The 56,208-nt window shown below is 68.8% G+C and carries 52 protein-coding genes and 1 riboswitch (2 of these 53 only partly in view); of the genes, 29 read left to right on the forward strand and 23 right to left on the reverse strand.

All coding sequences use genetic code 11. From position 1 onward, the window contains the following. The 4 genes from KXS11_RS02105 to KXS11_RS02120 form a co-directional block, all read left to right on the forward strand. Positions 1 to 1,134: the final stretch of a family 43 glycosylhydrolase gene (locus tag KXS11_RS02105; RefSeq protein WP_437383791.1), read on the forward strand. Its footprint begins 4,110 nt before the window's first position; the window shows 1,134 of its 5,244 coding nt (coding positions 4,111–5,244); the start codon falls outside the window, past its left edge; its stop codon occupies positions 1,132 to 1,134. Between the two features lie 146 nt (positions 1,135 to 1,280). Next, the gene (locus KXS11_RS02110; protein ID WP_437383792.1) at positions 1,281 to 2,453 is read left to right on the forward strand and encodes a N(5)-(carboxyethyl)ornithine synthase; all 1,173 of its coding nucleotides are present in this window, start codon (positions 1,281 to 1,283) and stop codon (positions 2,451 to 2,453) included. A 119-nt stretch (positions 2,454 to 2,572) separates the two neighbouring features. After that, positions 2,573 to 3,751 carry a mechanosensitive ion channel family protein gene (locus tag KXS11_RS02115; RefSeq protein ID WP_437383793.1) on the forward strand — a complete coding sequence of 393 codons (1,179 nt, stop codon included), beginning with the start codon at positions 2,573 to 2,575 and terminating at the stop codon, positions 3,749 to 3,751. Between the two features lie 179 nt (positions 3,752 to 3,930). Then, on the forward strand, positions 3,931 to 4,593 hold the full coding sequence (locus KXS11_RS02120; RefSeq protein WP_437383794.1) for a MurR/RpiR family transcriptional regulator: 663 nt from the start codon (positions 3,931 to 3,933) through the stop codon (positions 4,591 to 4,593). Positions 4,594 to 4,609: 16 nt separating this feature from the next. On the opposite strand, the gene KXS11_RS02125 is transcribed toward KXS11_RS02120, so the two are convergent. Beyond that, on the reverse strand, positions 4,610 to 5,512 hold the full coding sequence (locus tag KXS11_RS02125; protein WP_437383795.1) for an EamA family transporter: 903 nt from the start codon (positions 5,510 to 5,512) through the stop codon (positions 4,610 to 4,612). A gap of 69 nt (positions 5,513 to 5,581) precedes the next feature. On the opposite strand from KXS11_RS02125, the gene KXS11_RS02130 reads away from it, so the two are divergent. After that, complete coding sequence (locus tag KXS11_RS02130; protein ID WP_437383796.1) at positions 5,582 to 6,439, forward strand: LysR family transcriptional regulator; 858 nt, start codon at positions 5,582 to 5,584, stop codon at positions 6,437 to 6,439. A gap of 12 nt (positions 6,440 to 6,451) precedes the next feature. Here KXS11_RS02130 and KXS11_RS02135 read toward each other — a convergent pair whose 3' ends face one another. After that, positions 6,452 to 7,915 (reverse strand): MFS transporter, encoded by a 1,464-nt coding sequence (locus tag KXS11_RS02135; protein WP_437383797.1) that lies wholly within the window; start codon positions 7,913 to 7,915, stop codon positions 6,452 to 6,454. A 193-nt stretch (positions 7,916 to 8,108) separates the two neighbouring features. Between KXS11_RS02135 and KXS11_RS02140 the strand changes: the two genes are divergently transcribed. Beyond that, positions 8,109 to 9,554, forward strand: a complete 1,446-nt coding sequence (locus tag KXS11_RS02140; protein ID WP_437383798.1) for a serine hydrolase domain-containing protein — start codon at positions 8,109 to 8,111, stop codon at positions 9,552 to 9,554. Between the two features lie 2 nt (positions 9,555 to 9,556). Here KXS11_RS02140 and KXS11_RS02145 read toward each other — a convergent pair whose 3' ends face one another. The 4 genes from KXS11_RS02145 to KXS11_RS02160 form a co-directional block, all read right to left on the reverse strand. After that, positions 9,557 to 9,952 (reverse strand): VOC family protein, encoded by a 396-nt coding sequence (locus KXS11_RS02145; RefSeq protein WP_437383799.1) that lies wholly within the window; start codon positions 9,950 to 9,952, stop codon positions 9,557 to 9,559. A gap of 82 nt (positions 9,953 to 10,034) precedes the next feature. Further along, positions 10,035 to 12,128, reverse strand: coding sequence for a heavy metal translocating P-type ATPase (locus tag KXS11_RS02150; RefSeq protein WP_437383800.1), 2,094 nt, complete (start codon positions 12,126 to 12,128; stop codon positions 10,035 to 10,037). Between the two features lie 101 nt (positions 12,129 to 12,229). After that, positions 12,230 to 12,481 (reverse strand): response regulator, encoded by a 252-nt coding sequence (locus tag KXS11_RS02155; RefSeq protein ID WP_437383801.1) that lies wholly within the window; start codon positions 12,479 to 12,481, stop codon positions 12,230 to 12,232. Positions 12,482 to 12,506: 25 nt separating this feature from the next. Further along, positions 12,507 to 13,469, reverse strand: a complete 963-nt coding sequence (locus KXS11_RS02160) for an aldose 1-epimerase family protein (protein WP_437383802.1) — start codon at positions 13,467 to 13,469, stop codon at positions 12,507 to 12,509. A 62-nt stretch (positions 13,470 to 13,531) separates the two neighbouring features. On the opposite strand from KXS11_RS02160, the gene KXS11_RS02165 reads away from it, so the two are divergent. Then, on the forward strand, positions 13,532 to 14,251 hold the full coding sequence (locus tag KXS11_RS02165) for a DUF1345 domain-containing protein (RefSeq protein WP_437383803.1): 720 nt from the start codon (positions 13,532 to 13,534) through the stop codon (positions 14,249 to 14,251). Between the two features lie 3 nt (positions 14,252 to 14,254). Here KXS11_RS02165 and KXS11_RS02170 read toward each other — a convergent pair whose 3' ends face one another. Then, positions 14,255 to 15,610, reverse strand: a complete 1,356-nt coding sequence (locus KXS11_RS02170; RefSeq protein WP_437383804.1) for an MFS transporter — start codon at positions 15,608 to 15,610, stop codon at positions 14,255 to 14,257. 87 nt (positions 15,611 to 15,697) lie between these two features. On the opposite strand from KXS11_RS02170, the gene KXS11_RS02175 reads away from it, so the two are divergent. Then, positions 15,698 to 16,816 (forward strand): hypothetical protein, encoded by a 1,119-nt coding sequence (locus KXS11_RS02175; RefSeq protein WP_437383805.1) that lies wholly within the window; start codon positions 15,698 to 15,700, stop codon positions 16,814 to 16,816. Between the two features lie 7 nt (positions 16,817 to 16,823). Here KXS11_RS02175 and KXS11_RS02180 read toward each other — a convergent pair whose 3' ends face one another. Continuing rightward, entirely contained in the window at positions 16,824 to 18,101 is a 1,278-nt protein-coding gene (locus KXS11_RS02180) for a DUF445 domain-containing protein (protein WP_437383806.1), read from the reverse strand. An 83-nt stretch (positions 18,102 to 18,184) separates the two neighbouring features. On the opposite strand from KXS11_RS02180, the gene KXS11_RS02185 reads away from it, so the two are divergent. Then, a complete protein-coding gene (locus tag KXS11_RS02185; RefSeq protein WP_437383807.1) occupies positions 18,185 to 18,463 on the forward strand; it encodes a metal-sensitive transcriptional regulator in 279 nt (92 codons plus the stop codon). A 19-nt stretch (positions 18,464 to 18,482) separates the two neighbouring features. Here KXS11_RS02185 and KXS11_RS02190 read toward each other — a convergent pair whose 3' ends face one another. From KXS11_RS02190 to KXS11_RS02205, 4 genes are all read right to left on the reverse strand, one after another. Next, positions 18,483 to 19,670 (reverse strand): acyl-CoA dehydrogenase family protein, encoded by a 1,188-nt coding sequence (locus KXS11_RS02190; RefSeq protein ID WP_437383808.1) that lies wholly within the window; start codon positions 19,668 to 19,670, stop codon positions 18,483 to 18,485. Beyond that, positions 19,667 to 20,596: a DUF4349 domain-containing protein gene (locus tag KXS11_RS02195; protein WP_437383809.1), complete on the reverse strand. Its 930-nt coding sequence runs from the start codon at positions 20,594 to 20,596 to the stop codon at positions 19,667 to 19,669. The genes KXS11_RS02190 and KXS11_RS02195 overlap by 4 nt, the downstream gene beginning before the upstream one ends. Positions 20,597 to 20,658: 62 nt before the next feature. After that, positions 20,659 to 21,504, reverse strand: coding sequence for an alpha/beta fold hydrolase (locus KXS11_RS02200; protein ID WP_437383810.1), 846 nt, complete (start codon positions 21,502 to 21,504; stop codon positions 20,659 to 20,661). A 56-nt stretch (positions 21,505 to 21,560) separates the two neighbouring features. After that, positions 21,561 to 22,412, reverse strand: a complete 852-nt coding sequence (locus tag KXS11_RS02205) for an aldo/keto reductase (protein ID WP_437383811.1) — start codon at positions 22,410 to 22,412, stop codon at positions 21,561 to 21,563. A gap of 48 nt (positions 22,413 to 22,460) precedes the next feature. Between KXS11_RS02205 and KXS11_RS02210 the strand changes: the two genes are divergently transcribed. Continuing rightward, entirely contained in the window at positions 22,461 to 23,027 is a 567-nt protein-coding gene (locus KXS11_RS02210; RefSeq protein WP_437383812.1) for an NADPH-dependent FMN reductase, read from the forward strand. A gap of 24 nt (positions 23,028 to 23,051) precedes the next feature. On the opposite strand, the gene KXS11_RS02215 is transcribed toward KXS11_RS02210, so the two are convergent. After that, positions 23,052 to 24,260: an MFS transporter gene (locus KXS11_RS02215; protein ID WP_437383813.1), complete on the reverse strand. Its 1,209-nt coding sequence runs from the start codon at positions 24,258 to 24,260 to the stop codon at positions 23,052 to 23,054. 365 nt (positions 24,261 to 24,625) lie between these two features. Between KXS11_RS02215 and nrdH the strand changes: the two genes are divergently transcribed. From nrdH to nrdF, 4 genes are all read left to right on the forward strand, one after another. Then, positions 24,626 to 24,859 (forward strand): glutaredoxin-like protein NrdH, encoded by a 234-nt coding sequence (nrdH, locus tag KXS11_RS02220; protein WP_056007615.1) that lies wholly within the window; start codon positions 24,626 to 24,628, stop codon positions 24,857 to 24,859. 84 nt (positions 24,860 to 24,943) lie between these two features. Beyond that, positions 24,944 to 25,357, forward strand: coding sequence for a class Ib ribonucleoside-diphosphate reductase assembly flavoprotein NrdI (gene nrdI, locus KXS11_RS02225; protein ID WP_437383814.1), 414 nt, complete (start codon positions 24,944 to 24,946; stop codon positions 25,355 to 25,357). 23 nt (positions 25,358 to 25,380) lie between these two features. Next, positions 25,381 to 27,486 (forward strand): class 1b ribonucleoside-diphosphate reductase subunit alpha, encoded by a 2,106-nt coding sequence (gene nrdE / locus KXS11_RS02230; protein ID WP_437384128.1) that lies wholly within the window; start codon positions 25,381 to 25,383, stop codon positions 27,484 to 27,486. A gap of 134 nt (positions 27,487 to 27,620) precedes the next feature. Beyond that, positions 27,621 to 28,595, forward strand: coding sequence for a class 1b ribonucleoside-diphosphate reductase subunit beta (nrdF, locus tag KXS11_RS02235; RefSeq protein WP_437383815.1), 975 nt, complete (start codon positions 27,621 to 27,623; stop codon positions 28,593 to 28,595). A gap of 97 nt (positions 28,596 to 28,692) precedes the next feature. On the opposite strand, the gene KXS11_RS02240 is transcribed toward nrdF, so the two are convergent. Further along, positions 28,693 to 28,905: a hypothetical protein gene (locus KXS11_RS02240; protein ID WP_437383816.1), complete on the reverse strand. Its 213-nt coding sequence runs from the start codon at positions 28,903 to 28,905 to the stop codon at positions 28,693 to 28,695. A gap of 114 nt (positions 28,906 to 29,019) precedes the next feature. Here KXS11_RS02240 and cmtR point away from each other — a divergent pair, with 114 nt between their 5' ends. After that, a complete protein-coding gene (gene cmtR, locus KXS11_RS02245; protein ID WP_437383817.1) occupies positions 29,020 to 29,373 on the forward strand; it encodes a Cd(II)/Pb(II)-sensing metalloregulatory transcriptional regulator CmtR in 354 nt (117 codons plus the stop codon). Next, entirely contained in the window at positions 29,370 to 30,065 is a 696-nt protein-coding gene (locus KXS11_RS02250; protein ID WP_437383818.1) for a cation transporter, read from the forward strand. Before cmtR ends, KXS11_RS02250 begins: the two co-directional genes overlap by 4 nt. A 109-nt stretch (positions 30,066 to 30,174) precedes the next feature. Here KXS11_RS02250 and KXS11_RS02255 read toward each other — a convergent pair whose 3' ends face one another. Further along, a complete protein-coding gene (locus KXS11_RS02255; protein WP_437383819.1) occupies positions 30,175 to 30,372 on the reverse strand; it encodes a hypothetical protein in 198 nt (65 codons plus the stop codon). A 284-nt stretch (positions 30,373 to 30,656) separates the two neighbouring features. Between KXS11_RS02255 and KXS11_RS02260 the strand changes: the two genes are divergently transcribed. Both KXS11_RS02260 and KXS11_RS02265 read left to right on the forward strand, forming a co-directional pair. Further along, positions 30,657 to 31,550, forward strand: a complete 894-nt coding sequence (locus KXS11_RS02260) for a dihydrodipicolinate synthase family protein (RefSeq protein ID WP_437383820.1) — start codon at positions 30,657 to 30,659, stop codon at positions 31,548 to 31,550. Positions 31,551 to 31,639: 89 nt separating this feature from the next. Further along, the gene (locus KXS11_RS02265) at positions 31,640 to 32,176 is read left to right on the forward strand and encodes a hypothetical protein (RefSeq protein ID WP_437383821.1); all 537 of its coding nucleotides are present in this window, start codon (positions 31,640 to 31,642) and stop codon (positions 32,174 to 32,176) included. Between the two features lie 68 nt (positions 32,177 to 32,244). Here KXS11_RS02265 and KXS11_RS02270 read toward each other — a convergent pair whose 3' ends face one another. Then, on the reverse strand, positions 32,245 to 32,634 hold the full coding sequence (locus KXS11_RS02270) for a DoxX family protein (protein ID WP_437383822.1): 390 nt from the start codon (positions 32,632 to 32,634) through the stop codon (positions 32,245 to 32,247). An 81-nt stretch (positions 32,635 to 32,715) separates the two neighbouring features. Beyond that, positions 32,716 to 33,339, reverse strand: a complete 624-nt coding sequence (locus KXS11_RS02275) for a flavin reductase family protein (protein WP_437384129.1) — start codon at positions 33,337 to 33,339, stop codon at positions 32,716 to 32,718. Between the two features lie 201 nt (positions 33,340 to 33,540). Between KXS11_RS02275 and KXS11_RS02280 the strand changes: the two genes are divergently transcribed. Continuing rightward, entirely contained in the window at positions 33,541 to 34,395 is an 855-nt protein-coding gene (locus tag KXS11_RS02280) for a sulfurtransferase (protein ID WP_437383823.1), read from the forward strand. A gap of 160 nt (positions 34,396 to 34,555) precedes the next feature. Here KXS11_RS02280 and hrpA read toward each other — a convergent pair whose 3' ends face one another. Continuing rightward, positions 34,556 to 38,431, reverse strand: coding sequence for an ATP-dependent RNA helicase HrpA (gene hrpA, locus KXS11_RS02285; RefSeq protein ID WP_437383824.1), 3,876 nt, complete (start codon positions 38,429 to 38,431; stop codon positions 34,556 to 34,558). A gap of 223 nt (positions 38,432 to 38,654) precedes the next feature. Between hrpA and KXS11_RS02290 the strand changes: the two genes are divergently transcribed. The 7 genes from KXS11_RS02290 (at position 38,655) to KXS11_RS02320 (ending at position 46,621) form a co-directional block, all read left to right on the forward strand. Next, positions 38,655 to 40,142 carry an aromatic amino acid ammonia-lyase gene (locus tag KXS11_RS02290; RefSeq protein WP_437383825.1) on the forward strand — a complete coding sequence of 496 codons (1,488 nt, stop codon included), beginning with the start codon at positions 38,655 to 38,657 and terminating at the stop codon, positions 40,140 to 40,142. Positions 40,143 to 40,392: 250 nt separating this feature from the next. Beyond that, complete coding sequence (locus KXS11_RS02295; RefSeq protein ID WP_437383826.1) at positions 40,393 to 41,226, forward strand: ABC transporter ATP-binding protein; 834 nt, start codon at positions 40,393 to 40,395, stop codon at positions 41,224 to 41,226. Then, complete coding sequence (locus tag KXS11_RS02300; protein ID WP_437383827.1) at positions 41,223 to 41,939, forward strand: ABC transporter permease; 717 nt, start codon at positions 41,223 to 41,225, stop codon at positions 41,937 to 41,939. The genes KXS11_RS02295 and KXS11_RS02300 overlap by 4 nt, the downstream gene beginning before the upstream one ends. After that, complete coding sequence (locus tag KXS11_RS02305; RefSeq protein WP_437383828.1) at positions 41,936 to 42,736, forward strand: ABC transporter permease; 801 nt, start codon at positions 41,936 to 41,938, stop codon at positions 42,734 to 42,736. The genes KXS11_RS02300 and KXS11_RS02305 overlap by 4 nt, the downstream gene beginning before the upstream one ends. A gap of 95 nt (positions 42,737 to 42,831) precedes the next feature. Then, a complete protein-coding gene (locus KXS11_RS02310; protein WP_437383829.1) occupies positions 42,832 to 43,767 on the forward strand; it encodes an ABC transporter substrate-binding protein in 936 nt (311 codons plus the stop codon). A 130-nt stretch (positions 43,768 to 43,897) separates the two neighbouring features. Then, positions 43,898 to 44,677, forward strand: a complete 780-nt coding sequence (locus tag KXS11_RS02315) for a DUF1684 domain-containing protein (protein WP_437383830.1) — start codon at positions 43,898 to 43,900, stop codon at positions 44,675 to 44,677. A 27-nt stretch (positions 44,678 to 44,704) separates the two neighbouring features. Continuing rightward, positions 44,705 to 46,621, forward strand: a complete 1,917-nt coding sequence (locus tag KXS11_RS02320) for a thioredoxin domain-containing protein (protein WP_437383831.1) — start codon at positions 44,705 to 44,707, stop codon at positions 46,619 to 46,621. Between the two features lie 33 nt (positions 46,622 to 46,654). On the opposite strand, the gene KXS11_RS02325 is transcribed toward KXS11_RS02320, so the two are convergent. Beyond that, complete coding sequence (locus tag KXS11_RS02325) at positions 46,655 to 47,098, reverse strand: sulfurtransferase (RefSeq protein ID WP_437383832.1); 444 nt, start codon at positions 47,096 to 47,098, stop codon at positions 46,655 to 46,657. An 80-nt stretch (positions 47,099 to 47,178) separates the two neighbouring features. Next, positions 47,179 to 48,552, reverse strand: a complete 1,374-nt coding sequence (locus KXS11_RS02330) for an L-serine ammonia-lyase (RefSeq protein ID WP_437383833.1) — start codon at positions 48,550 to 48,552, stop codon at positions 47,179 to 47,181. A 273-nt stretch (positions 48,553 to 48,825) separates the two neighbouring features. On the opposite strand from KXS11_RS02330, the gene KXS11_RS02335 reads away from it, so the two are divergent. Beyond that, on the forward strand, positions 48,826 to 49,839 hold the full coding sequence (locus KXS11_RS02335; protein ID WP_437383834.1) for an ATP-binding cassette domain-containing protein: 1,014 nt from the start codon (positions 48,826 to 48,828) through the stop codon (positions 49,837 to 49,839). Continuing rightward, complete coding sequence (locus tag KXS11_RS02340; protein WP_437383835.1) at positions 49,836 to 50,651, forward strand: ABC transporter permease; 816 nt, start codon at positions 49,836 to 49,838, stop codon at positions 50,649 to 50,651. Before KXS11_RS02335 ends, KXS11_RS02340 begins: the two co-directional genes overlap by 4 nt. Positions 50,652 to 50,669: 18 nt before the next feature. Here the strand turns inward: KXS11_RS02340 and KXS11_RS02345 are convergent, their stop codons facing one another. From KXS11_RS02345 to KXS11_RS02355, 3 genes are all read right to left on the reverse strand, one after another. Then, positions 50,670 to 53,948, reverse strand: coding sequence for a BTAD domain-containing putative transcriptional regulator (locus tag KXS11_RS02345; RefSeq protein WP_437383836.1), 3,279 nt, complete (start codon positions 53,946 to 53,948; stop codon positions 50,670 to 50,672). A gap of 102 nt (positions 53,949 to 54,050) precedes the next feature. Continuing rightward, on the reverse strand, positions 54,051 to 54,647 hold the full coding sequence (locus KXS11_RS02350; protein WP_437383837.1) for a CoA-binding protein: 597 nt from the start codon (positions 54,645 to 54,647) through the stop codon (positions 54,051 to 54,053). A 4-nt stretch (positions 54,648 to 54,651) separates the two neighbouring features. Next, positions 54,652 to 55,941 (reverse strand): O-acetylhomoserine aminocarboxypropyltransferase/cysteine synthase family protein, encoded by a 1,290-nt coding sequence (locus KXS11_RS02355; protein ID WP_437383838.1) that lies wholly within the window; start codon positions 55,939 to 55,941, stop codon positions 54,652 to 54,654. 134 nt (positions 55,942 to 56,075) lie between these two features. Beyond that, positions 56,076 to 56,139, forward strand: a riboswitch (guanidine-III (ykkC-III) riboswitch). Between the two features lie 14 nt (positions 56,140 to 56,153). Here KXS11_RS02355 and KXS11_RS02360 point away from each other — a divergent pair. Beyond that, positions 56,154 to 56,208: the start of a DMT family transporter gene (locus tag KXS11_RS02360; RefSeq protein ID WP_437383839.1), read on the forward strand. It continues 269 nt past the right edge of the window; 55 of the gene's 324 nt are visible here — the first part of the coding sequence; its start codon is at positions 56,154 to 56,156; its stop codon lies beyond the right edge, outside the window.

The raw sequence follows: 56,208 nt of genomic DNA on the forward strand, positions 1-56,208 counted from the left end.
GAGCCGTGGCAGGCCACGGGCTTCGTCTGGATGCGCGACGGCGTGGCCGTCGATGGCGCGACCTCGTCGAGCTACGTGCTCACGGGCGATGACGTGGGTTCGACGATCGCCGTCGAGGTCTCGGCATCGAAGCCGCTGTGGACGCCGTCGTCGGCCACCGCGGACGTCGGACCGATCCTGCCGTCCGACGGAGGCACCGCCCCACGGGTCGACGTCGCGATCGACGGTCCGGCTGAGAACCAGGCGGGCTGGCGGAACGGACCGGTCGAGGTGTCGCTCTCGATCGCTGGTGCGGGTGGCGCGGACATCGAGTATCGGCTGGATGCGGGGGAGTGGACGTCGTACTCCGAGCCCTTCGCCCTGAGCGCCGATGCCTCGACCCTCGTCGAGTACCGTGCGGTCGTCGACGGTGAGCCGGTCGACGGTTCGGGCGGCAGCACGACGGTCAGGATCGATGCGCTCGCCCCGGTGTCGACGCTCGTGCTCGATCCTGAGGACGGCATCGGCGGAGCAGACCGACCGGTGCACGTCACGGCGACGGCTGTGGACGCCACCTCGGGTGTCGCAGAGGTGCAGTTCCGCCTCGGTGACGGCGAGTGGAGTCCTGCGACAGCGGACGGGCTCAGCTTCTCGGAGCCGGGAGCGACCGTCGTCAGCTATCGTGCGATCGATCTGGCCGGCAACGTCGAGGAGGTGCGCTCGGTGGTGATCACCGTCGAATCGACGGCCACCGGCACGCTGGTCCTCGAGTCGCAGACCGTCACCGCCGGGAAACCCTTCACGGTGTCGGGCAGTGGCTTCGCTGCCGGTGAGCGGGTCGAGTTCACGCTGTTCTCCACGCCGACCGCCCTCGGTGGCGTCCGAGCGGACGCGAACGGGTCGTTCACCGCGACGCTGACGATCCCCGCCACGGTCGAAGCCGGCTCGCACACCCTGCGCGCGGTCGGTGCAGACTCCGGGATCACCGGCGAAGCGACGCTCACGGTCCGCGCTGCCGAGGAACCGGGTGACGGGCAGTTCGCCGTGACGGGTGTGACGGTCACCTGGTCGGTCCTGGCGGCAGCCCTGCTGCTGATGTCGGGTGCGTACCTCGTCCTGCGTCGTCGCCGAGAGGTCGTTGCGTCCGAGGACTGACCACCGGAGAGACCGGGCCCTTCCGCTCCGCGATCGCGATCGTCGGAGCGGGAGGGCCCTTCGCTGTCCGGCCGCGGAGGGGATCGGCGTACGGTACGGTCGGGAGCACGGAGCCGCTTCGGCCCCCGTGAATGGGACGAGCAGTCATGCCAGCATCCGAACCGACCGAGCAGCACGACGCAGTCCTCGGGGTGATCGGATCCTCGCGGAAGCCCGACGAGCGTCGCGTGCCGATCCATCCCGCGCACTTCGAACGCATCGACGAGACCCTGCGGTCGCGCATCATCGTGGAATCCGGGTACGGCGCCCGCTTCGGGGTGTCGGACGAGGTCATCGCGCCGTACGTGCGCGGCTTCGGGACGCGGGCCGAGGTCATCGCCCAGGCCGACGTCGTCCTCCTGCCGAAACCGCAGCTCGCCGACGTCCGGGAACTCCGCGACGGCCAGACGCTCTGGGGGTGGCCGCACTGCGTGCAGGACCAGGAACTCACGCAGCTCGCGATCGACAAGCGGCTGACGCTGATCGCCTTCGAGGCGATGAACCACTGGGCGGGCGACGGCAGCTTCGGCCTGCACGTGTTCCATAAGAACAACGAGCTGGCCGGGTACTGCTCCGTCCTGCACGCCCTCGAGCTGTGCGGGTCGACGGGCGCGTACGGGCGCCGGCTGACCGCTGTCGTCATCGGGTTCGGGGCGACCGCCCGTGGAGCCGTCACCGCGTTGAACGCCCACGGCATCCATGACGTCCGGGTCCTCACGAACCGTCGGGTCGCAGCCGTCGCTGCGCCCATCCATTCGGCTCAGATGATCCAGTTCGACCACGACGACGGTCCGTACCTGAGCGAGGTCATCACCGACGAGGGGCGCGTGCCCCTCGCCCCCTTCCTCGCCGAGAGCGACATCGTCGTCAACTGCACGCTGCAGGACCCGAACGCACCGTTGCTCTACCTGCGCACGGCAGACCTCGGCGCGTTCCGTCCGGGCAGCCTCATCGTGGACGTGTCGTGCGACGAGGGGATGGCCTTCGAGTGGGCACGGTCGACGAGCTTCGCTGACCCGATGTTCACGATCGGCAACGGCGACATCAACTTCTACAGCGTCGACCACAGTCCGTCCCTGCTCTGGAACTCCTCCAGCTGGGAGAACAGCGAGGCGCTGCTCCCGTTCCTGCCGACCGTGCTCGCCGGCCCCCGAGCGTGGGCGGCGGAGGAGACGATCGCACGTGCCGTGGAGATCCAGGACGGGGTGGTGCGGAACACCGCCATCCTCGAATTCCAGGGTCGGGATGCGCAGTACCCGCACGAGCTGCTCACGTCCTGAACGCGAGAGGACTCCAGCCTGGGAGCTTCGTGGCAGGCCACGCAAGCCGGGCCGGTCTGACGCCGAGCGCCCCTACGCTGGGACCTTCCGATTCGCAGGGCACCGTCGAGGAGGTACAGATGTTCGTCTGGCAGAGCTGGTGGGGGGTCGCCGCGGCCGCGGGGATCGCGCTCGTCACCGCGTCGGTGGTGATCGTCGTCGTGTCGGTGGGATTCCGGATGGCCGCGAAACGACGGGAATGGCCTGGCGCACTGGCCGGAAACGCGCGTCATCCCTTCCGGGCACTGGTGCTCCTCACGATCCTGTGGCCGGCGGTCGCAGCGACCCTTCCCGTGGAAGACCTCCGTGCGCCGATCGACCAGGTCTTCCGGATCGCGGTGATCGCCGCATCCACCTGGCTGGTCGCCGCGGTGCTGTCCTTCGTCTTCGGTCTCGGCCAGGCGAGGTACCGGATCGACGTACCGAACAACAAGGTCGCCCGTCGGATGCAGACGCAACTGGCGCTCGTCCGGAGACTCGCCGTCGCCGTCGTCGTGATCGTCGGTGGCGCGTCGATCCTGCTCACCTTCCCGGCGGTCCAGGTCGTCGGTGCGAGCGTCCTGGCGTCTGCCGGCGTCGTCAGCATCGTGGCTGGACTCGCGGCGCAGTCCGTCCTCGGCAACGTGTTCGCCGGGATCCAGCTCGCGTTCAGTGACGCGATCCGTGTGGACGACGTCGTCATCGTCGAGGGCGAGTGGGGGCGGATCGAGGAGATCACCCTCACCTACGTCGTCGTCGGCATCTGGGACGACCGCCGGATGGTGCTGCCCTCCACCTACTTCACCTCGACGCCGTTCCAGAACTGGACCCGCAACACGAGCGAACTCCTCGGCTCGGTGGAGTTCGACCTCGACTGGTGGGTCAGCCCGGCGGTCATGCGGACCGAACTGGAGCGCGTGCTCGCCGGGACCGATCTGTGGGACGGCCGGGCGCAGGTGCTGCAGGTGACCGACGCGGTCGGCGGATACGTGCGGGTGCGGATCCTCGTGACGGCGATCGACGCCCCGACGCTGTTCGATCTGCGATGCCTTGTCCGAGAGCAGATGGTGGAGTGGATCCTCGCGCAGAACCCCTCGGCGATCCCGAGGTCGCGCGTCCAACTCGTGGAGCAGGAACCGCGACCGAAGCCCCCGAGTGGCACCCCGGTCACCGAGCCGGTCGGATTGTTCAGCGGGAGCGCCGAAGCGGAGCAGCGGGCCAGTCTCTTCACCTCCTCCATCACCCTGCCCCAGCCGGACGAGCCGGACGACGGCCGCTGACAGGACGGCGTGGCACGTGCGGGATGGTACGGATTCCGAACGAAACCCCAGGGCTATGAATCGCCGAAGAATGCGCTGAATCGTTGTCTTTCCGGCTCTCCGCAGGGTGCTCTGGATCGCTACGATCGAGGGAGCATCGCCGGGTGGACCGCGGCGAGCGCATTCGAAGGAGCCAGCGCGTGATCGACGACACCCTCTTCCTCACCGAGGACGACTCTGCCGTTCCTGGCGAACGTCCCGAGCAACGCCTCGAACGACGTTCGGCCTCCGTGCTCAAGCAGCGGCTGCTCGAACAGGAGCGCAAGCAGTTCGATGCCACGCTCGCCTGGGCGAAGTCCGATGGTGCGCTCGAACGTGCTGCGGCGCTCATCGTCTCGGCACGCCGACGGTTCCTGATCGGCGCGTCGAAGTCGTTCACCTACGCTTCGCTGCTGGCCGCCGACCTCAGCTACGGACTGGCGAACGTGACCCTCATCGACGGTACGATCGTCCGTCCGCTCGATGTCCTGAGTGATGTGCGCACGAGCGACGTCATGATCGCGGTGTCGCTGAAGCGGTACCGGAAGTACACGATCGACTCCGCCGTCCCCTTCGCGCAGGCAGGCGGGAGTCTCGTCCTCATCACCGATGCGCCCGACTCGCCGCTGACCTCCTACGCCGACGAGACGATCGTGCTCGATCGGGCCGAGGACGGCCACCCCAGCTCGTCCATCGCCATCGCCCTCACCCTGCACGTGCTCGCCACCCTCACCACTGCGAGCGCGAAGGGTGCCGGTCGTCGTGCGGTCGAGCGCGAACGGCTCGCCGAGACCCTCGGGGTGTACGTCTCGAACGAGGGCTGATCGTCCCTGCGGCGCATCAGGTACCGACGAGGAGAGCCGCTCGTCGAGAGATCCTCGCGGTGCGTCCTGCGACGCCGACGACCACGGCGTTCGCGGACACGATGACACCCATGCCGAGCCACTCGTTCCACGCGAGCTGCTGGCCGAGCACGACCAGTCCGACGACCCCCGCCATGAGCGGGTGCACGCTCGTCAGCACGCCGAACAGGTGCGTGGGGATGCGGCGCAGCGTGATGAGGTCGGCGACGTAGGGGATGGCTGATGCGAGGACGCCGGCGCCGAGGCCGAGGAGGACGACCTCGATGGTCGGCGGCCGGCCGATGAACACCACGATCCCGACGGGCAGGAACATCAGCGCGGAGCAGGCGAGCGCGACGGCGGTTCCCTGCATCCCCGGTACCCGGGCGCCGACCGTGCGGTTCAGCAGGATGTACCCGGCCCAACTCGCGGCCGCGACGAGTCCGCAGGTGATCCCGAACCAGTCGGTGCTCGGCTGCGGGTCTGCGAGGAGCACGACCCCGCCGGCGACGACGACCGCGCATCCGGCGCCGAGCTTCGATCGCGTCGCGACGAGCGCGAGCGTCAGCGGCCCGAGGAACTCCAGGGTGACCGCCAGCCCGAGACCGATCCGTTCGACGGCGGTGTACAGGCTGAGGTTCATCGTGCCGAACGTCACGGCGAGCAGTAGCATCGGCCACCATTGGCGCCACGTGTAGCTCCGGACGGGCGGCCGGACGATCGGCAGCAGCACGAGGGCCGCGACCCACTGCCGCATCGCGACGACGCCGGCCGGGCCGATGACCGGGAAAGCCAGTGAGCCGATGGCGGCTCCGAGCTGGTTCGAGGTCGCCGTGCCGAGCATGGTGGTGACACCGATCCACAGACCGCGGGTCGTCGGGTGCGCGGGCGATGGCGTCATGAGGCCAGTCTGACGACCATCCACCTGTGCGTAAAATGCAATTGTCGTTCATTTTTATACACTGTGATCATGAATGTCGATCTCCGTCAGCTGCGGACCTTCGTCGCGATCGTCGACGAGGGCAGCTTCACCGATGCGGCGCTCGCGCTGGATCTCTCGCAGGCCGCGGTCTCGCGCTCGCTCGCGGCGCTGGAGCGGCAGCTCGGTGTCCGACTCCTGCGCCGGACGACCCGGGAGTGGAGCCTCACGGCAGCCGGCTCTCCCGTGCTGGGACGCGCTCGACGGGTCCTCGCCGAGGTCGACGAACTGGTGCGCGAGGCGCAGCACGGCCCGGCGAGACTTCGCCTCGGCTACGCCTGGTCGGCGGTCGGTCGGCACACCGTCGCGCTGCAGCGGCGTTGGGCTGCCGAGCACGGTGACATCGAACTCGACGTCATCCGTACGAACTCTCCGTCGTCCGGCTTGGAGGAGGGTCGTGCCGACCTGTCGATCGTGCGCAGCACGCCAGACGAACGACGGTTCGCAAGCACCATCGTCGGTCTCGAGCGCCGGTTCTGCGCGATGGCGGCCGATGATCCCCTCGCGAGGCGTCGATTGCTCCGCCTCACCGACCTCGTCGATCGCCGGATCGTCATCGACCGCCGGACCGGCACGACTGCGCTCGACCTCTGGCCGGAGGACGCGCGTCCGTCGCAGGTGTCGCGCACCGAGAACATCGACGACTGGCTGGCGCTCATCGCCTCGGGGCGTGCACTCGGCATGACCTCGGAGGCCACCGTCGCGCAGTACCCCCGACCTGGGATCGCGTATCGCCGGGTCGTGGATGCACCACTCATCCCCGTGCATCTGGTGTGGTGGCGGGAGGAACCACCGCCGGCCACGGAGGCGCTGCGCGCGTTGCTCGTGGAGCTGTATCAGGCTCCGTGAGCCGAGACCGAGTCAGTCGGCGGGGGAGGATCCCTTGCGGACGACCGACAGCGGTTCGGTGATGTCCTCGAGCGACTTCCGCGCTGCGTCGACCCCGAAGATGAGAGCGATCAGACCACCGAGGATCATCACTCCGGCACCGATGAAGTAGCCGACCGTGAGGGGGCCGCGGTCGGTCCCGTCGCCGATGAGGATGCCGTAGAGCAGCGGGGCGATCGACCCGGCGATCTGACCGATCGCGAAGAAGTAGCCGATCACCTGGCTGCGCAGTTCGAGCGGGAAGATCTCGCTCACGGTGAGGTATGCGCTCGACGCACCGGCCGAGGCGAAGAAGAAGGAGACGCACCAGAAGACGGTCTGCGTGGTCGCGTCGAGCGCGCCGGCGTTGAAGAGTACCGCCGAGACGGCCAGGACCGCGCCGGAGACGCCGTAGGTGAGGAAGATCATCTGACGGCGGCCCCACGTGTCGAACAAGCGTCCGAGGATGAGTGGTCCCAGGAGGTTGCCGATCGCGAAGGGGAAGAAGTAGTACTGCGTCGACGACGGGCTGGTGCCGTAGAAGTTCTGGAGCACGAGCGCATAGGTGAAGAAGATCGCGTTGTACAGGAACGATTGCGTGATCATCATCGCGAGGCCGACGAACGTGCGCTTGGGATACTTCGAGAACAGCACCCCGAAGATGGTGCGGATCGGAATATGGCCCCGGGCCTGCACCGTGATCGCCTTCGACTCGTCCACGGGGTCGATCGTGCCGCCCTGTTTGCGGACGGTCTCCTCGATCTCGTCGACCGTCGCTTCGGCCTCCTGTTCCCGGCCGTGGGTCATGAGCCAGCGCGGGCTCTCCGGGATGTGTCGCCGCAGGAAGATGATCGCCAGCCCGAGCACGGGGCCGATGAAGAACCCGATCCGCCAGCCGACGTCCTGCGCGAAGTAGTCCGTGTTCAGGAGGAACAGGTTGGCGGCGGAGCCGAGCGCTGCGCCGCCCCAATAGGTGCCGTTGATGGCGATGTCGACGTGTCCGCGGTACTTCGACGGGATGAGTTCGTCGATCGCGGAGTTGATCGCGGCGTACTCACCGCCGATGCCCATACCGGCGAAGAAGCGGAAGATCGCGAGGAACCAGAAGGTGGGCGAGAGGCCCGCGATGCCACTCGCGACGAGGTAGATCGCGAGTGTGAGGATGAACAGCTTCTTGCGCCCGAGGCGGTCCGCCATGCGCCCGAAGATGAGCGCGCCCGTGACCTGTCCCAGGAGGTAGATCGTCCCGAGGAGTCCGACCTCGGTGGCCGAGAGCCCCAGCGACTTCTGGAAACCGGCCGAGGCGACGATCTGGATCTCCAGTCCGTCCAGCACCCAGGAGAAGCCGAGGCCGACGACGATCATCCAGTGGAACCTCGTCCATGGCAGTCGGTCGATTCGTGCCGGGACGAGACTGCGGACCTGCCCCGGCTCTTCGGATCCCACCGTGCTCGACATCGACCAGACTCCCTCCGTGGCCGCCGTCGGCGGTCGTTCCGGGAGATGACGCTACTCCCGTGGGCGCGCCCGGCCGACCGCCGGACGTCCCCCTTGACTTCCGCGGTGTCGAGGAGCACAGTACGCCCCGCACGGCGCTCGTCGTCGCGGAATGCCCGTACGCTCGATGGAGGATCAACCCGAGGGAGACGGTATGCACCTGGTCGACGACAGCACGGACACCACGATCGCCGGGATCTTCGAGCGCCGCATCACCGACGGCGTTGCGCCGGGTTCCTTCGTCGCCGTCTTCGACCGCGATCGCATCAGGTACGAGCAGGGCTTCGGCGGGATCAGCGTCGGCGGCCCCGTTCCGACCTCCGACACGCTCTTCCGGATCGCCTCCTGCACGAAGAGCTTCACGGCGGCGGTGCTCCTCATCCTGCGCGACGCGGGACGACTCGATCTCGACGCAGCCGTCGACGAGTTCGTGCCGGAATTCGCACCGGTGCTCCACGGTGGTGTCGTCGGGCGGCCGACGGTCCGGATGCTGCTCACGATGTCCGGCGGTCTCGGCACGGACGATCCGTGGGCCGACCGCCAGGAGTCGCTCAGCCGCGAGGCGTTCCGGGCCGTCCTCGAGCGGGGCGTGCGCCTCATCACGGTCCCGGGAACCGCGTTCTCCTACTCGAACCTCGGCTACGCGGTGCTCGGACAGATCATCGAGCGCGTGACCGGCACCTCCTACGTGGAAGCGGTGACGTCGCTGCTGCTCGAACCGCTCGGCCTCGGCGCGGTGTTCGAGCGGCCGGACGACGCCGTCACGGCGATCGGTCACCGGGTCGTGTTCGGCCGCGGAGTCGAGGACGCCGGGCACTTCGTCGAGGTGCCGTTCTCCGGCCCGGGCGTGTTCTCCGCCATCGGTGGGCTGTTCGCGTCGCCTGCGACGCTCATCGGCTGGGTCCGCTGGCTCGACGGCGCGTGGGCCGGCGACGACACCGGTCCGCTCTCTGCCGCCAGCCGACGCGAGATGCAGCAGCTGCACCGCATCGCGCCGCCCAGGCCCACTCTCGACGGTGTCCCGTCTCGTCACGCGCTCGGCTACGGCTTCGGCCTGTTCGTCGAGGACGACGCCGAGCTCGGGACCCTCGTCTCGCATTCCGGCGGTTACCCCGGTTACAGCGCGCACATGCGCTGGCACCCGGCCACTGGCGTCGGTGTCGTCGCGTTCGAGAACGCCGGTTACGCCGCGGTGGCGAAGCCTGCCGAGCAGGCGCTCCGGCTGACGCTCGCCGCCGAGGAGGAAACGCCGGCGACCGTCCGACCCTGGCCGGAGACGCTCGTCGCGTCGATGACCGCGACCGGACTCGTCACGCACTGGGACGACCGTGTGGCGACAGCCCTGTTCGCTGAGAACGTGGCCCTCGATCGGCCGTTCGAGGAGCGCCGTGCTGCGATCGCCGCGGCTGTCGATCGCGTCGGTGGGATCGCCGAGGTCGCCTCCGGCCGCGCGACACCGATCTGCGACTCCCCGGACCACCTCGTGTGGTTCGTCGAGGGGGAGCGCGGACGACTCCGCCTGGAGGTGCGGCTCACGCCCACAGTGCCGTTGCGCGTGCAGACCTTCACCGTCGCGGTCGACGAGTCCTCGCTGACCTGAGCTCAGGCGTACTGCTCACCGACCGGCTTGCTGTAGTCGGGCAACTGCTGCAGGGTCCAGGTGTTTCCGTCCGGGTCGTCGAAGGTGACGAATCGGCCCCACGCCTGCTCGTCGACCGGTGTGGCGGTGACACCGTTGGCGGTCAGATGATCGTAGGCCGCTGCGGCGTCGGGGACGACGACCTGGATCGAGTTCTGGGTGCCGGGCTCCATGTCGCTGAGCCCCGTGCCGAACGCGATCGAGCAGGCCGATCCTGGTGGGGTGAGCTGCACGAACCGCAATGACTCGTCGACCTGTTGGTCGTGGTCGGCGACGAAGCCGACCTGATCGACGTAGAACGCCTTCGAGCGGTCGACGTCCGTCACCGGGACGAAGATGAGTTCGATCTTCCAGTCCATCCTGGGCCTCCTCCTGCGCACCACGGCAGCGGTGCATCGTCGCTGCCATGGTGCTCCCCGGGAGAGCCGCGGTGCAAGGGGGTCAGCGTCGGACGACGGCCTCCGGGTGCAGGTCGAGTCTGCGGAGGAGTTGGGCGTTCGCTGCGACGACGATGGTGGACAGCGACATGAGTACGGCACCCACGGCCATCGGGAGGATGAACCCGATGGGGGCGAGGACGCCGGCGGCCAGCGGCACCGACAGCAGGTTGTAGCCTGCCGCCCACCACAGGTTCTGGCGCATCTTCCGCGTGCTGCGCACTGACAGCTCGATCACCGAGACGACGGCACGGGGGTCGGAGCTCGCGAGGACGACGCCGGCGGAGGCGATCGCGACGTCGGTGCCTGCGCCGATGGCGATGCCGACCTCGGCGGTCGCGAGCGCCGGGGCGTCGTTCACCCCGTCGCCGACCATCGCCACGGATCGACCGGCGTCCTGGAACTCCCGCACGATCCTCGCCTTGTCGCCGGGCGTGACCTCCGCGACGAACTCGTCGATGGAGAGCTCGGCGGCGATGTGCTCGGCCACCTGAGCGGCGTCGCCCGTGAGCATGACGACCCGCACGCCGCGGTCGTGCAGGGCGCGGACCGCTTCGACGGACTCGGCACGGATCTCGTCGGCCAGCGCGAGTGCGCCGAGCAGCGCACCGTCCTGCAGGACGTGCAGCACGATCGCCCCGTCCCGGCGCCATGAGTCGGTCGCGGGCAGGGCGTCGAGCCCGGACGCGCGGAGGAGCGCCGGTCCGCCGACCTCGATCCGAGTGCCTGCGACCGTCGCCCGCACGCCGACGGATGTCGACGCCTGGAAATCCGTCGCCGGGGGAGCGGTGAGTCCGCGATCCGCCGCGGCTCGCACGATGGCGCGTGCCAGCGGGTGCTCACTGTCCGCCTCGGCACTCGCCGCCACGCTCAGGAGTGCGTCCTCGGAGCCGTCGACGGCGAGGATGCCGGTGACCGAGGGCTCACCCCTCGTGAGGGTGCCGGTCTTGTCGAACACGACGGTGTCGACGGTGCGCATGGCCTCGAGAGCCGCGCGGTCGGTGACGAGGATGCCCGCTCGTGCAGCTCGTTCGGTGGCGATCGACACGACGAGCGGGATCGCGAGTCCGAGGGCATGCGGGCAGGCGATCACCAGCACCGTGATCGTGCGGATGACCGCGTCCTCCGGCGTGCCGAAGATCATCCACGCCACGGCTGTGAGCGCTGCTGCACCGAGGGCGAACCAGAAGAGCCAACCGGCTGCCCGGTTCGCCAGGAGCTGTGCCTTCGACGAGGAGTTCTGCGCCTCGGTGACGAGCCGTCCGATCCCTGCGAGCGCGGTGTCGTCGCCGATCGCGGTGATGGCGACACGGATCGCGGAATCCGTGGACACCGTCCCCGCGACGACGCGGTCGCCGATGGTGCGACGCACGGGTCGCGACTCACCCGTGATCATCGACTCGTCGAGCTCTGCGGCTCCGTCGACGACGCTGCCGTCGGCGGGGATCCGTCCCCCGGGGCGCACGATGACGACGTCGTCGAGTCGCAGCTCGGCGGGCGAGACCTGCTCGACGATTCCGTCGGGGCTCACCCGCTCGGCGGTGTCGGGCAGGAGCGCGGCGAGGGAGTCGAGGGCGGAGCTGGAACGGGCGAGCGAGCGCATCTCGATCCAGTGGCCGAGCAGCATGATCACGATGAGGAGTGCGAGCTCCCACCAGAAGTCGAGCTCATGCGCCAACAGCCCGAGGCTCGCGCCCCAGGAGGCGATGAAGGCGACGGTGATCGCGAGGGCGATGAGCAGCATCATGCCGGGCTGACGGCCACGGATCTCACCGACCGCGCCGCTCAGGAACGGCCTGCCACCCCATACGTACATGACCGTGCCGAGGATCGGAACCACCCAGCCGATACCGGGAACAGCCGGGAGCTCGTAGCCGATGAGCATGGCGAACATACCGCTGAGCCCCACGACGGGCACCGCCAGCACGAGCATGATCCAGAAGAGTCGACGGAACTGTCCGACGTGGTCGTGGTGCCCGGCGTGGGAATCGTGTCCGGCGTGGTCCTCGTGGGGTGCGTGTGCTTCGTGCTGGTGGAGCGCGTCGTGCCCGTGGGCAGGATCGACACGCGCCTGGGTGTGCTGCATCGGCTCGTTCATGCCATCAAGGTATACCCCAGGGGGGTATCCCTCAAGGGGGTGTTGTTCGCTGCGAGGGAACGTCGCCGCCGACGTGCTTGCGTTCGCGGCGACGTCGCCGGCTAGGAGATGGAGTCGTCGTCGCCGTTCCCGTTGCGGTTCGTCGGCGAGATGTCCTCGGTCGACTCGACGTACTCGAAGCTCGCCGTCGTCGGCCCGTCGTGGGCGCCGGTTCCGGTCGGTTCGCCGAGCTGACGGTAGATCAGCTGGCCCTCGCCGTAGGGCAGCACGAGCTCGCCCTCCTGACCCTCCTCGAGAGGGATGATCTCGCCGTCGAGGGGGCCGCCACTGAGTTTCGCAAGAGTCTGGGACATGTCGTCAGCCTAGACCCGACACCTGTCAGAGTGCGGAGATGGTCCACGACACGAGGTGAGGCGTGCCCGGCTCGAGCACGACGAGGTCGGTGCCGCTCGAGAACGCGTCCGGCGGGCAGGTCATCGGTTCGACCGCGAGGCCGAGGCGGCTGCGCTCCGGGTCGTCCTGGTCGGCCGTGTGGACCTGCACCCAGGGGAGCCCGTCGGCCCAGTGCATCGCGACGCCTGTGCCGGAGGGGGAGGTGAGCCTCACGACGGTGCGGCCCTCCTCCTGGGACAGCGCGCTGAACGCGTGGTCGATGAAGGTGTCGCCGATCGGCCGCGCGCTCCGGAAGTCGAAGTGCGTCTGGCCCTCGGAGTCGACCGCCTCGAGCGAGACGGGGATGAGGCGGTCGGGGGTGACGGTGAGCACCTCGGCAGCGGGGAGGGTGAGGGTCCAGTCGTCGACCCGGCCGGCGCCGGCGACGAGGTAGGGGTGCGGACCGGTGCCGTAGGGCGCATCGGTGTCGCCGAGGTTGACGGCCTCGACGTCGGTGCGGAGGCCTGTGTCGTCGAGGGTGAACGTGGCGGTGACCTCCACGCGGTACGGGTAACCGGCCTGCGCTTCGATCACGACGCGCAGCGCTGCCGAGGACTCGTCGGCAGCGACGACCTCCCAGTCGAGCCAGGCGGCGAGGCCGTGCAGCGCATGGCCGCGAGCGGGCTCGGTGAGCGCGAGCTGGTGCTCCTCGCCACCGAAGGTGTACCGGCCGTCGACGACCCGGTTCGGCCAGGGGGCGAGCATCGCGCCGCGGAAGGCCGGCCGCACCTCGTCGGCTTCGAACGGGACGATCAGGTCGCGGCCGTCGAAGCGCAGGGAGCGCAGCGATGCGCCGACGGACGCGATCGAGGCCGAGTACGCTCCGTGAGCGAGGTCGATCCGACGGCCCGACAGTGGGCGACGCTCGACGGTGGCGGACGGGGAAGCAGCGCTGCTGGATTCGATCACCGCACCATTCTGTCCTATCGCGGAGCCTGTCAGGCTGCGCGGCCGAGCGATAGCATGCACACGTGACGGGGGAACCGACGACCAGGCAGCAGCCGACCGCTCCGGAGGCGAGCGCGGTCCGCCGCGCGCTCGGAGCCGTCGCCTACGTGGTGAGCCTCGTCTGGCAACTCGGCATGGTGATCGTCGGCGTGCGGTTCGCGACGACCGACGACTACGAGGCCGCGTTCTTCGAGCTCCTCCTCTGGTGCTTCCTCGGCACCGTGTACGCGATCGTCGTGATCATCGTCCTCTGGCGGATGAGCGCCGCCGACCGTGCCGCGACCTCGCGCCAGTCGTCCCGGATCGCGGCCAGCCGGCCTGCGCGCATCGTGTCGACCGCCGCCACGATCCTCGCGAGCTTCGTCGGACTGGGCGCGGCCACCGAACTGCTCGCGCTGCGCGACGAACCGGCCTGGCAGGGGGCGATCGAGGTCATCGGTGTGTGGGCGATGCTGCTCGCCTGGGGATTCCTGCACTGGGGGTTCGCGCAGATCTACGCCCAGAGCTACGCTGCGAGCCCCGACGACCCGCCGCTCCGCTTCCCGAACACACCGCATCCGCGCATCACCGACTTCGTGTACTTCTCGTACACGATCGGCACCTCCTTCGCCGCATCCGACGTGGAGACCCTCCGGCCGCTCATCCGCTGGCGGATGGTGTGGCACTCCGTGCTCAGCTTCTTCTTCAACGGCCTCATCATCGTGCTCGCCCTCAACACGATCACCGGGTCCGGCAGCGGCTGAGGTTCAGTCGAGCGACCGACCGCGCATGTTCGACAGGAACAGGGCCGCCACGGCGGCGACGATGAAGAACGCCGCGAACACCGAGAACAGCAGGCCGTGCCCGCCGAGCAGGAGGGCGGGCACCGACAGCGGTGCGATGATCGAGGCGATCCGCCCGACGCCAGCCGCCCAGCCCGCGCCGGTCGCGCGGAGCACCGTCGGGTACAGCTCGGGCGTCGTCGCGTAGAGGGCTCCCCACGCGCCGAGGTTGCAGAACGACAGGCACATGCCGAACACGATGATCATCGGTTCGGTGGTCGCCGTGCCGAACAGCACCGCGGATACGGCCGAGCCGGCGAGGAAGGTCGCGAGGGTCTGTTTCCGACCCCATGCCTCGATCAACCACGCCGAGACCGCGTAGCCGGGCAGCTGCGCCAGGGTGATGATGAGCGTGAAGCCGAAGGAACGGACGAGCGAGAAGCCGGAGGCGACGAGGATGGTCGGAATCCAGATGAACGCGCCGTAGTACGAGAAGTTGACGCAGAACCACACGATCCAGAGCGCGCCCGTGTCGCGGCGGTGGAGGGGCGACCAGAGCCCGCGGAGGCGTTCGCGTGCCGTCAGGCCGGGTGCCGTGGCGGTGCGGTCGGACGCGACCACGTCGGTCCGTGATGCCTCAGGTGAGCTGACTCCCGCAGCGGCTTCGAACTCGCGGACGATGGACTCGGCCTCCTGGTACCGCCCGCGCGATTCGAGGAAACGGACCGACTCCGGGAGCTTGAACCGGACGACCGCCGCGTAGATCGCGGGGACCGCACCGATCGCGAGCGCCCACCTCCAGCCGTCGTCGCTCGTCGGGACCACGAGGTAGCCGATGAGCGCGGCCGCGATCCAACCGACCGCCCAGAACGCCTCCAGGAAGACGATGATGCGACCACGGATCCGCGGGGGCGCGAACTCGCTCATGAGTGTCGAAGCGACCGGCAGCTCGGCGCCGAGGCCGAGGCCGACGATGAACCGCAACGCGATGAGCACGCCGAGGCCCCACGCGAGGGCGGACGCACCGGTCGCGATCCCGAAGATCAGGAGCGTGACGGCGAAGACGTGGCGACGGCCGACACGGTCGGCGAGGAGGCCGCCGACGGTCGCGCCGATCGCCATGCCGAGGAAACCGGCGGATGCGATCCAGGAGAGCTCGGTGTTGCCGAGCTCCCACTGGACGGCGAGCTGGGCGAGGACAAAGGAGACGAGACCGACGTCCATGGCGTCGAGCGCCCAGCCCACGCCGGAACCGGCGAGGAGACGGCCGTGTGCCTTCGTGAAGGGGAGGGCGTCGAGGCGCTCGCTGCGGGTCTTCGGTGTGGTGGGTGCGGTGGACACGTGACCATTCTGGTGCAGGATCCGCCCTCCGGTGCCGGAGCGGCGCAGATAGGCTGGCGGCACACGAACCGTCGAAAGGCCACAGCCGTGACCGATGTACCGCGCCCGGACCAGCCGCAGGACCCGAACGGACCGCAGCCGCAGCAGCCCTACGGGCAGCAGCCGCCGCAGCCGCAGAACCCGTACGGGCAGCAGCCCCAGCAGCCGCCGCAGAATCCGTACGGGCAGCAGCCCCAGCAGCCGCAGCAGAATCCGTACGGGCAGCAGCCCCCGCAGAACCCCTACGGGCAGCAGCCGCAGAACCCGTATGGGCAGCAGCCGCAGCCGCAGAACCCGTATGGGCAGCAGCAGCAGCCGCAGAACCCGTATGGGCAGCAGCCGCCGCAGCAGCCCCAGAGCCCCTCCGCACAGCAGCCGCAGTATCCCGCCGGACAGCCCTACGGTGGGCAACAGCCTCCGAACCAGTACCCACCCGTCGGGCCGGGCGGTCCCGGCGCCCCTCGGCGCAAGCGCACCGGTCTGATCATCGCCCTCGCCGTCGGAGTGCCGCTCGTCCTCGCCGCGGTGATCACGGTCGTCGTCCTCGTCCTGACTCAGGCGGCGGCGCCGGTCGCCGATCCGTCGCCGACCCGCTCGGCGACGCCCACGAAGAGCGCTTCTCCGACACCGACCGAGGCGACCTCGACGCCCGAACCCACCAAGACGTACGTCACGATCCCGCCCGACCTCGACTTCGCCGCGGGCCAGGACGTGCCGGCGGACTGGACGGCCTACCTGACGAACGACTTCGACGCCTCATGGGTCGCCGGCGGTCAGGACCAGAACGGCATCGACATCTACACCAACGCGGCGACGTCGTGCGAGGTCCGCCTCGGCAACATCGCGCTCACGCCCGCAGAGATCGCGGTCGGTGACGACCAGCGCTCGAGCGACGCCTACCTGTCGAAATACGTGGGGGCCGACTACGTCGCAGCCGACGGCACGACGGAGCAGCTGAACTACAACAGTGGCAGCGGCAGCATCGAGTTCCGAGTGCTGTCCTGGACCCAGCCCACCGGCGAGCGCACGTATTGGGGAGTCCGTTCGCTCACGAAGATGGGCACGCTCGTGGTCTTCACCTTCACCTGCAAGGACCAAGCCGCACTCGACCGCCTCGCGAACGACGTCGTGAACCTCATCTCGGTGGAACTGCTGCCGCGGCGGTGACGGCGGTTCAGAAGGCGGCGAGCACGGCCTGGGCGACGCTGTAGATCGCGAGCCCGGCCAGGGCGCCGACGATGGTGCCGTTGAGTCGGATGAACTGCAGATCGCGGCCGACGAGGAGCTCGATCTTCTGGGTCGTCTCGCGGGCGTCCCAGCGCTCGACGGTGTCGGTGATGATGCTCGCGATGTCGTGGCGGTACCGGGTCACGACGTAGGACAGCGCGTCGGCGACCCGGGTGTCGACGCTGGTCGAGAACGACCGGTCACTGGACAGGCGGCGCCCGACGTCGGCGATCGTCCCTGCGATCCGTTGGCGGAGTTCGCTGTCGGGGGCGTCGAGGGCTTCCAGGAACGCGGTCTTCGCTGCCGCCCAGGTCTTGCCGGCGACGTCGCGGACGCGCGGGCTGTCGATGATGTCGTGCTTGGTGTGCTCGAAGCGGGCGATGGTTCCCGCGTCGTGCTGCAACTGCTGCGCGAGCTCGCCGAGATAGCCGTCGAGCGCATGCCGCAACTGGTGGTCGGGGTCGGCACGCACCGCTTGCACGAACGACACGGCCTCGCGGTAGAGCTTGTCGTCGACGAGCCGGTCCACGAAGGACGGCACCCAGCCGGGCAGCCGACTCGACACGAGACGTTCGAACGCCGTCGGGTTCGCGACGAGCCAGTCGCCCGTGCGGTCGAGGAGGAGGTCCACCGCGTCGTGGTGCGCGCCCGCCGCGACGATGTGATCGACCCATCGTCCGATGTTGGGTGCCCACTCCGGGTCGACGAGGTGCTTCGTCGCGAGCGACTCGATGACCTCCCGCACGTCGTCGTCCGAAAGGGTCTCGAGCAGTGCCCGAACCGCCACCGAGCCCTCGGCGGTCACCCGTTCGGCGTTCACCGGTTCGGCCAGCCACCCACCGACCTTCTCCGACACACTGAAGGATGCGAGCTTCTGGCGAATGACCTCCTCGGAGAGGAAGTTGGTCTCGACGAACTCGCCGAGGCTGACACCGATCTCGTCCTTGCGTTTCGGGATGATCGCCGTGTGTGGGATCGGGATGCCGAGCGGGTGGCGGAACAGGGCGGTGACGGCGAACCAGTCGGCGAGTGCACCGACCATGCCGCCCTCAGCGGCGGCCCGGACGTACTCGAGCCACGGATACCTGCCCTGCAGGGCGAACGCGACGGCGAAGATGACGGCCATCAGCCCCAGCAGACCCGTCGCGAGGCGCTTCATCGCTCGGAGTGCCCTGGCCCGTCCGGCGTCGGCCGCGGTGAGTTCGAGGGTCGAGGTGCTCGTCATCCGCCCATCCTAGGCTCGTGTGCTGGAGGCACCTCGTGCTTGCGTCGGACGGCACGTGTACCCCCTGGTGGTACCCTGAGCGCGTGATCGAAGACATCAAGAAGCGGGCGCTGCACCGCACGAAGATCCTTGAAGGCCAGATGCGCGGCCTCGAGAAGATGATCGAGAACGAGGACTACTGCATGGACATCATCACGCAGTCCCTCGCGATCCAGAAGTCGCTCGGCTCCCTCAACAAGCTGCTCGTCGAGAACCATCTGTTGACGCACGTCACCCACATGTTCGAGGAGGGTGGCGACAGCAAGGATGCCGCCATCGCCGAACTGCTGCGCGTGTTCGAGCTGAGCAACAACCGCGGCTGACCGCGAGCGGCCGCCTCGCTCAAGCGGGGCCGAGCCAGGCGTTCGCGACGGTCGCGTGCGCCGAGTCGTCGTCAGACGGGTGGAACATCCCGGCCAGGACGTCGCGGTAGAGGCGTCCGAGCTCGCTCGAGGCGAAGTAGCTGCCGCCCCCTGCGACGCGGATCGCCTGGTCCACGACCACACGGGCCGTCTCGGTCGCGCGGACTTTGAGACCGACGAGCTTCGGGAACCACAGCGCTCCGTGGTCGACGAGGTCGTCGATGTCACCCGCGATGCTCTGCAGCTGCGGGAGGATGCCGTCATGCGCGATCGCCGCCGCAGCGATCCGGCGCCGGATGTCGGGGTCCGTGGCGTAACTGGCCCCGTCGAACTTCTTCGAGGTCTTCCGGTGAGCGCTCTCCACGGCGAGTTCGAGCGCGCGGGCGCCGATGCCGGTGTAGACCGCTGCGATGAGGGTCTCGAAGCAGGCGAAGATGCCGAACACGATCGGGTCGGGGTTTGGCCCGGGGTCGAGACGGCGGACGACGTGCTCCGGTCGTGCCTCGGCACCAAGGAGCAGGGTCGTCCGGCTCTGGCTCGCCCGCATCCCGACCGTGTCCCAGTCGTCCAGGATCTCGAAGCCGCCCCGCGAGCGCTCGACGAAACCGTAGACGACCTTCGGACCGTCGGGCGATGTCGTGTCGAGACCGGTGGTGCCGAGCCACGTCCAGGCCGGCGCGAGCGAGGTGAAGATCTTGCGGCCGAAGAACCGGTACGAGCCGTCCGCTCCAGGCCGCGCCTCGGTGTCCGAGCCGAAGAGGACGAGGTCGTTCCCCGCCTCGCTCACCCCGAAGGCGTACAGTTCGTCGCGGGCGGCGCCGTCGAGCACGAACGACAGGGAGTCGTCGCCGCGTTGGGCGAGCAGGTGCGCGACCCCCGTCCAGACGAGGTGCATGTTGATCGCGAGTGCGGTCGCCGGCGCAGCCGTCGCCAGGCGCGACTGCAGCCGGACGACCTCGCGGAGCCCGAGCCCGAGCCCGCCGGACGCGGCCGGGACGAAGGCGCGGAGGTACCCGCACGCGCGCAGCTGGGCCAGATCCTCGTCGAAGAAGGCGTTCTCGCGGTCACTGACCGCCGCGCGCTCGCGGATCCGGTCGATCAGCTCATCCGAGAGGACGGATGCCGGGTCGAACCCGGTGGTGGGCCGGTGCTGCGCTGGAGTGGTCACCGTTCCATTGTGGCACCGGGCTCCGCCGCCGCGGCAGGCGAGTCCGCGACTCCGAGGGGTGCAGTCTGCGTTGGCTGCGTGGCCGAACGCCGGCGGCTCGCCCGGACGATCAGGACGACGACGAGCGCGAGCACCGCGAGGGGCAGCAGCCAGGGCAACAGGATGCCGACGAGCACCACGAATCCGCTGGCGGCCGTGACGAGCGCGTTCCAGCCGGTCACGATACCGCCCCAGAAGTCGGTCGGCGCGCCTGGGGCGACCGTACCGGGTGCCACGACGGTGACGAACACCGAGGAGTAGTCGACCTGGTCTGCGAGGGCGTCTCGTTGCGCGACGAGTCCGTCCAGCTCAGCCTGGCGTTCCGAGAGGCTCGTCTCGGCGGCGAGCAGGTCGGCGGTCGTCGTGGCGTTCGCCATGAGCGCGAGGAGTCGGTCGACGGAGGCTTGGAGTGCCGTCACCCGCGCGTCGAGGTCGGCGGCCTGCGCCGTCACGTCGACCGCGGAGATCGAGACGTTGTTCACCGTCCCGAGGGCCTTCAGCTTGCCGAGCACCTGCTCGAACTCGTCAGCCGGGATGCGGACGGTGAGGTTCGCCTGAGCCGCCTGGTCGGGGGTGCCGGGAGTCTCATCTCTGCTGTCGACACGTCCGCCGGCGGCGATGACGAGTTCCGCGGCCTTCGCAGCGGTGGCGACGGGGTCGGTGTCGGTGATGGTGAGCGAACCGGTCGTGATCACCTGTGGCGCGAGGTCATTCGAGGTCGTGCCATCGGTGCCGAGTTGCGCATCCCCGGCGATCACGCCCGGAAGGCTCTCAGAGCGGGCGCCGCTCGCAGCCTGATCGCTGCTCCCGCCGGAGCAGCCGGAGAGCAGGAGACCACCGATGAGGACGGTGCCGATGACGCTGGTGAGGGCCGCTGTGCGCTTCATAGCATCACCATAGGGACGCCGTGCGGCGAGAGGATGCGGGGATCCTGGGAAGCCGGTCACGATCAGGTATCGCGGCGAGGACCCTGCTCGAGCTGGAGGGCCGCCCAGTCTCCGATCGTCGTCGTGGTCTCCGCGGGCCGGTCGCGGTGCACGTTGTGGCCGGCCCCCTGGATGATCGTCATGCTGACGCGCGGGTTCGCGAGCACCTCGGCGGCGAGCGAGCCCCGGAACAGGCTGTACACGTGCGGGTCGGCGGCGACGACCAGGGTCGGGACGCCGAGCGCGGCGGCGGCGGCCCGGACATCCCAGGGCTCGTTCTGCGCGCTCGTCTGCTCGATCGCCCAACGGCTCGCCTGCGCGACCGCCTGCACCTTCAGTTCGACATCGACCGGGTGCCAGTCGGGACTCTTCGCACGCACGGCGTGCTCGGTGTTCTCAGCGAACGCCGCCTCCTGGCTGGCGCGGATGACCCCGGCATCGTGTTCGTCGAGGTGGATGGCCGGATCGAGGAGCACCAGGGCGTTGGTCCAGCGCGGGTCGGCGGCAGCGGTCACGGCCGTGGCGGCCCCACCGAGCGAGTGCCCGATGACGAGGTTCCAGGGGCTGGAAGCCGCCTCGTCAGGACGCGCTGCGAGGAGGTCGGCGGCGTACGCCTCGATGCGGTAGTCGAGCGAGCGAGGCGCGAACCCGTGGCCGCGCAGGTCGATCGCGTCCACCCGCCAACCGCGGTCCGCGAGCGCCGCGCACAGTCGCCAGGTGCTCGGGCCGTTGCTCCCGAGGCCGTGCACGACGAGGGCCTTGGCCGGAGCGTCTGCGCGACCCCAGCGATATCGGGGGAGTGCGACCGGGCTGATCGTGCGGACAGCGAGGCTGGACGCGGCGAAGGCGTCGGCGGAGGTCTCGGGCATAGCGCCAGCCTAGGGGAGCACGAGGGCACGCTGCCCGTCCCGGCCAGTCGGTGCGATCAGTCCAGTCGGTCCGGATCCGTGCCGGTGCGCTCGCCGTTCTCCAGCGCGGAGATGGCGGCGATGTCGTCTTCGTCGAGCGTGAAGTCGAAGACGGCGAAGTTCTCGGCGATGCGCGCCGGCGTCGCCGACTTCGGGATCACGATGTTGCCGAGCTGCAGGTGCCAGCGGAGCACCACCTGCGCGACGGTGCGGCCGTGCTTCTGAGCGATCGCACCGAGGTCGGAGGTCACGTCGGCACCGCCCGATGCGGGGGTGAAGAACCGGCCCCGGGCGAGCGGCGACCAGGCCTCGGTCGCGATGCCGTGGGAGGCGTTGAACGACCGCAGTTCGCGCTGGGGCAGGAACGGGTGCAACTCGATCTGGTTGACCGCAGGGGTGACCTCCGCCGATTCCAGGAGGCGCTCGAGGTGGCTGCGGTGGAAGTTGGACACGCCGATCGAGCGCGTCCGTCCCTCTGCCCGCAGCCGCTCGAGTGCCCGCCAGGTCTCGCGGTAACGGTCCTGCCGCGGAGCCGGCCAGTGGATGAGGTAGAGGTCGACGTGGTCGAGCCCGAGCAGGTCGAGGCTCGTGTCGAACGCCCGGAGGGTCTCGTCGAAGCCCTGATCGGTGTTCCACACCTTCGTCGTGACGAACAGCTCGTCTCGAGGGATGCCGGATTCGCGGATCGCGACACCCGTGCCGTGTTCGTTCCCGTACAGGGAGGCGGTGTCGATGTGTCGGTAACCGACCTCGAGGGCCGTCCGGACCACGGCGCTGCTCGCGTCGTCAGCGACTTTGTAGACGCCGAAGCCGAGCTGGGGGATCGTGCGCCCGTCGTTCAGGGTGACGGTGGGGGTCGTGTCAGACATGGCACCAGTATCCTCGACAACGCACCGGTCATCGTCGAAAGGGAGTCCATGCCGAAACTCATGATCGTCACGGGGAGCGTCCGTCCAGCGCGGGTCGGCGGGGCTGTCGCGGACTGGGTCGGGGGCGTCGCCGCGGCGGACGACCGATTCGACGTCGACGCCGTCGACCTCCGTGAACTCGCACTGCCGTTCATGGACGAGCCGGCCCACCCACGGAAGCGCGAGTACACGAAACCGCACACCATCCGGTGGAGCGAGCGGGTGGACGCCGCGGACGCGTTCGTGTTCGTGACGCCCGAGTACAACTACAGCTACTCGCCGGCGCTCAAGAACGCCCTGGACTTCCTCATGCACGAGTGGGTGCACAAGCCCGTGGGCATCGTCAGTTACGGCGGGCTCTCCGGCGGCACACGAGGCGTCGTCGCGCTGCGACCGGTGTTGCAGGCCCTCGGCCTCGTGAGTACCGGGGCGAACGTCGAGATCCCGTATGTCGCCCGCCAGATCGCGGACGGCGTGTTCACGGCGAACGATCGGCAGCAGGCTGTGTTGCCGATGCTGCTCGATGAACTGGCACGGCTGCACGGTGCGCTCGCCCCGCTGCGCTCCGGCGCCTGACCGATCGGCCGGACTGCTCCGGCGTCAGGACGGTTGCGTGTTGATCGGCTCGGTGTCGGGGATGGGGCTCGCGTCGCGACCTCGGAGGTCGGGGTGCCACCGGTGGCCGATCCACGGGATGACGAATCCGAAGAACGCGAAGGCGCCGGCGACCCAGAACGCGCCGACCGCGCCCGAGCCGTCGATCAGGAAACCGGCCGCCGCGGATCCCATCGCGGCACCGATGAGCTGTCCCGTGCCCACCCAGCCGTAGGCCTCGGCGGTGTCGCTGAACTTCACGCTGGCCGAGACGATCGCGAACAGCACCGCGAGTGCCGGGGCGATGCCGATACCCGCGACGAAGAGCGTGACCGACAGCCACCAGACGTTGAGGAACAGACTCGCGATGGCGAGGCCCGCGAACACGATGAAGATGCGGCGGGCGAGGGCGTAGGGGCCGATCGGCGTGTGACCGAGTGCGAGGCCGCCGGCGAGCGAGCCGGCCGAGAAGATCGCGAGGACGATGCCCGCTTCGAGGCCGCTGTGGCCGAAGGTGGCGACGACGCCCGCTTCGACGGCCGCGCAGGCGCCGATGAGGAGGAAGCCGACGACCGTGGCGAGGAGCACGGGCGGGCGTTTGAGGACCTGGCCCAGCTTGCGGCGGCTCTTCGGGATTCGGACCCGCCCGACCTCTGGCGAGAAGATGAACCAGAGGCCGCCGACGATCATGATGCCCGCCGCCAGCACGATGCCCCACACGGTGCCGACCTGGGTCGACACGAAGGTCGTGACGACGGGCCCGAGGACCCAGATGATCTCCTGCGCTGAGGCATCGAGTGAGAACAGGGGCGTCAGCTGCTGAGAGGTCACGAGCTTCGGGTAAATGGTGCGGACCGCCGGCTGCACCGGGGGCGTGCTCAGGCCGGCGACGAAGCCGACCGCCATGTACGCGGGCACGGCCATCGGGACCAGGGCGATGGTGGTGACGGTGACGGCGCACACGGAGAGCGTGAGGAGGAGGACCTTGCGGATGCCCCAGACGCCCATCCAGCGGCTCGTGAGCGGGCCCGCGATCGCCTGGCCGATGCTCGTGGCTGCGAGGACGAGACCGGCCGCGCCGTAGGAGCCGGTGACCCGTTCGATGTGGAGCAGGAACGCCAGCGAGAGCATGCCGAACGGGAAGCGAGCGGTCAGCTGCGCGGCGATGATCCGGGCGACGCCCGGGGTGCGAAGAAGGTCACGGTAGCTGCTCACAAGGAGACCAGTCTAGGGACCGCGTCCGACACGCGCGACACGCCCACGACACGCCCACGACACGCCCAACGTGACGATCGATGTCGGTGGTGCGGAGGAAGATTTCACCTGTGGATGAATATCCCTCAGTTGGGGGAGAAAAGGCCGTGAATCCGGGATTTTCACGTCGTCCGAACGCGTTGCATCCAGTGGAGAACCGGTGGATAACTCGCCGAAAACGGTGGAGAACCCGGTGGAAAACTACAGGGCTGTAACTACTAGCCCTTGGGGTACACCCCGGGGTCGCCAACTATATGTAGTATTGGAACCCCGGCGCAGGCCGCCTGGGGAATCATCAGTTTTTGAGGGGAAGGCACGAAAGAGCTATGGCAATCACGGTCTACACGAAGCCCAGCTGCGTCCAGTGCACGGCGACCTACCGCGCGCTCGACAACAAAGGGATCGAGTACAACATCCTCGACCTCTCCGTGGACGAGAACGCACTCGAGCAGGTCAAGGCCCTCGGCTACCTGCAGGCGCCCGTCGTCATCACCGAAGAGGACCACTGGTCGGGCTTCCGTCCCGACAAGATCGAAGAGCTCGCCGCACGTCTGGCTTGAGCCCACGGTCGCAGGCGTCACCATGAGCCGGCTCCAGCACCACCGCCCCACCCGCCCGTCCGGAATCCGACGAGGAGGTCCACCGTGCAACCGCGGCTGATCTACTTCTCGAGCATCTCCGGCAACACGCACCGCTTCATGCAGAAGCTCGACCTGCCCTCGTTGCAGATCCCGCTGTATGCGAAAGACGAAGCCGTGCACGCCACGGCACCCTATGTGCTCGTCACCCCCACCTACGGCGGGGGCAACGGACACGGCGCGGTGCCCAAGCAGGTGATCCGTTTCCTCAACGATGAGGGCAACCGATCCCTGATCCGCGGGGTCATCGCCGCCGGCAACACGAACTTCGGCGAAGCCTACGGGCTCGCCGGCGACGTGATCGCCAGCAAATGCAAGGTCCCGCACCTCTACCGCTTCGAACTCTTCGGAACCCAGGACGATGTCAGCACCGTCCACAATGGATTGGAATCATTTTGGCAGCAGCGCCAGTTTCAGTGATCGACGCACCGTCGACGAGCCAGATGGACTACCACTCGCTCAACGCGATGCTCAACCTCTACGGCCCGAACGGCGAGATCCAGTTCGACAAGGACCGTGAGGCTGCCCGGGAGTACTTCCTGCAGCACGTGAACCAGAACACGGTGTTCTTCCACTCGCTCAAGGAACGCCTCGACTACCTGGTCGAGAAGGAGTACTACGAGCAGGCCGTCCTCGACAAGTACCCGTTCGACTTCATCCAGAAGCTCAACGACCTCGCGTACTCGAAGAAGTTCCGCTTCCAGACCTTCCTCGGCGCGTTCAAGTACTACACCTCGTACACGCTGAAGACGTTCGACGGCAAGCGCTACCTCGAGCGCTTCGAGGACCGCGTCGTCATGACCGCCCTCGGTCTCGCCGACGGCGACCAGAAGCTCGCTGTCGCGCTCGTCGAGGAGATCATCGCGGGTCGCTTCCAGCCGGCCACGCCGACCTTCCTCAACTCGGGCAAGGCGCAGCGCGGTGAACTCGTCTCCTGCTTCCTCCTCCGCATCGAAGACAACATGGAGTCGATCGCCCGCGGCATCAACTCCGCACTGCAGCTGTCGAAGCGTGGCGGTGGCGTCGCCCTGTCGCTCTCGAACATCCGTGAGTCGGGTGCACCCATCAAGCAGATCGAGAACCAGTCGAGCGGCATCATCCCCGTGATGAAGCTCCTCGAGGACTCCTTCAGCTACGCCAACCAGCTGGGCGCGCGTCAGGGCGCCGGTGCCGTGTACCTCAACGCGCACCACCCCGACATCCTCCGCTTCCTCGACACTAAGCGTGAGAACGCCGACGAGAAGATCCGCATCAAGACGCTGTCCCTCGGCGTCGTCGTCCCCGACATCACCTTCGAGCTGGCGAAGAAGGGTGAGGACATGTACCTGTTCTCCCCGTACGACGTCGAGCGCGTGTACGGTGTGCCGTTCGGCGACATCTCCATCACGGAGAAGTACCACGAGATGGTCGACGACTCACGGATCAAGAAGACGAAGATCAACGCCCGCGAGTTCTTCCAGACCATCGCGGAGATCCAGTTCGAGTCCGGCTACCCGTACATCGTGTTCGAGGACACCGTGAACAAGGCGAACCCGATCAAGGGTCGCATCAACATGTCGAACCTGTGCTCGGAGATCCTCCAGGTCAACACGCCGACCACGTACAACGAGGACCTCTCGTACAAGGAGATCGGCAAGGACATCTCCTGCAACCTGGGTTCGCTCAACATCGCGCTCACGATGGACTCGCCCGACTTCGGCCGCACCGTCGAGACCGCCATCCGCGGCCTCACCTCGGTGTCGGACCAGAGCCACATCAGCTCGGTGCGCTCGATCGAGGACGGCAACGACAAGTCGCACGCCATCGGCCTCGGCCAGATGAACCTCCACGGCTACCTCGCCCGTGAGCGTGTGCACTACGGCAGCCCCGAAGGCATCGACTTCACGAACATCTACTTCTACACGGTCGTGTTCCACGCGCTGCGTGCTTCGAACCTGATCGCCAAGGAGCGCGGGGAGACCTTCGACGGTTTCGCCGACTCGCAGTACGCCTCGGGCGAGTTCTTCGACAAGTACACCGACCAGGTGTGGGAGCCCGAGACCGACCGCGCCCGTGAGCTGTTCGCACAAGCCGGCGTGCAGATCCCGACGCAGGCCGACTGGGCCGAGCTGAAGGCGTCCATCCAGGAGCACGGCATCTACAACCAGAACCTCCAGGCGGTCCCGCCCACCGGTTCGATCTCCTACATCAACAACTCCACGTCGTCGATTCACCCGATCGCGTCGAAGATCGAGATCCGCAAGGAAGGCAAGCTCGGTCGCGTGTACTACCCGGCTCCGTTCATGACGAACGACAACCTGGAGTTCTACGAGGACGCCTACGAGATCGGCGCTGAGAAGATCATCGACACCTACGCTGCGGCGACGCAGCACGTCGACCAGGGGCTCTCGCTGACCCTGTTCTTCAAGGACACCGCCACCACGCGCGACATCAACAAGGCCCAGATCTACGCGTGGAAGAAGGGCATCAAGACGATCTACTACATCCGTCTGCGCCAGCTCGCACTCGAGGGCACCGAGGTCGACGGCTGCGTCAGCTGCATGCTCTAACACCCGCTTCACCGCCCGTCGACAGTCTCAGGGACCGATTCGTTCCCTGAGACTGTCGACGGGCCACCCGCACCCCGGTCCCTGCGTCTGTCGAAGGGGCCGCTCACACTTATCCGTTTAGAGGACACGAACACATGTCAGAGAAGCTCAAGCTCGTCGACCGGGTACAGGCGATCAACTGGAACAAGATCGAGGACGAGAAGGACGTCGAGGTCTGGAACCGCCTCGTCAACAACTTCTGGCTCCCCGAGAAGATCCCGCTGTCGAACGACGTCCAGTCGTGGAACACGCTGACGCCCGAGGAGCAGCAGCTCACCATGCGCGTCTTCACGGGCCTGACGCTGCTCGACACCATCCAGGGCACCGTCGGTGCCGTGTCGCTGATCCCCGACGCGATCACGCCGCACGAGGAGGCCGTCTACACGAACATCGCCTTCATGGAGTCGGTGCACGCGAAGAGCTACTCCTCGATCTTCTCCACCCTCAGCAGCACGAAGGAGATCGACGAGGCGTTCCGCTGGTCGGTCGAGAACCCGAACCTGCAGAAGAAGGCGTCCATCGTCATGGACTACTACCGTGGCGACAACCCGCTGAAGCGGAAGGCGGCGTCCACGCTGCTCGAGTCGTTCCTCTTCTACTCCGGCTTCTACCTGCCCATGCACTGGTCGAGCCGCGCGAAGCTCACCAACACCGCCGACATGATCCGTCTGATCATCCGCGACGAGGCCGTGCACGGCTACTACATCGGCTACAAGTTCCAGAAGGGGCTCGAGAAGCTGACGCAGACGGAGCGCGACGAGATCAAGGACTACACGTTCTCGCTGCTCTACGAGCTGTACGACAACGAGGTGCAGTACACGCAGGACCTCTACGACCAGGTGGGCCTCACCGAGGACGTCAAGAAGTTCCTGCACTACAACGCGAACAAGGCGCTCATGAACCTCGGCTACGAGGCCATGTTCCCGAAGACGCTCACCGACGTGAACCCTGCGATCCTGTCAGCGCTCTCCCCGAACTCGGACGAGAACCACGACTTCTTCTCGGGCTCCGGCTCCTCCTACGTGATCGGCAAGGCCGTCGTCACGGAAGACGAGGACTGGGACTTCTAGCATCTGCGCGACGCGCTGAACGCACGAGGGCCGGACGGAATCGACGATTCCGTCCGGCCCTCGTGCGTGTGCCCTGCGTCAGCGACGGCGTGACGAGCTAGACGCTCTGCAGGCTGCCGAACACCCAGCTGAAGAAGACCACGATCATGGTCTGCACCACGGGCGCGAAGAGGACTGCCGTGACGGTGGTCGCGATGGCGAGGATGACCACGAGCGCTACCGCCACCACCAGGCCGTTCCGCGCCGCGCTCGGGGCCTCGACGGATTCGGAGACGAGGAGCTCGTCGATCGCGGTGTCGGTGTCAGGCATCGTTCCTCCGGCTGCAGTGGTGTTCTCGACCCTACCTCGCCGCGGTCGCGCGAGGTCCCTTGCCCAGAGGGCGAGTCCTCGACAATTGGTCAGTCGTCACTGTATGGTCAGTACATGCTGACCATTGCTCCTCGTCTCGACGTCCTGAATCGATTGGGACGCGCGATGTCCGATCCGACCCGATCGTCGATCCTGCTCCGGCTGCTCGACGGCTCGGGGTATCCGGCGCAACTCGCGGTGGACCTCGACCTCACGAGGTCGAACGTGTCGAACCATCTCGCGTGTCTGCGCGGCTGCGGGATCATCGTCGCGATCCCCGAAGGGCGGCGAACCCGCTACGAGATCGCGGATCCGCACCTGACGCGCGCACTCGAGGCACTCGTCGACGTCGTGCTCGCGGTCGACGACGGGGCCGACTGCGCGGACGAGACCTGTGACGTCCCGCTCTGCTGCGGACCAGGCGCATGAGCGACCGCACCGTGGTGGGTGAGTCCGTGCTCGCTGCACCGTCGCCTGCGCGTCGAGCCGTCCTCCAGCGGCGAATCCGCGTGGTCGTCGCGATCACGATCTCCTACAACGTGGTCGAGGCGATCATCGCGCTCAGTGCGGGTTCGGTCGCCTCATCGGCTGCCCTCATCGGCTTCGGACTCGACTCCATCGTCGAGGTCCTGTCCGCGGCCGCTGTCGCCTGGCAGTTCGCGAGTCCGGACCCTGAGCGGCGGGAACGCGTCGCGCTGCGCGTGATCGCCGTCTCCTTCTTCGCCCTCGCCGCCTACGTGAGCGTGGATGCGCTCCTGTCCGTGCTCGGCCTCCGGCAAGCCGAGCACAGTACGGTCGGTATCGTCCTCGCGGCCCTGAGCCTCATGATCATGCCGTTCCTGAGTTGGTTCGAGCGACGCACCGGGCGAGAGCTCGGTTCCGCGTCGGCCGTCGCCGACGCGAAGCAGACGCTGCTCTGCAGCTACCTCTCGGCCGCGCTCCTCGCCGGTCTGCTGCTCAACAGCCTGCTGGGCTGGGCATGGGCGGATTCGGTGGCCGCGCTGGTCATCGCCGTCTTCGCGGTGCGAGAAGGCCTCGAGGCCTGGCGTGGCGATGCGTGCAAGACACCGGTCGCCGCGATGACCGGCGAGATCGACGCCCGGAGCTGCGACTGCTGCTGAGGTGCCCGGATGTGATCGGTTCCGCGCCGGATTCGCGCAGGACCGGGCCACTCACGACGAGGGCCGGGCGGTATCCATGATTCCGCCCGGCCCTCCGGTGTGCGCTGCGTCAGCGAGGACGCTGGGAGCGCCGCAACTTCTGCAGTCCGAGGGCGATGAACGACACGACGACGAACGCCGCTCCCACGATCGCCAACCACCCCTGCTGTTGTTCGAGGAATCCGGACCCGGTGAGCAGTCCTTGGATCTGACTGGCGACACTCAGCACGATGAGCACGAGTCCGGCCAGCGCGGTGATGATCTGCACGGTTCTCAGAGCGGCTAGCACGTCCAGAGGACCCGGCTGTCGTTCAACGGGGCGCCGTTGCCGTTGCATTCAGGCCGATTCTGGTCGTCTTCATCCGCTGTGTTCCTTTCGTCACGCTTCCGTTGTGGACCCCAGCCACGCTACGTTCGTCGACGCATAACCCCAAACGGGGGACAGGACCCGTGGACCAAGCGCGCGCTGTGCGGTACCGTGCGGCCTCTCCCATGGCAGCATGGGTCGGGTCCGGTGCGTTCACGACCCGCTGCGTGCCGGGGAGGAGGAGCATGTTCACGGGTGTCAGCGCGTTCCCACTCACGCCGATCGTGGGGGAGGCCATCGACGAGGACTCGTTCGCCCGCATCGTGGAGCGAGCGGCGCGAGCCGGGGTCGACTCGATCGGCGCACTCGGGTCGACGGGGAGCGCCGCCTACCTCGACCGCGCCGAGCGTGCTCGAGTGGCGCGACTCGCGGTCGAAGCCGCCGGTGACATCCCCGTCATCGTCGGGATCAGCGCGTTGGCGACGCGGGCGGTGCTCGCCAACCTCGACGACGCGTGCGCGGCCGGGGCGGCGGCGGTGCTCCTCGCACCCATGACCTACCAGGCGCTCGGCGACGACGAGGTGTTCGGTCTGTACGAGGCGGTGGCCACACGCTCGCCGCTGCCGATCGTCGTCTACGACAATCCGGGAACCACGCACGTCGTCTTCAGCGACGAGCTGCACGCGCGGATCGCGCACCTCGATGCCGTCGCATCGATCAAGATCCCGCCGGTGTCCGTCGACCTCGACACGGCACGGGTGCGGGTGGCGGCGCTCCGGGCGCTGCTGCCTGACGGGGTGACCGTCGGCGTCAGCGGCGACGGCACCGGTGCGATCGGCCTCCTCGCGGGAAGCGACGCGTGGTACAGCGTGATCGCGGGAGTGATCCCCGAGATCGCGGTGCAGATCACCCGGGCAGCTCAGGCGGGAGACACCGATTCGGCGCTCCGGCGATCGGATCGCCTTGCTCCGATCTGGGGGCTGTTCGGCCGGTTCGGCAGCCTGCGCGTCGCATCCGCGATCGCGGAGGAGCTCGGACTCGTCGGCGCTCACCATCTGCCGCGCCCGGTGCTCGGGCTCGACGCTGCGGGCCGGGCGGAGGTCGTCGCGGCGCTCGACGCGGCTGGCCTGCGTCCCTGACGTCCTCGCTGTCGCCAGGGCCCGTGAGACGGATCGCCCTGATCCGCGTTACCGTGGAGGATCAGCCATCGCGATCCGGGGGGACCGACATGACCGACATTTCCGACCAGACGTCGCCTGCGCGCGTCGATCCAGGTGACGTCATCACGGCGCGCGACGCACAGCCGTGGGTACCGGTCGTCTCGGCGGTGCGCTCACTCGTCATCGTCGGGCTGATCGCCTCGTTCCTCTACGGCGTGCTGACCACCGCGGGACGCGGCTTCTGCCCGGGCGGGGCCACCGGAGACGGCGGGTTCATCGACGCCGACGGCGCCCCGACGGATACGGCTCCGCAGTGCATCTCGCTGGCGCTGACGCCGAGCCTCGTCGTGTTCGTGGCGTTCGGTGGCATCGTGCTCTGGGCGCTGACCGTCGTCGCGCGGCGCGCGCTGACCGAAGCAGCGGCCCTCCGAGTGATCAAGCGCTCGATGATCGCGATCGTCGTCGTCCTCGTGGCGAGCGTCGTGATCAGTCATGTGTGGTTCGCGCTGCTGCCGGTGGACGAGTGGGACGGCGTCAACACGTTCTTCGTGTATCCGTTCCCGTTCGGCTCGGTGTCGCTCGACATCTCACCGATGAACGGCTGACCGGCGGGGCCCCCTGAGCCGCCCGGAAATGCGCGATAGCGCCGGATTTCCGTGCAGAACCGGGCGAGTCAGCGGCGCGGGGGGCGCGTGGACCAGAGCGCCCACGCAATGAGCACAGGTTGGAAGAACAGCCGCCCGAAGCGACGGTTGTCGGTGTCGAGGCCGAACGCATCACGACGGTTGATCCACTGCGACAGGTTGCCCGGGAAAATCGCCGTGAAGAACAGCGCAGCCACATTGCCGACGAGGGTGCGCTTCACACCGGACGCCAATGCGGTCCCGAGTGCGATCTCGACGACGCCGGACGAGACCACCGTGGTGTCGACATCGATCGGCACCCACTCCGGGACCTGCGCCTGGAAGTCCTTCCGTGCGAACGTCAGATGGCTGATACCGGCGAAGACGAGCGCTCCTCCGAGCAGGAGACGTGCGACGGTGCGGGCTCTCGATCCAGCCATGCGGGTCCTCTCGACGACGGTGATGTCACCACGCTATCCGGAGATCGACGGAGAGATGAGGGGTTGCGGCTGCACAGATGCTCAGCCGTCGATCTGCGAGTTGGCGTCGAGACGGTGCCAGGTGCGGTTGTGGTAGACCAGCGGTGCGCCGTCGAAACTCGGGGTGAACGAGGGCGCAGCGGGAGCCGTCGGCTCAGCCGGTGCAGGCTGTGCAGCAGGGGCTGCCGGCGCGGAGACGCTCGACTCGAGGGCGTGGACGGCGATCACCGTCGAGGTCCCGGCCTCCATGCGGTTGACGATGCGCCCGCGGATCCACACCCCGTCTCCGGTGAAATAGGGCTCACCGCTCGGGAGGCGGTCCCAGATGGACGTGTCGGCGAAGCGGTCGATGCCGCTCGTGGCGCACAGCTTCGCGATGTGCAGCTGCTCGGAGCCCAGGAGGTGGACGACCACGGTGTCAGCGGCGACGATCGTCGGTGCGCTCGACGACAGCGACGAGACCGAGAAGACGAGGAGCGGCGGTTCGGCGCTCACGGAGAAGACCGAGGTCGCGGTGAGGCCGACGGGGCCCTGGCCGGCGTCGGCCGTGATGACCGAGACGCCCGCGGGGTGCTGGCGGAAGGCCGACTTGAAGTCGTCGGGGGAGAGCGAGGCGTAGCCGGGGGCGACGTCGGTGCCGTCGATCGCGGACGGCAGGGCGGTCACGGAGGCGGCTGCCTGGTGGACTGAGCTCACGGAGGGATCCTTCGAACGGCTACGGGGGACTGCGGCGACGAACTCTTCGACGGTCGTCGCTCAACCTAGGGTTCGCCCATCCGCGACGTGCTGCAACTGTGTTACCCGGTGTGACGGCCCCTGCCGGCCGCGAGGAGCGTCCGCGTCCGCTCGCCTGCGTACGCTGGTGGCATGCCCATCCTCATCAGCCCGCTCGAACTCGCCGAACTCATCGCCGCCCCGGAACCTGTCCGGATCCTCGACGTGCGCTGGCGACTGGACCGCCCCGACGGCCGACCCGACTACCTGGAGGGGCACGTGCCCGGGGCGGTGTACGTCGACCTCGACCATGAGCTCGCCGACCATGTGGCAGCAGGCGCCGCCCCCGTCGACGGCCGGCACCCGCTGCCGTCTGCGGAGGCGCTGCAACAGGCCGCGCGCTCCTGGGGCATCGACGACGGGGACGTCGTCGTGGTCTACGACGACCTGAAGAACCTCTCGTCGGCGCGTGCCTGGTGGGTGCTCCGCGACGCGGGCGTCGCGGACGTCCGGCTGTTGGACGGAGCGCTGCGGGGCTGGACCGCAGCGGGTCTGCCCCTCGAGACGGGAGCCGTCCAGCCGCGGGCCGGATCGGTCACCCTCACCAGCGGACATCTGCCGCGCATCACGATCGCCGAGGCGGCCGGCTGGGCGGAGGACCCCGACCGTGTGCTGCTCGATGCGCGGGCGCCGGAACGGTACCTCGGAGACGTCGAGCCGATCGACCCCCGTGCCGGCCACATCCCCGGTGCGGTGAACACGCCGACGACCGGGAACGTCGGGGCCGATGGGACGTTCCTGCCATCGGAGGAACTGCGAGCGCGGTTCCTCGCCGCGGGCGCCGTCGAGGGCTCGGCCGTGGCCACCTACTGCGGCAGCGGCATCACCGCCGCGCACAACGCCGTCGCGCTGACCCTCGCCGGTTTCGAGCCCGTGCTGTACCCGGGCTCGTGGAGTGAGTGGGCGAACCACCCAGAACGGCCCGTGGCCACCGGACCGCAGGCCTGAGCGTCCACGCCACCCCCACTCGGCCCGTCCAGAATTCAGGGAGTCTCCGCGGCTCAACGCGGGAACAGGAGTATTTCGCGCGGGAATCGGACATCTCGACCGCTCTGGCGCGATTCTCCCTGAATTCTGCACAGGGTTCTCGGGGACGGAGCGGGCCGCTCTAACCGGCGAGGACCTTCTGCAGACGCTGCAGGGAAACCGACTCCGCAGTGCCGAGCTGCTGCGCGAAGAGACTGATGCGCAGCTCCTCGAGCATCCATCGAGCCTTCACGAGGTGCTCGGGCGCGTCCGGCGGGAGGGGGATGACCCCGCCGGCCGCCTCGTAGCGGGCGAGCGCGGTCTGCGCCTCGGTCATCCAGACCCGGTCGCGGTTGGGGTTGTCGGCGAGACGCTCCGCGCGGTACCGGATGCCTGACAGGTAGCGCGGGAGGTGGTCGAGACGCGCTGAGCCCGTCCGTGACACGAAGCCGGGGAACACGAGTCCGTCGAGCTGTGCGCGCATGTCGGTGAGCGCCGCGAGCAGGGTCATGCTCGTCGCCGACTTCATGGCCTTCTCCGTGTCGCGGGCGCTCTGCAGGATCCGTGCCACGATCGCGACGGTCTGGAACATCCGGTCCATCACCGAGGCCGACACCCGGTCGCGCAGGGTCTCGTACTGCAGTTTCGAGAACACCTGACCGTCGGGCACCACACGGTACAGAACGTCGTCGATGCAGGCGGCGAGGCAGTCCTCGAACAGTGCGGCGGTCGAACGGTACGGGCTCGTCGCGAGCGCGAGCTTCTCGTTCGCCTTGAGGTGCTGCTGCACGTAGGCCGTCGGCGACGGGATCGCGAGCAGCAGGAGTCGACGGACTCCGGCGGGCATCGCGCGCGCCTGGTCGGCCTCGGTGCTCATGATGCGGATCGAGACGCTCGCGCCGTCGTCGACGATCGCGGGGTAGCCACGGATGACCCCGTCCTCCTGACGGATGTCGATGAAGCGGGGCAGGTCGTCGAAATCCCAGCGCGTGGCGCCGGTCTTCTCGATCGCGTTCGGCACGCGGGCTGCGGCGACCTTGGCGACGCTCGCGCGAGTGCGCTGCTTGAGGCGGTGCTGCAGTTCGACGAGATTCTTGCTGCTCGCGAGCGTCCGTCCGCGTTCGTCGATGACCCTGAAGGTGACCAGGAGGTGGTCTGGAACGCGCTCCATCTCGAAGTCGGCGGCCGAGATGTCCATGTAGGACAACCGTTTGATGGCGTTGGCGAGGCGCGTGGCGAACGAGTCCTCCGCGGCCGGCCGGTCGACAGAGACGGCCGGGACGTCGGCGGGGAGTTCCGCGATGAGCTTCGCCGCCCAGTCGGACGCCGGGACGATGTTGCGACGCAGCGCCTTCGGCAGCGCCTTGATCATCGCCGTGATGAGGTCCTTGCGCAGACCCGGCACCTGCCAGTCGAAACCCGCGGGGGAGAGGCGGTCGAGCAGGGCGAGCGGCACGATCGCGGTCACGCCGTCGTCGTCGCTGCCCGGTTCGAAGCGGTAGCTGAGCTTCAGCCGTTGGTCGGCCTGTACCCACTCGGCGGGGAACAGCGTCTCGTCGACCGTCGGCGTGTCCTCGGGGAGGAGGTCCTCCTGGCGCATCGTCAGCAGGTCCGGCTGATCGCCGCGGGTCTTGCGCCACCAGGTCTCGAAGCCCCGGGTGGTCGAGACGTCGGCGGGGACACGCGCGTCGTAGAAGTCGAAGACGGCCTCGTCGTCGAACAGGATGTCGCGGCGCCTGGTCCGTTCCTCGAGCTCGCTCAGCTCGCTGCGCAGGCGCCGGTTGGCGCGATGGAAGTCGAACAGCTTGTCGCGAGCGATGTCGTGGGTCCACTCGCCATCCACGAGGGCGTGCCGCAGGAACAGTTCGCGAGCCTGCTCCTGGTCGATCCGACCGAACTGTACGCGACGGCGCGGCACGATCGGGACTCCGAACAGTGTCACCTTCTCGAACGCGACGGCCGAGCCCTGGTTCTTCTCCCAGTGCGGCTCGCTGTAGGACCGCTTGCAGAGGTCGCCGGCGATCTGCTCCGCCCACGCGGGATCGATCGAGGCGTTCGTCCGGGCGAAGAGTCGGCTGGTCTCCACGAGCTCCGCGCTCATCACCGCGTTCGGTTGCTTCTTCGCGAGCGCGGAGCCGGGGAACAGCACGAAGCGGGTCTGGCGGGCACCGATGTAGTCGCCCTTCTTCGCCGTCTTCGTCGCGGGTGGAGCCCCACGCCCCTTCACCACCGGCGCGATCGACTGATCCTTCAGGCCGATGTGGGACAGGAGGCCCGCGAGGAGCGACTTGTGGATGCCGTCCGGGTTCACCGTCGGCTCGTTGATCGTGAGCCCGAGCGGTTTCGCGAGCTGACGCAGTTGACGGTAGACGTCGTGCCACTCACGGACGCGCAGGTAGTTCAGGAACTCGGCCTTGCAGAGTCGCCGGAATGCGCTCGACGAGAGCTCGTCCTGTTTCTCCTCGAGGTAGTTCCAGAGGTTGAGCAGGGCGAGGAAGTCGCTCGTGGGGTCGACGAAGCGCCGGTGCAACTCGTCGGCCTTCTGCCGGTGCTCGAGCGGCCGCTCACGTGGATCCTGGATGGTGAGCGCCGCGACGATCGCGAGGACCTCGCGTGACACCCCGTGCCGCTTCGACTCGACCACCATGCGCGCGAAGCGCGGGTCGATGGGGAGCCGGGTGAGGTCGCGTCCCACCCGGGTGAGCTTCGGGCCGGTGCCGCGCGGCGAGCCGTCGGCGAAGGTGCGCGTCTCGATCGCGCCGAGCTCGCTCAGGAGGTCGACGCCGTCCTTGATGCCGCGGGCGTCCGGTGGCTGGAGGAAGGGGAACGCGGCGATGTCGCCGAGGCCGAGGGAGATCATCTGCAGGATGACCGCTGCGAGGTTCGTCCGGAGGATCTCGGGTTCGGTGAACTCGGGACGCTTCGCGAAGTCCTCCTCCGAGTAGAGGCGGATGGCGATGCCCTCGCTCGTGCGTCCGGAGCGGCCGGAGCGCTGGTTCGCGGACGCCTGCGAGATCGCCTCGATCGGGAGGCGCTGCACTTTCGAACGGACGCTGTAGCGCGAGATGCGGGCGGTGCCGGCGTCGATCACGTACTTGATGCCGGGCACGGTGAGGCTCGTCTCCGCGACGTTCGTGGCGAGCACGATGCGTCGGCGGAGCCCGGGGACGGTCGAGGGCTGGAACACCTTGTGCTGGTCGGCGGAGGACAGACGACCGTACAGAGGGAGCACCTCGGTGCCCGCGAGGTTCCGTCCGCGGATCGCGTCGGCGGCGTCGCGGATCTCGGTCTCACCGGACAGGAAGACGAGGACGTCGCCCATCGACTCCCGCGCGAGCTCATCGAGCGCCGCGTTGATGCCTTCCAGGTAGTCGCGGTCGGCGGCCTCGGACTCCGGTGCGTCCTCGTCGTCGTCGGTCGGTTCCTCAGCGACGAGCGGACGGTATCGGATCTCGACGGGGTAGGTGCGACCGGACACCTCGACGATGGGTGCTCCCTCGAAGTGCTTCGAGAAGCTCTCGGGGTCGATCGTCGCCGAGGTGATGATGACCTTGAGGTCGGGGCGCTGGGGGAGGAGCTGCTTGAGGTAGCCGAGGAGGAAGTCGATGTTGAGGCTGCGCTCGTGCGCCTCGTCGATGATGATCGTGTCGTACTTGCGGAGCAGACGGTCACGATGGATCTCGTTCAGCAGGATGCCGTCGGTCATCAGCTTGATCTTCGTCGCCTTCGACGCCTGATCGGTGAAGCGCACCTGGTACCCGACGAGCCCACCGAGCTCCTGCCCGAGCTCCTCGGAGATGCGTTCGGCGATCGTGCGCGCGGCGAGGCGTCTCGGCTGGGTGTGTCCGATCGACTCACGGCCGAGTTCGAGACAGATCTTCGGGAGCTGGGTCGTCTTGCCGGAGCCGGTGGCGCCCGCGACGATGACCACCTGGTTCTCGCGGATGGCGCGCGCGATCTCCTCGCGCGCGGCACTGACGGGCAGCTCGGGCGGGTAGGCGATTCGGATCTCGGACATCAGCCCTCCATCGTATCGGTCCATCGGGCCGGCGGTCCCGTGCCGCGCGACCGCCGGCCAGGGCGTCATAAGTCGACACGCAGCAGCCGGCCTCGCGCAGGCGGTCGTACGCTGACGTCATTCCTCGACCGGGTATCGGCCGAGCCCTCGACCGGACGGAGCAGCAGGTGACGGACACCGATCTCGATGCGACCGCAGCCGACGCCGAGAGGAGCGTCGCCTGATGGGCGCCCCAGTCGTCTTCGGGGCCGGACCCATCGGCGTCGACGATCTGGTCGCCGTCGCCGCCGGGCGCGCGATCGTCGTCCTCGACACCGCCGCCCTCGACCGGATCGGCGCTGCTCGTGCGATCGTCGAGCGCCACCTCGTCGGCGCCGCCTCCGGTGGCGGCGCGGGTCGCAGGTCGTCCATCGACCCGGGTCACGGTCCGGGCCAGAGCGCTGAGGACGGGACCGACCAGGCGGACGTCCAGCGCCGCCTCGTGAACGACCACCGTGGCGGTGTCGGCCATCCGTTGTCCGAGGAGCGCGCACGGGCCGTGATCGCAGCCCGCCTCGCCGGGTGGACTCGCGGCGGCTCCGGCATCCGACTGGAGACAGCCGTCTTCACCGCCGAACTCCTCAACCGTGGTGTCGTGCCCGTCATCCCGTCGATCGGGTCGGTCGGGGACGCCGACCCGACCCACCTCGCCGCCTTCGCCGCCCTCGCGACCGGGAGCGGCGACGCCCTGCTCGGGGGCGAACAGCTCCCGTCGGCGGCGGCGCTCGCCCGGGTCGGTCTCGTGCCCCTCGAGTTGGCGCAGCACGAGGGCGTCGCGCTGGTGAACCACAACTCCTACACGCTCGGCGTCGGAGCCCTCGTCCTCGACCGCCTCGCAGCGCTCAGTCGGATCGCCGACACGACCGCCGCGCTCTCGGTCCGCGCGTTGGAGGGCTTCGGTGTCGGCGGGGCCGCCGCCGCCTTCGACCCGGTGGTGCTCGCGCACAGCCCGTCGCTCGGAGCGATCGAGAGCGGCGCGCGGCTGACCGAACTGCTCGGGGAGCCGACGCGGGGTGCGCACGGCGCGTCCGCTCGGCTGCCGCTGGCCGTCCGGGCGACCCCGCAGGCCAACGGCGCGCTCGTCGACCAGCTCGCGAGCGCGGTCGTCCTCCTCGAGGCGACCCTGGGCTCGGCCGCGGAGAACCCGCTCGTCGACCAACCGTCGGGTACCGTCCACGCCGGGGCGCTGTTCCACATCGCCCCGCTGGCCCACGCGCTCGACGGTCTGCGCGCCGTGGTCGCCCAGGTGTCCACTGCAGCGGACCGTCGGATCGCAGCGGTCTCAGACGTCGGCGCAGAACGCCGACGGCGCGGACGGAACCGCATCCCGGGACTGCTCCGCAACGCCGCAGCCGACCTCCTGGCCGAACTGCGGGTGCTCGCGACGCCGGTCGCCATCGGCGGCACCGTGCTCGGAGGAGGCGGCGAGGACATCGCCTCCTTCGCCGGGACGGCACTGCGTCTGCTCGAGCGCTCGACCGCGCTCCACGCGGACGTGCTGGCGATCGAGGCGCTGATCGCGGTCGACGCGCTCGCGACGGCTCCGAGTCGGGTGTCGACCGACGAGCTCGACGCCATCAGAGCTGCCCTCGACGTCATCGTCGAAGAAGCACCTCGCGGTCAGCAGCTCATCACGGCGACACTCGCGACACTCGGCGTCGAGCGGTCCTGACGACGTGGCGCGCACCGGTTCGCCACGGGCGGAACGCGCACGCCCCGGTGCGGAATCCCCGGCCAGGAGCGGTGACGACCCCATGACATGTCCGACGTCGCCTGTCGAGGGGGGTCGCGATGTCGGCGGGCTGCGGTAGTTTCGGACAACCGACGACGAGACGTTCAGCGAGCCGCCGACCACGGCGGCGACGATCCGTCGGTGACGGCCTGCGACGAGCAGACGTTCAGAGAAGAGGCATCGGTCCAGCATGATCTCGTTCGAACACGTCAGCAAGCGGTTCGACGACGGCACCCTCGCCGTCGACGACTTCTCCCTCACGATCCCATCGCGCACCACGACGGTGTTCGTCGGGTCCTCAGGCTGTGGCAAGACGACCCTGTTGCGCATGATCAACCGCATGGTGGACCCGAGCGCCGGCCGGATCGTCATCGACGACGAGGTCGTCTCGGCCGTCGACCCGGTCAAACTGCGTCGGCGCATCGGCTACGTCATGCAGAACTCCGGGCTGCTGCCGCACCGCACGGTGATCGACAACGTCGCCACCGTCCCGATGCTCACCGGCGTGAACAAGAAGCAGGCGAGGGCCGACGCGCTGGCCCTCCTCGACACCGTCGGTCTCGACCGCTCGCTCGCGAACCGATACCCGAGCCAGCTCTCGGGCGGACAGCAGCAGCGGGTCGGTGTCGCACGCGGACTCGCGATCGACCCCAACATCCTGCTCATGGACGAGCCGTTCGGCGCGGTCGATCCGCTCGTCCGCGCCGAACTCCAGCGTGAACTCCTCCGGTTGCAGCGCGACATGGCCAAGACGATCGTCTTCGTCACCCACGACATCGACGAGGCGTTCCTGCTCGGCGACCAGGTCGTGATCCTGCAGAAGGGCGGACACATCGCCCAGGTCGGCACGCCGGCGGAGATCGTCGCCGCACCGGCCGACGACTTCGTCGCCCAGTTCATCGGCGCCGACCGCGGACAGCGCACGCTGCACGTGGAGCGCGTCGACGGCCGCGACGTCGTGGTCGACGAGTCGGGCCGCCCGGCCGGCGTGCTCGGCGCGAGGAGCGGCGGTGCACCGACATGAGCTGGGTCGTCGCCAACTGGGACATGATCTGGAGCCTCACGCTCACGCACGTGCAGCTGAGTCTCCCGCCGATCGTCCTCGGCTTCATCATCTCGCTGCCGCTCGGGTGGCTGGCGCATCGGTACCGTTGGTCGCGTGGTGTGCTGCTCACGGTGAGCGGCATCCTGTACGCGATCCCCTCGCTGCCGCTGTTCGTCCTCATGCCCTCGCTCATCGGCACGAAGATCCTCGATCCCGCGAACGTCGTCGTAGCGCTCACGCTGTACGCCGTCGCCTTGCTCGTGCGCACGATCGCCGACGCGCTCGATGCGGTCGACGCCGGCGTGCGGCAGTCGGCACAGGCCGTCGGGTTCTCCGCGGGTCAGCGGTTCTGGCGGGTCGAGTTCCCGCTCGCCGGGCCGCTCATGCTGGCCGGGATCCGCGTCGTCTCCGCGAGCACCATCAGTCTGCTGAGTGTCGGCGCCCTCATCGGCGTCACGAATCTCGGCTACCTCTTCACTGACGGCTACAACCGCCAGTTCCCCGTCGAGATCCTCACCGGCATCGTCGGCACCGTCGTCATCGCCGTGGTGTTCGACCTGGTGCTCGTCCTCCTCGGCCGCCTGCTCATGCCGTGGACGCGTGTCAGCTCCAAGGGTGCCATCCGGCGTCGTCGAGCGGCAGCAGAGGCGATCGAGCTCGAGGCCGTGCAGACCCAGGGGAGTGCGGCATGATCAACTTCCTTGCTGCGTTCGCGTGGATCTTCGACCCCGAGCACTGGGAGGGCCCAGGCGGCATCCCCGTGCGGGTCGCGCAACACCTCGGGGTCACCGGGCTGACCGTGCTCATCGCCTGCCTCATCGCGATCCCCCTCGGCCTGCTCATCGGGCACACCGGCAAGGGACGCGAGATCGCCGTCGCGATCACCGGGGCGCTCCGCGCTCTGCCGACCCTCGGTCTGCTCTCCCTGCTGGCGCTCGTCACGCTCGGGTGGGGGTTCTCCAGTACGAGCCTCGTCCCGGCGATCACGGCGCTCGTCGTGCTCGCCATCCCACCGGTCCTCGCCGGTGCCTACGGTGGTGTGGAGGCGATCGATCGCCAGACGGTCGACGCAGCCCGAGCGGTCGGGATGAACGAGTGGCAGATCCTCGGCAAGGTCGAGATCCCGCTCGCCCTGCCGCTCCTGATCGGCGGCATCCGCTCGGCGGTGCTGCAGACCATCGCGACCGCGACGGTGGTCGCGTTCCTCACGAACGGGCCGGGCCTCGGCCGGTACATCCTCGACGGCCTGCCGGTGCGAGACTACGCTCAGATGCTCGCGGGCTCGATCATCATCATCGTGCTCGCGCTCCTCCTAGAGGGCGTCTTCGCCCTCCTGCAGCGCGCGGTCGTGCCGCGTGGCGTGCAGGCGACGCACACCAGGGTCGATGAGACCCGCGCGCACGGTTCAACCGGACAGTCGTCGTCACCCGAACCCGTGCTCGCAGAAGCGGAGGCAAACATGCAGATCTCGGCATACCGGAACGACTAGTGCTCCGAACCACTCCCGGCGGCCAGCACCGTCGGGTCCGACCAGTCCCCACACAACGGCACCACCGTCCTCGTCCAACACAGTTAGGAACCATCATGTTCACAGTACGCAAGGGTCGACGCATCGCCGTCGGCATCGCAGCGACCGCCGCAGCGGCACTCGTGCTGAGCGCCTGCTCGGCCGGCGATCCCACCGCGGGCGAGACCTCCGCGACCGACACCATCACGGTCGGTTCGGCTGGTTTCCCCGAGTCGGAGATCATCGCGCAGATCTACATCCAGGCCCTCGAGGCGAACGACATCAAGACGGCCGAGTCGCTCAACATCGGTGCTCGCGACGTCTACATCGCGGCACTCGAAGACGGCTCGATCGACCTCGTGCCCGACTACAGCGGCAACCTGCTGCAGTTCTTCGACGAGTCGGCCACGGCCACGTCGAGCGACGAGGTGTTCGCAGCCCTGCAGGAGGCGACGCCGAAGGGCTTCGAGGTTCTCGACCAGTCGAAGGCGGAGGACAAGGACTCGTACAACGTCACCAAGGAGTTCAGCGAGGCCAACAAGGTCACAAGCCTCGCCGACCTCGCTGCGCTGGGTATCCCGCTGGCGATCGGTGGAGCACCTGAGCTCGCCGAGCGCCCGTACGGACCGAAGGGCCTCACCGACGTCTATGGCATCCCCGCCGACAAGATCAGCTTCGTGCCGATCAGCGACGGTGGCGGCGCGCAGACGACGGCTGCGCTCCTCGACGGAACCGTCCAGCTCGCCGACATCTACACGACGACCCCGTCGATCGCCGAGAACGACTTCGTGACGCTGGAGGACCCGGAGAACCTGATCCTCCCGCAGAACGTCCTCCCCCTCATCAACTCAGAGAAGGCGAGCGACGCCGTCAAGAAGGTGCTCAACGCCGTCTCCGCCGCGCTGACGACGGAAGACCTCATCGCGCTGAACGCCCGTAACCAGGGCGACGAGAAGGCTGCACCGAAGACCCTCGCAGCCGACTGGCTGAAGGAGAAGAAGCTCTTCGAGTAGTCGTTCGTCGAGCACTGATGGCGTCGTCCGGTCCTCCGGGCGGCGCCATCGTCGTCCGGGGTGCTTACACCCTGGAGGAGTGGTTGCGCCTGGGGGAGCTTCGGGGCGCTGGACTTGGTAGCGTCGAGGTATGAGTTCCGAGACCCCCGCAGAGTTCATCGCCTCCTGGACCGCCTGGCACACCGCCCGTGAGCGCTCAGTCCGCGCACCCCACGGCATCGCATCGCTGCGATACACGCACTGGTTGACGGAGGAGGCCGCCGTCCTGGAGGGAGCGCCGGGGACGTGGCGGGCCGACGACACCGGCATCGTGGGGGAGCGTCTGACGGGTGCGGGACTCACGACGCCGAGCGGTGCGCAGATCATGACCGACCGCGTGGAACTCGTCCACGGAGACGAACTGCACTTCGGGGAGTCGCTCCTGCGCGGTATGGAGCGCGACGGCGTCTACGCGTTGCGCGTGCTGGATCCGGAGGCGCCGACGCGTGCCTCCCTCAGCGGTATCAGCGCCTTCGCGCCCGACGCGACCTGGATCCGTCCGGCGCGCTTCGTGCCGTCTCCGGGCATCACGGTGGAGACGGAGTCGATCGACGGCCACGTGACGACGGAGACCCCGGTCGGCCGCGTGGAGTTCGACCTGGGCGATGAGGCCGTCTCCCTGACGGTGACGGGGGGCCCGAACGGGCTCTGGGCGGTGTTCTCCGATGGCACCAGCGGCGAGGAGAGCTACCGTTTCCGGTTCATCAGCATGCCGGCACCGACAGCGGACGGGCACGTCCTCGTGGACTTCAACCGCGCGTACCTGCCACCCTGCGCGTTCAGCGACCACTACGTCTGCCCGCTGCCCGCCCCGAACAACCGTCTGCGCACGCGGATCACGGCGGGCGAGCAGCTCCCGCTCGGCGTCTAGGACGGCCGGCACGGTCGGGGGCACTCGATGAGCAATCGCCTTGCCGAGGCGATGAGCCCGTACCTGCGTTCGCACGCCGAGCAGCCCGTCGACTGGTATCCGTGGGGCGCTGAGGCGTTCGCCGAGGCCGCCCGACGCGACGTACCCTTGCTCGTGTCCATCGGGTACTCGACCTGTCACTGGTGCCATGTCATGGCGCGGGAGACGTTCTCGGACGCTCAGGTCGCCGCGCTGATCAATCGTGATGTCGTCGCCGTCAAGGTCGACCGCGAGGAGCATCCCGACGTCGACGCGAGCTATCTCGCGGCGGCCGGAGCGTTCACACGCGACCTCGGCTGGCCGCTGAACGTCTTCGTCACCCCGGAGGGTCACGTGTTCCACGCCGGGACCTATTCGCCGCCCCAGCCGACGCGCGGACAGCCGGCGTTCCGTCAGGTCCTCGAAGCCGTCAGGCTCGCCTGGACCGAGCGGCGGGCTGAGGTGGTGGCGAGCGCCGACGGTCTGGCGAGGGCGATCGCGTCGGCGATGGCGGTCGTCGACGACGGGCCGCTGCCGCGAGCCGAAGAGCTCGACGCCGCGGTGGCGTCGATCGCACGCGTCGAGGACGAGCAGTTCGGCGGATTCGGAACCGGTCAGAAGTTCCCGATGGCACCGTTGTTCGGCTTCCTCCTGGCACCGCGGCCCGGCGAGGCTGCCGCTCGGGGCCTGGAGCTCGCGCAGCGCACGCTGAAGACGATGGGGGCGTCAGCGCTGCGGGATCCCGTCGAGGGCGGCTTCTTCCGCTATGCCGTGCAGCGGGACTGGAGCGAACCGCACTACGAGCGCATGCTCACGGACAATGCCCTGCTGCTCACGGCATACACCGAAGCCTGGGCTGAGCGTCCGAGCCGCTGGGCGGCGATCGTCGCCTCCGGCATCGCGGACTTCCTGATCGGTACGCTGCAACAGCCGGGCGGCGGCTTCGGATCGGCGCAGGACTCCGAGAGCGTGATCGACGGCGTGCGCAACGAGGGCGGGTACTACCGACTCGATGTCGACGCGCGCGGCGGTGTGGAGCCACCCGCGGTGGATCGCAAGGTGCTCACCGGGTGGAACGGACTCGCGATCGGTGCCCTGGCACGCGCTGCGGAGGTCTTCGACCGCCCGGAGTGGTTGGAGGCCGCGCGCTGGGCCGCTGAAGCGGTTGTGGACGACCACCTGCTGCCGGACGGCACGCTCGTGCGGGCATCGGTCGAGGAGCACCGTTCGGACGCCGCGGCAGCGCTCGAGGACTACGGGATGTTCGCGGAGGGGCTGCTGCGGCTCGCCCTCACGTCGGGCGAGGTCCGTTACGCGGTGCTCGCCCGGTCGCTCGTCGACCGGTGTCTCCCGGCCACGGGTGCCGGGACGGAAGCCGACCGGACAGCGGCCTCGGGGTTCGTGCTGCCGGGCGGCGGCGACCCGCTGCTCGCGGCGCAGGGCCTGCGGATCGACGGGGATCCCTCGGAGGGCGCGTACCCCTCCGGAGTGTCGTCGCTCGGACACGCGGCGCTCCTGCTCTTCCACCTCACCGGCGAGGAACGGTACCGGGTGGCGGCCGAGGCGGCGGTGGCGTTCCTCGCGAAGCCGATGCAGCAGGCACCGACCGCGTTCGGAGCCGCACTGGCCCTCGCTGCACGCGTCGCGCGCCCGGCGTCCCAGCTCATCGTGATCGCTCCCGACCGCGTTGCGGGGAAGCCCGGTGCCTGGCAGGTGTCCGATCAGGCGATGCGGGACTCCGTCCGGACGCGCCGCGACGACGTCCTCGCCGTGGTGACGGACTCGATGGCCGAGGACTGGGCCTCAGCAGGCTTCGAGGTCTTCGCGCAGCGGACGAGCGTCGACGGCCGGCTGACCGCCTACCACTGCGTCGACTTCGTCTGCCGGTTGCCGGTGACGGACGCCGCGCTCCTCGGCCCGCGCTGAGTTCGCCGACGCGAAGCCCCCGGGCCGGTCGGTTCAGCTCGCGAAGGAGCCGTCGGCCATCCCGTCCTCGACGTCGCGGCCCTCGGCGCGCCATCGCTGGAGTCCGCCGTCGAGGATCGCGACGCGTCCGATCCCCGCAGCGTGCAGCACGGACCGCAGCCGCGCGGCGAAGCGGCCGTCCGAGGCGTCGTACACGATGACCGTGTGCTCCGCGGTGATGCCGAGCGCACCCGCCTCGCGATCCCACGGTCCGTCCTCGCCGGGGCCCTCGACGACGTCGGCGAACACCGCTCCCGGGACATGCCCGTCGAACAGATACTGGTCGTACCCGCTCGAGAGCACCGGTTCACCATCGCGCGGTTCGCTGACCGCCACCGAGGCGTCGACGACGATGAGTGACTCGCTGCCGAGATGGTCGGCGAGCCACTGCGTGGAGACGAGCGGTGCGACGTCGATCGGCGTCCGGTGCGTGGTCATGCGCCAACGGTAGGCGGAGTCGGGCCGTGCGGCCACCGACCCGGCAACACGCGGTAACGGGGTCTGTGGCGAGTGCCCGATCAGCATTCGATGACGTTGACCGCGAGTCCGCCTTCGCTCGTCTCCTTGTACTTCGTCGACATGTCGACGCCGGTCTGCCGCATGGTCTCGATCACGGTGTCGAGGGACACGAGGTGCGTGCCGTCGCCGTGCAGCGAGAGTCGGGCCGCACTCACCGCCGTGGAAGACGCGATGGCGTTGCGCTCGATGCAGGGCACCTGTACGAGTCCGCCGACCGGGTCGCAGGTGAGTCCGAGGTGGTGCTCCATGGCGATCTCCGCGGCGTTCTCCACCTGACGCGGGGTGCCCCCGAGGACGGCGCACAGTGCGCCGGCCGCCATCGCGCACGCTGAGCCGACTTCGGCCTGGCAACCGCCTTCCGCCCCCGAGATCGAGGCGTTCGCCTTGAACAACGAACCGATCGCGGTGGCGGTGAGGAGGTAGCGCCGGATGCCGGCGGCGTCCGCGCCGGGGACGAACCGCAGATAGTAGCTCGCGACCGCCGGGATGATCCCCGCGGCTCCGTTCGTCGGTGCGGTCACGACGCGGCCGCCGGAGGCGTTCTGCTCGTTGACCGCGAGGGCGAACGCGTGCAGCCATTCCGTCGGCAGCTCGCGACCACTCTCGGCTTCGGCGACGTCGAGGCGCTCCCGGACGGCCCGGGCACGCCGCTTCACGCCGAGTCCGCCTGGCAGTGTGCCGGTGTCGGCCAGTCCTGCGGTGACGCACTCGTGCATCGCCGTCCAGATCGCGTCGAGGCCGGCGTCGACGTCCTCGCTCGTGCGAGAGGCTTCCTCGTTGCGTCGCGCGATGGCGTCGATGGGGAGGCCCGTCTCGTCGCAGAGCCTGATGAGCGCCTCGGCCGTGCGGAAGGGCATCGGCACCGACGCGGTGGGCAGGTCCTCAGCCGGGTCGTCGCCGTCCCGCCGGATGAAGCCGCCGCCGACGGAGTAGTAGGTCTCGGTCCGGACCGGGAGGTCGCTCGTGTCGTCCCAGGCGTGCAGGGTCAGGGCGTTCGGGTGCCCGGGGAGCCTGGTGCGGGCGACGAAGGAGATGTCGTCCTTCGCGAAGGCGATGCTGCGGCGGCCCGCGAGGTCGAGCCGTCCACCCTCCGGGTGGTCGCTCCAGGCTCGACGGACGTCTGCCGGGTCGCACGACTCCGGCGCGAGTCCGCTCAGTCCCGCGACGACGGCGTCCGGGGTGCCGTGCCCGATCCCGGTCGCGCCGAGTGAGCCGTACAGCGAACACGTGACGCGGTCGACCCGCTCGAGCAGTCCGTCGTCGGCGAGGCCGCGCGCGAAGACGAGGGCGGCCCGCATCGGTCCGACGGTGTGGGAACTCGACGGACCGATACCGATCGAGAAGAGGTCGAATGCTGACACGTATGCCGTCACTGGACGACCTCCTTCGGTACGACTGGCTGTCTTCACTCTAGATCCGCGCCCGCTGACCTCGTGGCGCCGACGCCGCGTTCAGCCTGTCGACGCAGGAAGCTTGCGCGAAGAGGCGGATCCGCGGCGATGTCCGCCGCTTTCCCAGCGAGGCCGTGCGTGCGGGTCCGCTGACACGACATGTCAGTGCGCGGTGAGCGATCGGTGAGCGCACGAGTGCACAGTGGTCACCGGGTCGCCCGCCGGCGGCCCGCACACCATTCGAAAGGCATCCGCATGAGCATCCGCTCCGACTGGGCCATCGAGGCCCACGGCCTCGTGAAGACCTTCGGCGACAACCGAGCCGTCGACGGCGTCGACCTCTCCGTCCGCACCGGCACCGTCTACGGTGTCCTCGGCCCGAACGGCGCCGGCAAGACCACCACCATCTCCGTGCTCGCGACGCTGCTGCGTCCAGACGCGGGCACCGCTTCCATCTTCGGTCACGACATCCAGCGAGAGTCGCAGATCGTCCGCCAGCTCATCGGGGTCACCGCGCAGTTCGCGTCCGTCGACGAGAACCTGTCCGCCACCGAGAACCTCGTCATCTTCTCCCGGCTCCTCGGACTCGGCCGAGCCGAGGCGAAGCGCAAGAGCGCCGAGCTCCTGGAGGAGTTCGGCCTGAGCGAGGCGGCGGGACGGCCGCTGAAGAAGTTCTCCGGGGGGATGCGCCGCCGGCTCGACCTCGCGGCGAGCCTCATCGCCCAGCCGCCGCTGATCTTCCTCGACGAGCCGACCACGGGCCTCGACCCGCGCACCCGTGCGCAGATGTGGGACACGATCCGTCGTCTCGTCGCCACGGGCTCAACCGTCCTGCTGACCACGCAGTACCTCGACGAGGCCGACCAGCTGGCCGACCGGATCGCCGTCATCGACCGCGGGCTCGTCGTCGCCGAGGGGACCTCCGACGAGCTCAAGGCGTCCGTGGGGGAGTCGTCGCTGCAACTGCGATTGGCCGACCCCGCCGACCTGGAGGACGCGCGTCGCGTGATCTCCAGCGTCCTCGCGGTCGACACGGTCGTCTCACCGGAGGCGACGCGGATCACCGCGCCGATGCGCGATCCCGACGCTGTCACTGACCTCTTCATCACGTTGCGCGAGGCCGGCATCCGGCTCGCCGAGATGAGCGTGCAGAAGCCGACGCTCGACGAGGTCTTCCTCACCCTCACCGGCCACGGCGTCGACGCGGACAGCGCCGACCCCGAGTCCGGAACCGACTCCCTCCCGACCGCAGAGAAGGTCTCCGCATGAGCACCATCACCATCACCCCGGCCACGGAGCGTTCGCTCCGCAACCATGTCAGCCTCTCCCAGACCGTCCGCAACTCGTTCACCATGGCCTACCGAGGCCTGTTGAAGATCAAGCGCACGCCGGAGCAGCTCATCGACGTCACGGTGCAGCCGATCATCTTCACCCTGATGTTCACGTACATCTTCGGCGGTGCCATCGCCGGCGACATCGCGAGCTACCTGCCGATCATCATCCCCGGCATCCTCGTCCAGACGGTGATCACCACCTCCGTGGTCACCGGCATCCAACTCCGTGAGGACATGGACAAGGGCGTCTTCGACCGCTTCAAGTCGATGCCGATCGCCCGGATCGCCCCACTGGCCGGTGCGCTGCTGGCAGACACCGTCCGCTACACGATCGCCACGACGCTGACCTTCACGATGGGCTACATCATGGGCTACCGGCCCGAGGGCGGCCTCGGATTCGTGGTCCTCGCAGGACTCCTCGTGATCGCCTGCGCCTGGGCGATCAGCTGGATCTTCGCCTTCTTCGGTGTGATCGCCCGCAGCGCCAGCAGCGTGCAGGGCATCTCGTTCCTCGTGCTGTTCCCACTCACGTTCCTCTCGAACGCGTTCGTGAACCCCGACACGATGCCGTCGTTCCTGCAGGGCTTCGTCAACGTGAACCCGGTGTCGCACCTCGTCACGGCTGTCCGCGACCTCGCGAACACCGGCACCTTCGGTGGCGACGCGTGGCTCGCGCTCCTCGGCGCGGCGGTCATCGTCGCGATCTTCGCGCCGCTCACCGTGCGCGCCTACATGCGCCGCGCCTGAGGTTCCGCTGAGCAGAGCTCAGAGCGTCGCCAGGGTCGGACTGCCGAGCAGTTCGAATGCCCTGGCGGCGCTCTCGTGCGCGTCCCACCGGCCGACGTCGGCTGCGATGCGTTCCAGCTGCCCTGCCGTCAGTCTGCTCGCGACCCCTGCCTCGTGCGGTGCGCGCACGAGCGAGGGGATGTCCTGGCGCGACGCCAACGGCGCGGCGAGGGCGACGAGCTCGGCGCCGACCAGCCGCACCGGTTCATCGTCGGATCGCGCGTACCAGGCGCCGAGTGCCAGGACGCTGGCACCGAGGACCGGTCTGTCGAACCGATGGGGCAGCAGTCGTCCGAGCGCCACGGTGCGCGTCCGCACGCGGCGTGCGAGACGCGACATCGTGCCGGGTTCGAGCGTTCCGTCGAGGATCGCTGCCGCGAGGGCCGCCGACGCCACCAGCGTGAACCACGGCGAGCGGCGCGATTCCCCCGGCGCGAACGCGACGAGCGCGTGAGCGTAGAGTTCCGCCCCGCGGGTCGTATCACCCTCTGCCCGTGCGATCTCGGCGTGCCCCGCCCACGCGATGGAACGACGCTCCGGGGGCGGAGCGAACGCCGAGAACGACGTCTCGTCGGTGAGGAAGCGGTCGAGCACCGCGGTCGCCGCAGCGAAGTCACGACGGGCGATGTCGCCGAGCGCGATCAGCCAGTCGAGTTGTCGGAGGTCGGCGTCCGCGCCGATCGCGCGCAGGCCCTCGGCGGCGCGATCGGCCCAGGGGAGCGCCGCTTCGGGTTCGGCGTTCTGGCTGTGGAGCTGGGCGAGCATGTGCGCGCTCATCGCCGCACCCCACACGTCTCCCAACTCGCAGGCGAGCTCGTTGGCGCGGAGCGCGGCGCGTTCGGCCGAGTGCAGGTCGCCGTCGTTCTCGGCCGCCTGTGCGATCATCAGGTTGCCGAGGGTCGCAACGGTCGGGTCGTCTGAGCGGCTGGAGTCCTGCAGGAGCTGCTCGACCCGTTCGGCACGGCCGGCTGCCAGCAGGAGCCCGACCATCGCCTGCAGTCGCGGGTGCTGCGTCGGCCGCACGCGCTCCTGACGCCGCAGGGCTCCGATCGCTCGTGCCGAGGTGCGGACGTCCGTCGAGACGAAGGTGACGCAGATGATGGCGAACGAGGTGGCCGGAGCGTCACCGGTTGTCGTGGCGGGATCCTCGTGCCGAAGTACGTCGAGCACGGCGGCGCCGAAGGCGAGCACCTCCTGGTGGGCGCTGCGGATCGTCCAGAAGAGCGCGAGGCTCGCGAACACCGGTGCGACGACGTCGGCACGCCGATCGGCGATCGCACCGCGCAGCACGGTCACGAGGGTGTCCTGCTCCAGCGCGAGACGCGCGAACGCGAGGAGCTGACGCCGGCTCTGCATGACCGGGAGCATCTCGTTCGCGAGCTCGACGGCCCAGGCTCGGGTCCGCTCCTGGACCGTCTCCTCCTCCCCGGCCTCGGCAAGCGCGATCGCGCCGAACTCTCGGACGGTCTCGAGCATGCGGAACCGGAGGCTACCGGTCTCCGGGTCGTCCCTCACGATGAGGAGCGACTGCCCGACGAGGGCGTCGAGCGCCGTCGCCGCGTCAGCATCGTCGCCGACCGCAGCGGCTGCGTCGATGTCGAACCCGTCGGGGAATCGGGACATCCGACGGAGCATGCTGCGCTCCTGGGAGCCGAGGAGGTTCCAGCTCCAGTCGATGACGGCGAGCAGGGTGCGGTGTCGTTCCGGTGCACTGCGGTCTCCCGCGGTCAGCAGGGCGAAACGGTTGCCGAGTCGGCGTTCCACCTCCTCCACCGACATGGACCGGGTGCGCGCTGCAGCGAGCTCGATCGCGAGCGGCAGACCGTCCAGTCGTGCGCAGAGTCGAGACGCGACCTCGAGCGGGACCACGATTCCGGGCCTCGCTGCTCGCGCGCGTTCCTCGAACAGGCGCACCGCCGGTCCGAGGCCGCCGTCGTCACGCCCGAGATCGGTTCCGAGCGGCTCGAGCTGGTAGACGTGCTCAGCCGCGATCGAGAGCGGGCTCCTGCTCGTGGCGAGGATCCGCAACCCGGTCGTCCAGTCGAGCACATCGGCGATCCAGCGGGCGGCGGCATCGACCAGATGCTCGCAGTTGTCCATCACCAGGAGCGTCGGTCGTTCGCTCAGCCGTTGGATGATGCGTTCGTGGAGGTCGACGGGCTGTGCGGCCAGAGCGAGGGTCTCGCTCAGCCGTCGTGTGGCGGATGCTTCCCGGATCCCGAGGGTGGTCGCGATCGCGAGCGGCAGGTCAGCGCTGTCACGGACACTGGCGAGTTCGACGAACACGACGTCGAGCGTCGACGTGGACAGCCGGCGGGCCACCTCCTGGGCGACGCGCGTCTTGCCGAGGCCGCCCGGGCCGAGGATGGTCGTCATCCGGACGCTCCCGACGAGGGTTTCGAGCGAACGCAGATCGTCGTCCCGCCCGATGAGCTCGTTGGGGGCGGTGCGGAGCCCGAGGGTGCGCGGTGCGGGACGACTCCGGTCGGGCGCGGGGTCGGGGGCCGGCGCCGTGACGAGGCCGCCCTCCTGGAGGAGTGCGGTGTGCGCAGCGATGAGCACCGGGTCGGGGTCGGCACCGAGCGCGTCCTGCAGGCGGGCGCGGAATGCGGCGAAGAGTCGCATCGCGTCGGTCCGGCGACCGTTCTGGGCGTAGGCGTTGAAGAGCATGAGGTGCGAGGCGTCGTCGAGCGGCGCGGCATCGGCGAGTGCCTCGAGGTCGGCGATGACGGCGGCGCCCTCGCCCGTGTCCAGACGGCTCTGGGCGCGCACCCGGCGGAGATCGTCTCGGAGTCTGGTGCTGCGCTGGGAGAGGGCGCTGGCCAACGGTTCGTCGAGTTCCGCTCCGGGCTCCCCGCTCCAGAGTGCGAGGGCGCGATCGGCCAGGGCCCCGGCTGTCACCGCGTCGGCTGAACGGATCGCGACCGCTGCGGAATCGGCGAGCTGCGCCGCGGTGTGCAGGTCGAGCTCGTCGACCTCGATGCGGTATCCGGCCGCCGAGGAGGAGATGAGCCCCGGCGCGCCGACCGCGCGGACACGGGACACGAGCGTCTGCAGGGCGGCTTTCGCACCGGCCGGCGGCTGCTCGTCCCACACCTCGTCGATGAGCGCACCCGTCGAGACCGGCCGACCGTCGGCGAGCGCCAGGGCGACGACCAACGCTTTCGCGAGACGCCCGCCGGGTTCGACCAGCGAACCCGAGCGTCCCTCGACGAGGACGGGTCCGAGGACGGTCACTCGGCAGTTCGACTCGGGCACCTCCCGAGCATACCGACGCCCTCGGTCCGTCGAGCTGGGATGCGCGCCTCTTCGACAGGCTCAGGGACCAGGGGATGTCCCCTGGGTCTGTCGAGGTGCGTGTCAGCGCAGGGTCTTGCGGGCGGTGATCTGGCCGGTGTCGAACCCGAGCAGGTGGAGTCCGCCGTGGAATCGTGCGTGCTCGACCTTGATGCAGCGGTCCATGACGACGTTGAGGCCCTTGGATTCCCCGTACTCCGCAGCCTCCTGGTTCCAGATGCCGAGCTGCACCCAGACGGTCGGCGCACCGACGGCGACGACCTCGTCGATGACCTGCGGGATGTCGCTCGCCTTCCGGAAGACGTCGACGATGTCGGGTACCTCCGGGAGCGATGCGAGATCAGGGTACGCGGGCTGGCCGAGGATCTCCGTGGCATTGGGGTTGACGAAGTAGATGCGGAAGTCGCTCGACTGCTGCAGGTACGTGCCCACGAAGTACGACGAGCGCGCCGGGTTCGGTGATGCACCCACGATCGCGACGGACTTCGCCTCGCGCAGCAGCTTCAAGCGCGCCTTCGCGTCGGGGCCGGACCACGTGCGCTGCGAGCGCAGCAGCTTCGCGAGGGGCGAGTCCGAGGGGAGCGAGCAGGTGAGTCCGTTGGTCAGACGGACCGTCTCGGTGGCGTCGTCCTCGGTCACTGAGCTTGTCGAAGTGCTCATGTCGTTACTCCTTCACCGCGGCGGTCAGTGCCTGGTCGAGGTCGTAGATGATGTCGTCCGGGTCTTCGATGCCGACGCTCAGACGCACGATACCGGGCAGCACGCCGGCGTCGACGAGCTGCTGGTCGGTGAGCTGGGCGTGGGTCGTGGACGCCGGGTGGATGATGAGCGTCTTCGCATCGCCGATGTTCGCGAGGTGGCTCGCGAGGTCGACTGATTCGATGAGCTTCTGTCCGACCTGTCGGCCGCCCTTCACCTCGAAGCTGAACACCGAGCCGGGGCCCTTCGGCAGGTACTTGTTCGCGCGGTCGTGGTGCGGGTGGTTCGCGAGCCCCGCCCAGTTGACGGCGGCGATACGGGGGTCCGCTTCGAGCCAGTCCGCGACGATGCGGGCGTTGTCAACGTGCGCCTGGATGCGGAACGGCAGGGTCTCGACGCCCTGCGCGAGCAGGAAGGCGGAGTGCGGTGCGAGGGCTGGGCCGATGTCGCGCAGTTGTTCGGCGCGGAGGCGCGTGAGGAAGGCGTACTCGCCGAAGTTGCCGGACCACTCGAGCCCGCCGTAGCTCGGAACGGGCTGGCCGAACAGCGGGAACTTGTCGGAGTGCCAGTCGAACCGGCCGCTCTCGACGACGACGCCGCCGAGGGTGGTGCCGTGACCGCCGAGGAACTTCGTCGCCGAGTGGGTGACGATGTCGGCTCCCCACTCGATGGGGCGATTGAGGTACGGGGTCGCGATCGTGGAGTCGATGATGAGCGGGATGCCGTGCGCGTGCGCGACGTCCGCCAGGCCCTCCAGGTCGGCGATCTCACCGGACGGGTTCGCGATCGTCTCGGCGAAGACGAGTTTCGTGTTGTCCTGGATGGCTGCGGCGTAGTCTGCGGCGTCGGACGACTGCACGAACGTCGTCTCGATGCCGAAGCGGCGGAGCGTGACGTCGAGCTGCGTGATCGAGCCGCCGTAGAGGTTGGCGGAGGCGACGATGTGGTCGCCCTGGCCGGCGAGCGACGCGAAGGTGATGTACTGCGCGGCGAGGCCGGAGGAGGTCGCGACGGCACCGAGACCGCCCTCGAGGCTCGCGACGCGCTCCTCGAAGCTCGCGACGGTGGGGTTCGCGAGGCGGGAGTAGATGTTGCCGTACTTCTGCAGGGCGAAGCGGGCGGCGGCGTCGGCGGTGTCGTCGAAGACGAAGGCGCTCGACTGGTAGATCGGCAGCGCACGGGCTCCCGTCACCTGGTCGGGGATGTTGCCCGCGTGAATCGCACGCGTGCGGAAGCCATACTCACGATCTGCCATGTGCATCACGCTACCGGAGCACGGAACCGTGGCCGGCAGTGTTGCAACAGAACGACGCATTTCGCCGCTCGCCTGTCCGGTGGGGTACGACGGCATTGCACAGGGCCTGCACAGGGCGCACGGCTACGGTGGAGGCACAGCCCCGATGGGGCTGCCGGACGAGGGCGCAGTACCCGGAACGCGACAAGACTGACCACCAGGGAGTGATCGTCATGTCATGGATCGTGCTCATCGCATCGGGTGTCCTCGAGGCCGTCTGGGCCACCG

Origin of the sequence: Plantibacter flavus (assembly GCF_051487245.1) — a bacterium.
GTDB lineage: Bacteria > Actinomycetota > Actinomycetes > Actinomycetales > Microbacteriaceae > Plantibacter > Plantibacter flavus_B.

What these genes read in the sequence shown, in the direction of transcription:
- KXS11_RS02340 (WP_437383835.1), top strand. Translation starts at nt 49,836, where the DNA reads ATGAGCACCATCACCATCACCCCGGCCACGGAGCGTTCGCTCCGCAAC.
- KXS11_RS02290 (WP_437383825.1), top strand. Translation starts at nt 38,655, where the DNA reads ATGGGCGCCCCAGTCGTCTTCGGGGCCGGACCCATCGGCGTCGACGAT.
- cmtR (WP_437383817.1), top strand. Translation starts at nt 29,020, where the DNA reads ATGCTGACCATTGCTCCTCGTCTCGACGTCCTGAATCGATTGGGACGC.
- KXS11_RS02305 (WP_437383828.1), top strand. Translation starts at nt 41,936, where the DNA reads ATGATCAACTTCCTTGCTGCGTTCGCGTGGATCTTCGACCCCGAGCAC.
- KXS11_RS02295 (WP_437383826.1), top strand. Translation starts at nt 40,393, where the DNA reads ATGATCTCGTTCGAACACGTCAGCAAGCGGTTCGACGACGGCACCCTC.
- KXS11_RS02140 (WP_437383798.1), top strand. Translation starts at nt 8,109, where the DNA reads ATGCACCTGGTCGACGACAGCACGGACACCACGATCGCCGGGATCTTC.
- KXS11_RS02240 (WP_437383816.1), bottom strand. Translation starts at nt 28,905, where the DNA reads ATGCCTGACACCGACACCGCGATCGACGAGCTCCTCGTCTCCGAATCC.
- KXS11_RS02315 (WP_437383830.1), top strand. Translation starts at nt 43,898, where the DNA reads ATGAGTTCCGAGACCCCCGCAGAGTTCATCGCCTCCTGGACCGCCTGG.
- KXS11_RS02195 (WP_437383809.1), bottom strand. Translation starts at nt 20,596, where the DNA reads ATGAAGCGCACAGCGGCCCTCACCAGCGTCATCGGCACCGTCCTCATC.
- KXS11_RS02260 (WP_437383820.1), top strand. Translation starts at nt 30,657, where the DNA reads ATGTTCACGGGTGTCAGCGCGTTCCCACTCACGCCGATCGTGGGGGAG.
- KXS11_RS02155 (WP_437383801.1), bottom strand. Translation starts at nt 12,481, where the DNA reads ATGTCCCAGACTCTTGCGAAACTCAGTGGCGGCCCCCTCGACGGCGAG.
- KXS11_RS02310 (WP_437383829.1), top strand. Translation starts at nt 42,832, where the DNA reads ATGTTCACAGTACGCAAGGGTCGACGCATCGCCGTCGGCATCGCAGCG.
- KXS11_RS02270 (WP_437383822.1), bottom strand. Translation starts at nt 32,634, where the DNA reads ATGGCTGGATCGAGAGCCCGCACCGTCGCACGTCTCCTGCTCGGAGGA.
- KXS11_RS02180 (WP_437383806.1), bottom strand. Translation starts at nt 18,101, where the DNA reads ATGACGAGCACCTCGACCCTCGAACTCACCGCGGCCGACGCCGGACGG.
- KXS11_RS02130 (WP_437383796.1), top strand. Translation starts at nt 5,582, where the DNA reads ATGAATGTCGATCTCCGTCAGCTGCGGACCTTCGTCGCGATCGTCGAC.
- KXS11_RS02355 (WP_437383838.1), bottom strand. Translation starts at nt 55,941, where the DNA reads ATGGCAGATCGTGAGTATGGCTTCCGCACGCGTGCGATTCACGCGGGC.
- KXS11_RS02150 (WP_437383800.1), bottom strand. Translation starts at nt 12,128, where the DNA reads ATGAACGAGCCGATGCAGCACACCCAGGCGCGTGTCGATCCTGCCCAC.
- KXS11_RS02145 (WP_437383799.1), bottom strand. Translation starts at nt 9,952, where the DNA reads ATGGACTGGAAGATCGAACTCATCTTCGTCCCGGTGACGGACGTCGAC.
- nrdE (WP_437384128.1), top strand. Translation starts at nt 25,381, where the DNA reads ATGGACTACCACTCGCTCAACGCGATGCTCAACCTCTACGGCCCGAAC.
- KXS11_RS02205 (WP_437383811.1), bottom strand. Translation starts at nt 22,412, where the DNA reads ATGTCTGACACGACCCCCACCGTCACCCTGAACGACGGGCGCACGATC.
- KXS11_RS02115 (WP_437383793.1), top strand. Translation starts at nt 2,573, where the DNA reads ATGTTCGTCTGGCAGAGCTGGTGGGGGGTCGCCGCGGCCGCGGGGATC.
- KXS11_RS02280 (WP_437383823.1), top strand. Translation starts at nt 33,541, where the DNA reads ATGCCCATCCTCATCAGCCCGCTCGAACTCGCCGAACTCATCGCCGCC.
- nrdF (WP_437383815.1), top strand. Translation starts at nt 27,621, where the DNA reads ATGTCAGAGAAGCTCAAGCTCGTCGACCGGGTACAGGCGATCAACTGG.
- KXS11_RS02350 (WP_437383837.1), bottom strand. Translation starts at nt 54,647, where the DNA reads ATGAGCACTTCGACAAGCTCAGTGACCGAGGACGACGCCACCGAGACG.
- hrpA (WP_437383824.1), bottom strand. Translation starts at nt 38,431, where the DNA reads ATGTCCGAGATCCGAATCGCCTACCCGCCCGAGCTGCCCGTCAGTGCC.
- KXS11_RS02300 (WP_437383827.1), top strand. Translation starts at nt 41,223, where the DNA reads ATGAGCTGGGTCGTCGCCAACTGGGACATGATCTGGAGCCTCACGCTC.
- KXS11_RS02110 (WP_437383792.1), top strand. Translation starts at nt 1,281, where the DNA reads ATGCCAGCATCCGAACCGACCGAGCAGCACGACGCAGTCCTCGGGGTG.
- KXS11_RS02325 (WP_437383832.1), bottom strand. Translation starts at nt 47,098, where the DNA reads ATGACCACGCACCGGACGCCGATCGACGTCGCACCGCTCGTCTCCACG.
- KXS11_RS02320 (WP_437383831.1), top strand. Translation starts at nt 44,705, where the DNA reads ATGAGCAATCGCCTTGCCGAGGCGATGAGCCCGTACCTGCGTTCGCAC.
- nrdH (WP_056007615.1), top strand. Translation starts at nt 24,626, where the DNA reads ATGGCAATCACGGTCTACACGAAGCCCAGCTGCGTCCAGTGCACGGCG.
- KXS11_RS02265 (WP_437383821.1), top strand. Translation starts at nt 31,640, where the DNA reads ATGACCGACATTTCCGACCAGACGTCGCCTGCGCGCGTCGATCCAGGT.
- KXS11_RS02125 (WP_437383795.1), bottom strand. Translation starts at nt 5,512, where the DNA reads ATGACGCCATCGCCCGCGCACCCGACGACCCGCGGTCTGTGGATCGGT.
- KXS11_RS02135 (WP_437383797.1), bottom strand. Translation starts at nt 7,915, where the DNA reads ATGTCGAGCACGGTGGGATCCGAAGAGCCGGGGCAGGTCCGCAGTCTC.
- KXS11_RS02210 (WP_437383812.1), top strand. Translation starts at nt 22,461, where the DNA reads ATGCCGAAACTCATGATCGTCACGGGGAGCGTCCGTCCAGCGCGGGTC.
- KXS11_RS02200 (WP_437383810.1), bottom strand. Translation starts at nt 21,504, where the DNA reads ATGCCCGAGACCTCCGCCGACGCCTTCGCCGCGTCCAGCCTCGCTGTC.
- KXS11_RS02250 (WP_437383818.1), top strand. Translation starts at nt 29,370, where the DNA reads ATGAGCGACCGCACCGTGGTGGGTGAGTCCGTGCTCGCTGCACCGTCG.
- KXS11_RS02335 (WP_437383834.1), top strand. Translation starts at nt 48,826, where the DNA reads ATGAGCATCCGCTCCGACTGGGCCATCGAGGCCCACGGCCTCGTGAAG.